Origin of the sequence: Pseudomonas ekonensis, from assembly GCF_019145435.1 — a bacterium.
In the GTDB taxonomy this organism is placed as follows: Bacteria; Pseudomonadota; Gammaproteobacteria; order Pseudomonadales; family Pseudomonadaceae; genus Aquipseudomonas; species Aquipseudomonas ekonensis.
Window position 1 is genome coordinate 1 of record NZ_JAHSTS010000002.1, and the last position, 55088, is coordinate 55088.

Sequence of the window (55088 nt, forward strand, 5' to 3'; positions counted from 1 at the left end):
CATCCGTCACTGATCCACCGCCATCGCGGGCAAGCCCGCTCCCACAGGGGGACGGGTGTGCACAGGGTCAGCGGTCGTCCTCGTGGATCGACGACGGATGGCGGCAGAGCCCGTCGATCTCGATGTCCATGTACGGAAACAGCGGCAGGCGCATCAGGGTGTCGTGCAGCGTCTCGACGCTGGGCACGTCGAACACGCTGTAGTTGGCGTAGTGCCCGGCGATGCGCCACAGGTGCCGCCACAGGCCTTCGTGCTGGAGGCGCCGGGCAAGTTCCTTCTCGTCGGCCTTGAGCCGCGCGGCAAGGGCCGGATCCATGTCGGCGGGCAGCTTCACAGTCATCTTTACGTGGAACAGCATGGTGCTCTCTCCTTCGGTTCAGGCACGGCGGAACCGCGCCAGGCGCGCTTCGTCCAGCGTCAGGCCCAGGCCCGGCGTGCGGGGAATGTGCAGGTGGAAATCGCGGTACTGCGGCGCTTCGGTGACGATGTCTTCGGTCAGCAGCAGCGGGCCGAACAGCTCGGTGCCCCAGGTCAGCTGCCGCAGGGTGAGGAACGCGTGGGCCGAAGCCAGGGTGCCCACCGAGCCTTCGAGCATGGTGCCGCCGTACAGGGCGATGCCGCAGGCCTCGGCGATCTGCGCGGTGCGCAACACCGCGCGGGGGCCGCCGTTCTTGGCGATTTTCAGGGCGAACACGCTGGCCGCGCCGTCCGCCGCGAGGCTGAAGGCGTCCTCGACGCTTTCGATGGATTCGTCGGCCATGACCGGCGCCGGGCTGCGCTGGTTGAGGCGCACCTGGCCTGCGCGGTTGACCCGCGAGATCGGCTGCTCGATCAGGTCGATGCCGTTGTCGCCGAGCACCCGGCAGCCACGGATCGCCTGGGACTCGTCCCAGTACTGGTTGACATCGACCCGCACGCTGGCGCGGTCGCCCAGGGCCCGTTTGATCGCCAGCGCATGGGCCAGGTCCTGCTCCAGCGGGTTGGCGCCGATCTTCAGCTTGAAGATACGGTGCCGGCGCGCTTCCAGCATCTGCTCGGCCTCGGCGATGTCCCGGGCGGTGTCGCCGCTGGCCAGTGTCCAGGCCACTTCCAGGCTGTCGCGCACCCGGCCGCCGAGCAGTTCGCTGACCGGCAGGCCGAGGCGCTTGCCCTGGGCGTCGAGCAAGGCACTTTCGATGCCGGACTTGGCGAAGGTGTTGCCCTTGGCGATCTTGTCCAGGGTCTGCATGGCGGCGTTGATGTTGCAGGCGTCCAGGCCGGCCAGGGCCGGCGCCAGGTGCGCGTCGATGTTGGCCTTGATGCTTTCCGGGCTCTCGTTGCCGTAGGCCAGGCCGCCGATGGTGGTGGCCTCGCCGATGCCTTCGATACCGTCGCTGCAACGCAGGCGCAGGATCACCAGGGTCTGGTTCTGCATCGTGTGCATCGCCAGTTTGTGCGGGCGAATGGTCGGCAGGTCGACGATCACCGCCGCCAGGCTTTCGATCAGGATTGGGTTCATTTCAATGTCCGTTTCAACGTGTTCAACCGAGGTCGCCGCCACCGACCGGCAGGGTCACGCCGGTGATGTAGGAGGCCTCGTCGGAGGCGAGGAACAGGATCGCGCCGACCTGTTCGTCGAGGGTGCCGTAGCGTTTCATCAGGCTGCTGTCGAGGGTCTGCGCGACGATCTCCTGATACCAGGCCTGCTCCTGCGCCGACTGCTGCGCGGCGTTGCGCGGGATGCGCCGCGGCGGCGCTTCGGTGCCGCCGGGTGCGGTGGCGTTGACGCGGATGCCGCGCTCGGCGTTCTCGAACGCCAGGCACGCGGTCAGCGCATTGATGCCGCCCTTGGCCGCGCCGTAGGGCACGCGGTTCACGCTGCGGGTGGCGATCGACGACACGTTGACGATGGCGCCCCGCCCCTGCTTGAGCATCTGGGGCAACGCCGCGTGGCAGCACCACAGGGTCGGGAACAGCGAGCGGCGCACTTCGGCTTCGATCTGCGCGGTTTCGTAGTGTTCGAACGGCTTGGCCCAGATCGTGCCGCCGACGTTGTTGACCAGGATGTCGAGACGCCCGAAGGCATCGATGGCGGCGTCCGTCGCCCGGGCGCAATCGGCGTACTGCTCAAGGTCGGCGGTCAATGTCAGGACGTGTTCGCCCTGCAGTTCATGAACCAGCGTCGAACGGTCGACGGCCACTACCCGGGCGCCCTCCTCCAGCAAGCGTTCGCACACCCGGCGACCGATGCCTTGCGCGGCGCCGGTGACCAGCGCGACCTTGTCAGCGAATCTGTTGTTCATGGTGTTCTCCAGCATCAGGCTCAGGTTCGGCGCAAGGCTCAGGCCGCCGCGGCGGCGAACTTCTCGTAGTAGAAATTGGCCGGGGTGACGCCCTGCTCGCGGATGTGTTGGCTGACCGCCTCGACCATCGGCGGCGGGCCGCACAGGTACACGTCGACGTCGCCGTCGTTGAGGTGGCGCGGCTCGATGTGCTGGGTGACGTAGCCCTTGAGCGGATGCCGGCTCTCGGGGCTGGCCACGCAGGCGCCGTAGCTGAAGCCGGGAATGCGTGCGGCGAAGGCGTCGAGGCGGTCGAGCTCGACCAGGTCGAAGTCATGGGTGACGCCGTAGATCAGGTGCACCGGGTAGGCGCTGCCCTCCTCGGCGATCCGCTCCAGCATCGCGGTGAACGGCGCCAGCCCCGTACCGCCGGCCAACAGCAGCAGCGGCCGCTTGATCTCGCGCAGGTAGAAACTGCCCAGCGGACCTGCCAGGGTCATGCTGTCGCCGGCCTTGGCCAGGCCGGTGAGGAAGCGGCTCATCAGGCCGCCGGGCACGTTGCGGATCAGGAAGCTGACTTCGCCGTCCTTGGGCAACGAGCTGAAGGAATAGGCCCGGCTCTGGTCGCTGCCCGGCACTTGCAGGTTGACGTACTGGCCCGGCAGGAACGCCAGCCGGCTGAGGGACTCGCCCTTGACCGACAGGGCGATGGTGCTCTCGGAGAGCTGGCGCACGTCGCTGATCGTGGCCTGGAAACTGGCCTGCCCGGTCTTGCAGACCTGGGAGCCGGCCGGCACCCGCACCACGCAGTCGCTCTCGGCGCGCATCTGGCAGGTGAGCACATAGCCCCGGGCGAGTTCGTCCTCGCTCAAGGCGTCCTCGATGAAGTTGTCGCCCAGGGCGTAACGCCCGGATTCGGCGAAGCACTTGCAGGTGCCGCAGGCGCCGTCGCGGCAGTCCAGCGGGATGTTGATGCCTTGGCGGTACGCCGCGTCGGCGACGGTTTCCTGGCCGTCGGCCTCGATGAAGCGGGTGACCCCGTCCTCGAAATTCAATGCGATGCGAAAACCCATGTTGCACCTCGCTCACGGCGCCGGGCCGGCCAACGGCCAAGGCCCGCGCCGTCTCGGTCAGATGTGGTAAATGTCGATGACCTGACGGACGTAATCGTTTTTCAGCACCACCTTCTTGGCCTTGATCAGCGGCTGTTCGCCGCGCAGGTCGAGGGTGTAGAAGCTGGTGCCGAAATAGCTGTCGGTGACCTGGTAGCGGAAGCTCAGCGTGTGCCAGTTGAAGCGCACCTGGCATTGGCCTTCGCCCTGCCCGACGATCTCGATGTTGCTCAGGTTGTGCGAGGTGCGGGTGTCGGGAACGGTGGCGCTGGAGCGCTCGGTCTTGATCCGGAACACCCGGTCTTCGAGGCCGCCGCGGTTGCCGTACCAGATCAGCGAGATCTCGCTCTGCGGGTCTTCGGTGAGCGTGTCGCTGTCGTCCCAGGCCGGCATCCAGAAGCTGGCGTCGGCGGCATAGAGCTCCAGCCAACGGTCCCACTGGGCGTCGTCCAGATAACGGGCCTCGCGGTAGAGGAAATCGCGCACGGTGTCGTAGAGGCTGTTCATGGCACGGCCTCCACGGGGATCAGCTGCGGTTCGGCGGACACGGCCTTGAGCATCGTTTCCTGCCAGTACTTGTGCTGCAGCACGAACAGGCCTTCGTCCTCGGTGCGCACCCCGGACAGCAGCGGCTTGAGGCCGATCTCTTCGGCGGCGGCATCGGCGCCCTCCACCCAATGGGCCGCCCCGCGGGACATGTCGTTCCAGCCGCGTCCGGCGCCGTAGCCGGTCTGGCAGGAGCGGAACTCTTCCAGGTCGTCCGGCGTGGCCATGCCGCTGACGTTGAAGAAGTCTTCGTACTGGCGGATGCGTTTGGCCCGGGCCTCGGCGCTCTCGCCTTTGGGGGCAATGCAGTAGATGGTGATCTCGGTCTTGTCCACGGCGATCGGTCGGGCGATGCGGATCTGCGAACTGAACTGATCCATCAGGTACACGTTGGGGTACAGGCACAGGTTGCGCGAGTTCTCGATCATCCAGTCGGCGCGGGCCTGGCCGAAATCCCGGGCCAGCTCGTCGCGGCGCTCGTAGGCGGGACGGTCCTCAGGGTTGGCCCAGCGGGTCCAGAGCAGCAGGTGGCCGTGGTCGAAGGAGTAGAAGCCGCCGCCCTTCTTCGCCCAGCTGCCGGCGCTCATGGTCTTGATCTCTTCACCGGCCTCGCGTTGCTGGCGCTGGTTCTGGGTGGCGGCGTAGTTCCAGTGCACGGAGCTGACGTGGTAGCCGTCGGCGCCGTTTTCGGCGGTGAGTTTCCAGTTGCCTTCGTAGATGTAGGAACTGGAACCGCGCAGCACTTCCAGGCCTTCGGGGGATTGGTCGACGATCATGTCGATGATCCGCGCCGACTCGCCCAGGTGCTCGGCAAGGGGCTTCACGTCGGGGTTGAGGCTGCCGAACAGGAAGCCGCGGTAGGACTCGAAGCGCGCTACGCGGGTCAAGTCGTGGGAGCCTTCGCAGTTGAAGCCTTCGGGGTAGCCCGCCTCGGCGGGATCCTTGACCTTGAGCAGCTTGCCGCTGTTGTTGAACGTCCAGCCGTGGAACGGGCAGGTGTAGCTGGAACGGTTGCCGGACTTGTGCCGGCAGAGCATGGCGCCGCGGTGGCTGCAGGCATTGAGGAAAGCGTTGAGCACGCCGTCCTTGTTGCGCGCGATGAAGACCGGCTGGCGGCCCATGGTGAGGGTCAGGTAATCGTTGTTGCGCGGGATCTGGCTTTCGTGGGCCAGGTAGATCCAGTTGCCTTCGAAGATGTGCGCCATTTCCAGCTCGAACAGCCGCGGATCGGTGAACATCTCCCGCTTGCAGCGGTAGGCACCCTGCTCCTTGTCTTCTTCGAGCAAGGCAGTGAGGTAGTCGATTCCCAGGGACATGGCCAGGGCCTCCATTGTTATTGTTCAGGTCAGGTTAGGGAGGCGACGGCGGGCGCAATAGCCGATTCCTGCACATCGCTATCCGTTTTGCGCAGGACGGCGCGGCAGGTGTTTCAGGGGGGCGGGGAATCAGTGGCGGCGCTTGAAGGTGTGGGACGGCAGTTCGCCGAACTGCTGGCGGTAGCTGTCGGAGAAGCGGCCCAGGTGCAGGAAGCCGTAGTCCAGCGCCAGTTCGGTGAGGTTGCGCACCGGGCAGCTCGGGTCGGTGAGGCAGGCGTGGATGCGCGCCAGCTTGCGCTGGCGGATGTGCTGCATCGGCGTGACGCCCAGTTGGCGCTCGAACAGCGCGTACAGAGAACGCGGGCTCATGCGCGCCTGCGCGGCCAGGCTTTCGGCGCTCAGGTCCTGCTTGAGGTTGCGCTCGATGAACGCCAGGATCCGCTCCAGGCTGGCCGACGGCGCGTTCAAGGGTTCGCGGCTGACATTGGTGTCGAGCAGCGACAGCAACTTGCTGCCGATGATCTGCACATAGTGCTCCTGCACCCGCAGCAACGGATCGCTGGCTTCGGCTTCCTGGCAGATCATGCCGAGCAACGACGTGAAGCCTTCCAGGTCGTCGAGCCGGTAGTGGTTGCGCCGGAAGCGGATGCCGTCGGACGGGCGCAGCCACCGCTGCTCGTCGCACACCGACTCCAGCACGCTGACCGGCACCTTGAGGATGAACTTCTCGCAGTCGTCGGAGTACGTGAGGTCGACCGGATCGTCCGGGTTGATCAGCAGCAGTTCGCCCGGCACCAGATGCTGTTCGCGCTTGTGCCCGCGCCACAGGCAGTTGCCCTGCAGCAGCACTTGCAGGTGATAGACCGTTTCCAGCGCCAGGGAGGTGACCCGCACGCTGCCGCCGTAGCTGATGCGGCACAGGTCCAGCTCGGCGAACTTGCGGTGGTTGAGGCTGGCCTGGGGATGGGCGGTCTTGGCCAGTCCGATGAGATGCTGACCGACGTGCCGGTTGACGTAATCGGACACGGCATACGGGTCAGCGTGGTGAAACACGCTGCTGCGCTCGCTCAGCAGGCGGCTGTCCATGGAGGGCACTCGTTCTTGTCAGGTTTTCACGGATGCCGTCCACAGTACGCCGGCGTGGCGGCAGCGACAATCGGCGGCCCGTCGAACGGTCGATCACCGAACGCTTTCGGTGTTCCGGGCCGTGGCGGGCGGGCGGTTGCATCAGCAATTTATGCTCAGATCCCAGCTTAATAATATTTTACCGATGGCCACCCCGACCCTAGTCTGATCCCAAGCACAGAGAGCAGGCCGCACGCCGCCTGAATCCAATTGCCTCGTGAAAAGGGATGAGAGATGACCACTGAAACAATAAAAACAGACACGCTTGTCGTCGGTGCCGGTCAAGCGGGTGTGGCCATGAGCGAACACCTGGGCAAGCTCGGCGTCCCGCACCTGGTGCTGGAGCGCAGCCGCATCGCCGAACGCTGGCGCACCGGCCGCTGGGACTCGCTGGTGGCCAACGGCCCGGCCTGGCACGACCGTTTTCCGGGGATGGAATTCGACGATGTCGATCCTGACGGTTTCGCCCACAAGGACCGCGTGGCCGATTACTTCGAGGCCTATGCGAAAAAATTCAACGCGCCGATCCGCACCGGCGTCGAGGTCAAGCGCGTGGTGCGCAATGTCGGGCGGCCGGGCTTCACCGTCGAGACCTCCGAGGGCGTGATCGAGGCGGCCCGCGTGGTGGCCGCCACCGGCCCGTTCCAGCGCCCGGTGATCCCGCCGATCGCCCCGCAGGACGCACGCCTGCTGCAGATCCACTCGGCCGACTACCGCAACCCGCAGCAACTGCCGGACGGCGCGGTGCTGGTGGTCGGCGCAGGTTCCTCCGGCGTGCAGATCGCCGATGAGCTGCAGCGTTCGGGCAGGCAAGTGTTCCTGTCGGTCGGCGCCCATGACCGCCCGCCCCGCGCCTACCGCAACCGTGATTTCTGCTGGTGGCTGGGCGTGCTCGGCGAGTGGGACCAGGCCGCCATGAAACCGGGCCGCGAGCACGTGACCATCGCCGTGAGCGGCGCCCACGGCGGACGCACCATCGACTTCCGGGGCCTGGCCCACCGTGGCATGACCCTGGTGGGCGTGACCGAATCGTTCAAGGACGGCGTGGTGACGTTCAGGCAAGACCTGGCGGACAACCTCAAGCGCGGCGACGAGAACTACCTGGCGCTGCTCGACGCCGCCGACGCCTACATCGAACGCAACGGCCTGGATCTGCCGCCGGAGCCCGAGGCCCGGGAATCCTATCCGGATCCCGAGTGCGTGAAGCAACCGCTGGCGGATCTGGACCTGGCTGCCGCCGGCGTCACCTCGATCATCTGGGCCACCGGGTTCGCCGTGGACTATTCGTGGCTGAAGGTCGCCGCGTTCGACGACCAGGGCAAGCCGCAGCACCAGCGCGGGGTGTCCAGCGAACCGGGCGTGTACTTCCTCGGCCTGCCGTGGCAGTCCCGCCGTGGCTCCTCGTTCATCTGGGGCGTGTGGCACGACGCCAAGCACGTGGCCGACCACATCGCCACCCAGCGCAAGTACCTGGCCTACCGCGACGCCGACCAGCGCGCGGCAGCCCCCCGCAAGAACACCGACACCGTCGACGCTTGACCTTCCCTTCGCGTCCCGGCGCCCGTCGCGCCGGGCACCTTTTCGTCAGGAGTTTCACATGGCCCAGCCCACCCACACCCGCATCCGCATGTTCAACACCAAGGACACCTACCCCAACCAGACCCTGGACAACGACCTGTGCCAGGCCGTGCGCGCCGGCAACACCGTGTACGTGCGCGGCCAGGTCGGCACCGACTTCGACGGCAACCTGATCGGCCTCGGCGACCCCCGCGCCCAGGCCGAGCAAGCCATGCGCAACGTCAAGCAACTGCTGGAAGAGGCCGGCAGCGACCTGAGCCACATCGTCAAGACCACCACCTACCTGATCGACCCGCGCTACCGCGAGCCGGTGTACCAGGAGGTCGGCAAGTGGCTCAAGGGCGTGTTCCCGATCTCCACCGGGCTGGTGGTCTCGGCGTTGGGGCAGCCGCAGTGGCTGATGGAGATCGATGTGGTGGCGGTGATCCCCGAGTAACGCAGCAAACCGCCACGCTTGCCCGCCCGCCGCTGAACCCTGCGGGAGCGGGCTTGCCTGCCCCCCGCTCTCAAGTCGAACAGGAGTTAGAGACATGACATTTTCCATCGCCGCCCGCTGCCCGGAGACCGGCCAGTTCGGCATCGCCATCAGCTCGTCGAGCATCGCCGTCGGCGCCCGCTGCCCCTGGCTGCTGCCGGGCGTGGGCGCGGTATCGACCCAGAACATCACCCTGCCGTCCCTGGGCCCTGAAGTCCTCGCGCTGATGGAACAGGGGCTGGCCCCGGACGCCGCGCTGGACAAGGCGCTGACCCGCAACGGCTACAGCCAGTACCGCCAGATCACCGCGATCAACCACCTCGGCCAGACCGCGCACTTCAGCGGCGGGCAAACCCTGGGCACGCACAACGCCGTGGCGGGCGAGCAATGCGTGGCCGCCGGCAACATGCTCGCCGGCCCTTCGGTGATCGAGGCCATGGTGCGGGCGTTCGAGGACGGCGAAGGCCAGTTGGCCGACCGCCTGATCGGCGCGTTGCAGGCCGGCCAGGCCTTGGGCGGCGAAGCGGGCCCGGTGCATTCGGCGGCGGTCGTGGTGGTCGGCGAACTGACCTGGCCCATCGTCAACCTGCGGGTGGACTGGGCCGACGAAGACCCCATCGGCCAATTGCAGGCCCTGTGGGAAGGCTATCGCCCGCAGTTGCAGGACTACATCGACCGCGCCCTGGATCCTGCGAAGGCGCCGGGCTACGGCGTGGCCGGAGACGACCGATGAGCGCCAGCGCCGAACTGCTGGCGACGCTGGTGGGGTTCGACACCACCAGCCGCGAATCCAACCTGCAACTGATCGGTTTCGTGCGCGACTACCTGGCGCGTTTCGACGTGCCTTGCGAGCTGGTCTACAACGACGAGCGCAGCAAGGCCAACCTGTTCGCCACGGTCGGGCCCTCCGACCGGCCCGGCATCGTGCTGTCGGGGCACACCGACGTGGTGCCCGCCGACGGCCAGCCCTGGACGGTGCCGCCGTTCGAGCTGACCCGGCGCGACGGCAAGCTCTACGGCCGCGGCACCGCCGACATGAAGGGCTACATCGCCTGCGTGCTGGCGCTGGTGCCGGCGCTGGTGGAGGCGCCGCTGAGCAAACCGGTGCACATCGCCCTGTCCTACGACGAAGAGGTCGGCTGCCTCGGCGTGCGTTCGCTGCTCAAGGTGCTGGAGCGACGCCCGGTCAAACCGCTGCTGTGCATCATCGGCGAACCCACCGGACTCAAACCGGTGCTCGGCCACAAGGGCAAGCTGGCGATGCGCTGCGATGTCCACGGCCACGCCTGCCATTCGGCCTATGCGCCGCAGGGGGTGAACGCCATCGAGTGCGCGGCCGAGCTGATCGGCGAACTGGGGCGCATCGGCCAGGGGCTCAAGGCGCCTGAGCATCACGACCGGCGTTTCGACCCGCCCTTCTCAACGGTGCAGGCCGGAGTGATCAGCGGCGGCAAGGCATTGAACATCGTCCCCGCCGACTGCCGTTTCGATTTCGAGGTCCGCGCCCTGCCCTCGCAGGATCCGGGCGAGGTCGCCGAACGACTCAAGGCCTACGCCGAACAACAGATGCTGCCGCGCATGCGGGCGGTCAGCGCGCAGAGCGATATCCGTTTCAGCGAGCTGTCGGCCTATCCGGGCCTGGCCACCGACGCCAAGAGCCAGGCCGCGCAACTGATCGCCGCGTTCTGCGGCCGCGAGGATTTCGGCACGGTGGCATTCGGCACCGAGGGCGGCCTGTTCGACGCAGTCGGGATCCCGACCGTGGTGTGCGGCCCCGGCAGCATGGATCAGGGGCACAAGCCGGACGAGTTCGTCAGCCTCGCGCAGCTCGACGCCTGTGACGCGATGCTGCAACGGATGCTGGCCTCCCTGCGCGGCTGAACCGCGTGACGGACAAGCGACAGCCGCCCCCGCCCGGGGCCGGCTGCGTTGTCGTTTGCGTGCCTGAAAGCCCCGTCCCAGAGCCTTTGAAACCGATCCGCGGGGCCAGTTTTTTTAAGGTCTGAAGCAACAAATCTACTAATTTATCTCCCCCGCGCCATTGCACATGATCGACCCGACAAGAAATGCGCCGGCCGCGCCGGCGCTCACCGAAGTACGTCCACGTACTCGTCCTTGCCTTGGAGTTCGTCATGGCCACCTCAGCAACAAACGCCGCACCGCTCATTGAAAAGCACACCATCGGCTACGTGCCGCCGCAGGACCGCCACGGAAAGGTGCGCGACCTGTTCACCCTCTGGTTCGGCGGCAACATCGCGCCGCTGCCCATCGTCACCGGCGCCCTCGGCGTGCAGCTGTTCCACTTGAACCTGGTGTGGGGCATCGTCGCCATCCTGGTCGGCCACCTGGTGGGCGGCGTGCTGATGGCGCTGCACTCGGCCCAGGGCCCGCAGATGGGCATCCCGCAGATGATCCAGAGCCGCGCCCAGTTCGGCTCCCTCGGCGCCTTGCTGGTGGTGGTGATCGCCGGGGTGATGTACATCGGCTTCTTCGCCTCCAACATCGTCCTGGCCGGCAAGTCCCTGCACGGCGTGGCCGACAGCGTGCCGGTGCCGGTCGGCATCGTGATCGGCGCCCTCGGCTCGGGCGTCATCGGCATCATCGGCTACCGCTTCATCCACGTGCTCAACCGCATCGGCACCTGGGTGCTGGGGATCGGCATCATGGTCGGCTTCGGCTACATCCTGACCCACATCCAGACCGACGATTTCCTCACCCGCGGCGGCTTCAACCTGTCCGGTTGGCTGGCCACGGTGTCGCTGGCGGCGCTGTGGCAGATCGCATTCGCGCCCTATGTGTCGGACTACTCGCGCTACCTGCCGGCCGACGTGCCGGTGGCCGCCACGTTCTGGACCACCTACCTGGGGTCGGCGCTGGGCTCCAGCCTGTCGTTCGTGTTCGGCGCCGTCGCGGTGCTGGCGACCCCGGCCGGCATGGACACCATGGACGCGGTGAAACTCGCCACCGGCGCCATCGGCCCGCTGATGCTGGTGCTGTTCCTGCTCAGCGTGATCAGCCACAACGCGCTCAACCTGTACGGCGCGGTGCTGTCGATCATCACCCTGGTGCAGACCTTCGCCTGGCGCTGGATCCCCACCGCCCGCAGCCGCGCGGTGATCTCGGTCATCGTCCTGTCGGCCTGCTGCTTCACCGCCGTCGGCGCCTCGGCGCACTTCATCGGCCATTTCGTCGACATGGTGCTGGTGCTGCTGGTGGTGCTGGTGCCGTGGACGGCGATCAACCTGATCGACTTCTACGCCATCCACAAAGGCCAGTACGACATCGGCTCGATCTTCCGGGTCGACGGCGGCCGCTACGGCCGCTACAACCCGCAAGCGCTGCTGGCCTACGCCATCGGCATCGCGGTGCAGATCCCGTTCATGAACACGCCGCTGTACGTGGGCCCGGTGTCGGTGCACATCGACGGCGCGGACCTGTCCTGGCTGGTGGGGCTGCTGGTGACGTCGCCGCTGTACTTCTGGCTGGCGACACGGGACAGCGCCTACCGCCGGCGGCTGTCGGAGGCGACGCTGGCGGGCGGTCTCTAATCCCAGGCCATGAAAAAGCCCGGTCCGACGCTGCATCGGACCGGGCTTGGGTGCGTCCGGTCAGGCCGGAACGCCGAGGATGATGTGGGACGCCTTGATCACCGCCGTGGCGCTGACGCCCGCCGCCAGTCCCAGTTCGTTGACGGCGTCGCGGGTGACGATGGAATAGACTTTCGATCCGCCGGAGAGCTCGATCACCACTTCGGCGTTGACCGCGCCGTCGGTCACGCTCAGCACCTTGCCCTGCAGGCAGTTGCGGGCCGACAGGCGGATGCCTTCGGCGTCGGTCATCAGCATCACCCAGGGCGCCTTGACCAGCGCCACCGCTTGCTTGCCGACCGCGATGCCCAGGGACTTGATGCTTTCCAGAGTGACCACGGCGACCAGTTGTTCACCACCGGCCAGGGTCAGGACGACCTCGGCGTTGACCGCGCCTTCCTTGACCAGCGTGACCTGGCCCTTGAACACGTTGCGAGCACTGACTTTCATGACGGGCATCCTTTTTCTTGACTTATAGGTTAGGAAACGGAGCGCATAGTCAAAGCTATCGCTGTATAAAAACAACTACAGCGCCGAGCTTGACTGCGCCTGCAACAGAACCCTGAAGGGCGCCGTAGGAAAACAATAGCCCGGTTTGCGCAGTCGATTGATCGCCTGCGCGAGGATCAGATCAGCAGATCTTCATAAAAAGCACCGTAAGGCAGTTCGGGGTGGGCGATCTGGATCTCCAGGATCCACACGCCGGGGCTTGGCGCGCCCTCGAAATGGCCCAGGTCGCCGCCCCGATGGATCGCGTGGGGAAAATCGCTGACCCGATGCCCCTTGATGTCCAGGTTCAGCGTCCAGCCCATGGCCTGCGCCTGATCGGTGGCGTACCGGTACAGCTCAGTGCCTGCGACGCCTTCGCGCCAGTAAGCCTCGACCCGGTCGAACAGTGTCTTGGCGGCCGCCGCGCAAGCGATCATCTGCGGATCGGCGCCGGTGGTGAACGTCGCCCCGGCATCGCCTTCGTGGCCCTGCCAGACCACGCCCATGTCGATGAAGAAGATGTCGTTCTCGCCCAGCACCGGGTCGCCGTCGGAGCGCTGCTTGAAGGTCTTGAGGGTGTTGGCGCCGAAGCGGATCAGCAGCGGGTGCCAGATCCGTTCCATGCCCAACTCGGCAAGTATCTGTTTGCCCAACGCCTGGGCCTCGGATTCGAGCATGCCGGGCCGGATGACCTCGGCGATCCGCTCCACCGCTTGCCAGGTCAGGCGTTGCGCCTGCCCCATCGACGCCAGCGCAAACCGCTCGCCGACCGCTTCTTTGCCGCTCAAGGTTGTGTTCATCGCTCATTCCTTTTGCCAGAACGCGCATCGATTGCGCTATATACATTTGTATATTGCGATACTAACCGAGCAATGACACAAAGTGTCAATCACTCTGTGCCCGCACCACCCCGCGCGCCTCCAGCAGCCTCACAAAACTGCTCAGGCTGCGCGATACGGTGCCGCGCCGCCACACCAGCCAGGTGGTCAGGTAGCGAAAGTCCGCCGCCAGCGGCCACACGCTCACGGTGGCGCAGCCGGGCATGCTCTGCAGCATGCTGCGCGGCATCAGGGCCAGGCCGGCGCCGGCGCTGACGCAGGCGAGCATGCCGTGGTAGGACTCCATCTCGAAGATCTTGCCGGGCACCGCAGCGTCGGTGCTGAACCACTTTTCGAAGTGATGGCGGTAGGAGCAGTTGGCGCGGAAAGCGTAGATGCTCTCGCCGTTGACGTCCGCCGCCCGCCCGATCGGCCCATGGTGCAGCGGTGCGATCACCACCATTTCCTCCTCGAACGCCGGGATCCCCTCCAGGGCCGGGTGCAGCACCGGGCCGTCGACGAACGCCGCCGCCAACCGGCCGGACAGCACGCCATCGATCATCGTCCCGGACGGCCCGGTGGACAGGTCCAGATCGACCTTGGCGTATTGCTGGTTATAGGCCGCCAGCAACTCGGGAATGCGCACCGCCGCCGTGCTTTCCAGCGAACCCAGCGGGAACGCGCCCTGGGGCTCCTCCCCCGCCACGGTGGCCCGGGCCTCCTGCACCAGGTCGAGGATGCGCCGCGCGTATTCCAGAAAACTCCAGCCGGCCGGTGACAGGCGCAGACGGCTTTTCTCGCGGATGAACAGTTCGACGCCCAGGTCCTGCTCAAGCTGCTTGATCCGGGTCGTCAGGTTCGACGGCACCCGATGGATCTGCGCCGCCGCAGCGCTGATGCTGCCGTGCTCGGCCACGGCCTTGAAGATTTCCAGCTGCACCAGATCCATGATCATTCTCCAATCGTGAAAGAAACGCTCTTTATTATTCAGTTTCCAGAAAACGAATGCCACCCTACTCTTGGGCCCATCCACTGACCTCGCAGGACGATGCCATGAGCCCGATTTCCAGCCTGACCCACGCCATTTCCGTCAACCCCGCCACGGGCGAGCAGATCGGCCATTACGCGTTCGAATCCGATGCCGCCCTTGACGCCGCCCTGACCCGCGCCGCCTTCGGCTTCGGCAAGTGGAAGCGCAAACCGCTGCAGGACCGCTCCCGTGCCCTGACCGCCCTGGCCGGTGCCCTGCGCGACAACGCCGAAGCCATGGCCACCCTGATCACCCAGGAAATGGGCAAGCCGATCGCCCAGGCCCGCGGCGAAATCGAGAAATGCGCCAGGCTCTGCGAGTGGTACGCCGAACACGGCCCGGCGATGCTCGACGCCGAACCGACCCTGGTCGAAGGCGGCAAGGCGCGCATCGAATACCGTCCGCTGGGCCCGATCCTGGCGGTGATGCCGTGGAACTTCCCGATCTGGCAAGTGCTGCGCGGCGCGGTACCGGCGCTGATCGCCGGCAACACCTACGTGCTCAAACATGCGCCGAACGTGATGGGCAGCGCCTACCTGCTGCGTGATGCGTTCACCCGCGCCGGTTTCGCCGACGGTGTGTTCGAAGTCATCAACGTCACCCCAGAAGGCGTCTCCAAAGCCATCGCCGACCCGCGCATCGCCGCCGTCACCCTCACCGGCAGCGTGCGCGCCGGCATGGCCATCGGTGCGCAGGCCGGTGCCGCGCTGAAGAAATGCGTGCTGGAACTGGGCGGTTCCGACCCGTTCATCGTGCTCAACGACGCCGACCTGGACGAAGCCGTGCAAGCCGCCGTGATCGGCCGCTACCAGAACTCCGGGCAAGTGTGCGCCGCCGCCAAGCGCCTGATCGTCGAAGAAGGCGTGGTCGAGGAATTCACCCGCCGGTTCGTCGAAGCCACCCGCCGACTGGTGATGGGCGATCCGCTGGCGGCCGAGACCTACATCGGCCCGATGGCCCGCTTCGACCTGCGTGACGAACTCGATGGGCAAGTGCGCGCCACCCTCGAGGAAGGCGCCACCCTGCTGCTGGGCGGCGGCAAGGCCCAGGGGCCGGGCAACTACTACGAGCCGACCGTGCTGGCCAACGTCACCGACCGCATGACTTCGTTCAAGCAGGAACTGTTCGGCCCGGTGGCGTCGATCATCACCGCCCGCGACTGCGCCCACGCCGTGGCCCTGGCCAACGACAGCGAGTTCGGCCTGACCGCGACGATCTACACCGCCAACGTCCCGCTGGCCCAGCAACTGACCAGTGAGCTGGAAACCGGCGGCGTGTTCATCAACGGCTACTCCGCCAGCGACCCCCGGGTGACCTTCGGCGGCGTGAAGAAGAGCGGCTTCGGCCGTGAACTGTCGCACTTCGGCGTGCGCGAGTTCTGCAATGCGCAGACCGTGTGGCTGGACCGCCGCTGATCCTGCCCAAAACTGTGGCGAGGGAGCTTGCTCCCGCTGGGTCGCGAAGCGGCCCCGCTTTTGTCAGCGGGACGGCTGCGCAGTCCGGCGGGAGCAAGCTCCCTCGCCACAAGGTCATTGCCGAGTCGGCATTTCCTCAGTCAGCCTTGAAGTCGGTGGACAGCGCCAGCGCCTGCCACTCGGCCAGTTCCTGCGCCACCAGGCGGTTCTTCGCTTCGATCCGCGCCACCGTGTCGCTGCCCAGCGCCAGCCGCTGCGGCGGGTTCGGGGCATCGGCCAGCGCCAGCATCGCTTCGGCGAACTTCACCGGATCCCCCGGCTGCGCATGGTTGGCGGCTTCGGCGAAGGTGCGCATCTTGCCCACGGTGTCGTCGTAGTCCGGCAGCACCAGTGCGGTCTTGATCAACGATTGCTCGTCCAGGAAATCGGTGCGGAAGAAGCCCGGTTCGACCACCGTCGCATGGATGCCCAACGGCGCCAGTTCCTGATGCAGCGCTTCGCTGATGCCCTCTACCGCGAACTTGGTGGAGCCGTACACGCCCCAGCCCATGTAAGCCTGGTAGCCACCGATGGACGAAATGTTGATCACCCGCCCGCTGCGCCGGGCACGCATGTGCGGCAGCACCGCGCGGGTCACGTTGAGCAGGCCGAACACGTTGGTGGCGAACAGCCGCTCGGTTTCGCTGGCGCTGGTTTCTTCCACTGCCCCCAGCACGCCGAAACCGGCATTGTTGATCAGCACGTCGATGCGGCCGAAACGTTTGATGCCTTGCGCCACCGCTTGATGGGCTTCGTCCTCGCGGGTGACGTCCAGCCGCACGGCCAGCAGGTTCGGGTGCTCGCCGAGGCGGTCGGTGATGTCTTGCGGTTTGCGGGCGGTGGCGATCACCGCGTCGCCGGCACGCAGGGCGTGTTCCGCGATCAGGGAACCAAAACCACGGGAAGCGCCAGTAATGAGCCAGGTACGCATATCAACTCCTCCTGTCAGCGGCCTTGGCGAAAGTGCCGGGCCTTCTCGATGAGTTGAGCGAACTGTAAGGCCGTGCTACTGATGTGATAATCCCAGCAAATTCGCATGGCTTTGTGAAAGGCACTCACAAATGAAACAACCGTCCACCACTGACCTGTCGATGTTCCTGTGCATCGCCCGGCACCTGAATTTCAGCCGCGCAGCGGTCGAGCTGGGGCTGACCCCTTCGGCCCTGAGCCATGCGCTGCGCACCCTGGAGAGCCGCCTGGGCGTGCGCCTGTTCAACCGCACCACCCGCAGCGTGGCCCTGACCGAGGCCGGCGAACGCCTGCAGGCGCGGCTGCAGCCGGCGTTCCGCGACATCGACGATGCGCTGGAGGACCTCAACCGGTTCCGCGACAAACCCTCCGGCACCTTGCGCATCAGCGCCGGGCGCCAGGCCTGTGAGTTGGTGCTGCTGCCCATCGTCAGCGATTTCCTGCAGGCCTATCCGGACATTCGCGTGGAAGTCATCGACAGCGACGCCCTGCTGGACATCGTCGCGGGGGGCTTCGATGCCGGTGTGCGCTTCGGCAACCGACTGGAGGCGGACATGGTCTCAGTGCCCATCGGCCCGTCCCTGCGCTCGGTGGTGGTCGGGTCGCCGGCGTTTTTCGAGCGGCACGCCATGCCGCGCAAGCCTGGGGATCTGCACGGGTTGCCGTGCATCCGTCACCGCTTCCCCAGCGGCACGCTGTACCGCTGGGAGTTCGAGCGCGGCGGCATCGCCCAGGAAATCGAGGTCAACGGCCCGCTGACCCTGGGCGATGTGAGCCTGATGGTGGGCCCGGCGCTGCAAGGCGCGGGGCTGGCCTACGTGTTCGAAGGCATGGTCAGCGGGCACCTGGCTGCCGGGCGGCTGGTGCAGGCGCTCGGCGACTGGTGCCCGCACTACCCCGGCCTGCACCTGTACTACCCGAGCCGACGCCATGTGCCGGCGCCGCTGCGGGCCTTCATCGACTTTGCCCGCACGGGCAAGGCCGGCTGAGGTCGCTACAGGTACTTCAGCCAGGCGATGTCCTTGCGCCGGGCCTTCAGCAACGAAAACCGGCGCACCGCCGGGAACAGCGCCACCGCCAGCGCAACCGCCGTCAGCCATACCGCCGCCACGGACGAAAAGCCGAAATGGCTGCCCTGGTTGAGCCCGAACAGCGCCACCCCGATCAGGTAGAGCAATTTCAGCGCATACAGGTGCAGCAGGTAGAAAAACATCGGCGCCGAACCGAACACCGTCAGCCAGCGGATCCAGCGCCGCTCCCCGGCGCGTTCGAAGCCGCGCAACAGCAACAGGCCGACGCCCATGGTCAGCGCGATGAACAGCAGCGACGGCGGGTATTTGGTGATGTTGAAAAAGCTCATCAGGGTTTGCGCAGCGCTGTCGCCGAACGCCCACGGCTTCTCGCCATAGCCGTTGAGCAGGCGCAGCCCGGCGAACCCCAGCAACCCCGCGGTACCAGCCAGCAGCAGGCAGGACTTGCGCACGGCCGCATCGGCGTCACGGGCGAACCAGGGCCCCAAGGCGTAACCCAGGCCGATCACGCCGATCCACGGCAACAGCGGATAGGACGTGCGCAGGCGCAGGCTTTCGCTGACTTCGATCCAGCCTCGGTCATGCAGGATCGCCCAAGGCACGTGCAGTGCCGATTCCTTGGCGAAGTGCACGCCATCCAGCAGGTTGTGCCCGGCGATGAGCACCAGGCTCAGGGCCAGCAACAGCCAACGGGGCAGCCAGACCAGCAGCGACAGCGCGATCATGCTCAGGCCGATGGCCCAGATCACTTGCAGGTAGATCACGCTCGGCGGCAGCTGGAAGGTCCAGGCGAAGTTGACCAGGGTGAACTCGAGCACCACCAGAAACAGCCCGCGCTTGAACAGAAAGGCGCTGACCGCCGCTTTGCCCGCGTGTTTCTCGCCGAACAGCCAGGCCGACAGCCCGGTCAGCAGCACGAACACCGGCGCGCACAAGTGCGCCAGGGTACGGCTGAAGAACAGGTCGGGCTCCGTGACGGCGATGTCCATCGGATCGCTGACCTGACGGTGCAGCAAAAAGGTTTCACGCACGTGATCCAGCAACATGAACAGGATGACCAGGCCCCTGAGCGCGTCGATCGACAGCAGGCGGCCGGTCACCGGCGGGAGGGTTTGGGAAGCGGTAAAGGTCATGGCGGTATCGCAATCGAAAGAGAATCCGACCGGGGCCGACAGCGGAGGGCCCCGAATTTGCGTTACTTTATAACACTAATGTGTCGATGAACGGCCAGCCGCCCTCAAACGGTGCGCAGACGCTCCAGCAGCACTTGCAACGGATGGCGCAGCGCCCGCTCCGACTGGCGCTTGGCCTGGCTGCGGCACGAATAGCCGGTGGCCAGCGCCTCGCCCCGCTCCGCCGGCGCTTCGACCTGCCGCGCCCAGGACTGTTCGTAGATCACCGCCGAGGTTGCGCGGTTGCGCGCCTCATGGCCGTAGGTGCCGGACATCCCGCAGCAGCCGGTCGCCTGGGTCGCGAGCTTGAGGCCGACACGTTCGAACACCTGCTCCCACTGCCGGGTCGCCGCCGCAGCGTTGGTCTTCTCAGTGCAGTGCGCCAACAGGCGGAAGCCGTCCACCGCCGGCAAACCGCTGCGCTCGGGCATCGCCTTGAGCAGCCACTCCTGCACCAGCGCCACTTCCGGGCAGCGCTCCATCCCCGGCACCTTGAGGTACTCCTGGCGATAGACCAGGGTCATGGCCGGATCCAGTCCCACCAACTGCACGCCGAGATCGGCCAACCCGCGCAACTGCCCGGCGTTGCGCAACGCCGCACGGTTGAACGCCGACAGGAAGCCCTGCACATGCAGCGGCTTGCCGTTGGCGCTGAACGGCGCCAGGTAAACCTGATAGCCCAGGCGCGAGATCAGCTCGACCAGGTCCGCCAGCAGCGGCGCCTCGAAGTAACGGGTGAACGCATCCTGCACCAGCACCACGCTGCGTTCGCGCTGCGCCTGGGTCAGCGCCGACAGCACCGGCACCGTGGCCGGCTGCACGTGCCAACGACGCATCGCCCCATGGAAGTCGAAACGGCTGAGCAGCGGCACATCGACCATGCCGCCGAGGCGCTCCAGCATCCGCCGGCTGAACGCCGACCCCATCACACCGTTGTAGATCAGCGGCACCCGCGCCAGGAACGGCATGCTGTACTCCAGCGAGGCGATCAGGTAATCGCGCAGCGGCCGCAGGTAGCGGGTGTGGTATAGCTCCAGGAAACGCGAACGGAAGTCCGGCACGTTGATCTTCACCGGGCACTGCCCCGCGCAGGACTTGCACGCCAGGCAACCGGCCATGGCGTCGTACACCTCATGGGAGAAGTCCGCGCCCTCGCTGCGGCCGTTGCGCCAGCGCTGCAACAGGTTGGCGAAAAACGGCGGCCGGCGCGTGCCTTCAGCCAGCACATCGACCCCGGCCGCGCCTTGCAGGCGCAGCCATTCGCGGATCAGCGACGCCCGGCCCTTGGGCGATTGCGCACGCTGGCGGGTGGCCTTCCACGACGGGCACATGGCGTCGTCCGGATCGAAGTTGTAGCAGGCGCCGTTGCCGTTGCAGTGCATCGCCGCGCCGTAGTCCTGCCAGACCTTTTCGTCGATCTGCCGGTCCAGCTCGCCGCGCAGGGTCACTTCGTCGATCTTCAGCAAGGCGGCGCCGGGGATATCCGGGGTGGCGATCTTGCCGGGGTTGAACTGGTTGAACGGGTCGAACGCCGCCTTCAGCGCTTGCAGCGCCGGGTACAGGTCGCCGAAGAACGCCGGCGCGTATTCCGAACGCAGGCCCTTGCCGTGCTCGCCCCACAGCAGGCCGCCGTAGCGTTGGGTCAGCGCGGCCACGCCGTCGGACACCGGGCGCACCAGCGCCGCCTGCTGCGGATCCTTCATGTCGAGGATCGGCCGCACGTGCAGCACGCCGGCATCGACGTGGCCGAACATGCCGTATTGCAAATGGTGGCTGTCGAGCAGGTCGCGCAGTTCGGCGATGTACTCGGCCAGGTGCTGCGGCGGCACGGCGGTGTCCTCGACGAACGGCTGCGGCCGTGCCTCGCCGGCAACGTTGCCGAGCAGGCCCACCGCCCGCTTGCGCATGCCGTAGACCTTGTTCACCGCCGCCTGGCCCACCGCGAGCGTGTGGCCCAGGCGCTGCACCGTGGCGTCGCTGCCCAGGTGCCCGAGGAAGGCCTCGACCCGGCGTTGCAGGTCGTCCGGGTCATCGCCGCAGAACTCCACCAGGTTGATGCCCCGGGTCGGCTGGTCGGCGCTTTCCGGAAAGTATTCGGCGACGCCGTGCCAGACGATGTCCTGCATCGCCAGCATCAGCACTTTGGAGTCCACGGTCTCGATCGACAGCGGCTTGAGCGCCATCAGCGCCCGGGCATCGCGCAGGGCCTCCATGAAGCCGGCGTAGCGGATGTTCACCAGCATCGTGTGCTTGGGGATCGGCAGCACGTTGAGCTTGGCTTCCACCACGAACCCCAGCGAGCCCTCGGCGCCGCACAGCACGCTGTTGAGGTTGAAGCGCCCGTCGGCCTCGCGCAGGTGCGCCAGGTCGTAGCCGGTCAGGCAACGGTTCAGGTCGGGGAAGCGTTCGCGGATCAGCTCGCTCTGTTCGTCGATGATCTGCCGCGCGCAACGGTAGACCTCGCCGACGCGATCCTGGCGGGCGCACTGCTCGGCCAACTGCGGCTCTGCCAACGGATGCCCGTGCAGGCGCTCGCCGCCGCGCAGCACCATGTGCAGTTCCAGCACGTGGTCGCGGGTCTTGCCGTAGGTGCAGCTGCCCTGACCGCTGGCGTCGGTGTTGATCATCCCGCCGACGGTGGCGCGGTTGGAGGTGGACAGTTCCGGGGCGAAAAACAGCCCGGAGGCCTTGAGCGCGGCGTTGAGCTGGTCTTTCACCACGCCCGCCTGCACCCGCACCCAGCGCTGCTCCACGTTGATCTCAAGGATGCGGTTCATGTGCCGCGACAGGTCGACGACGAGGCCGTCGGTCAGCGACTGGCCGTTGGTGCCGGTGCCGCCGCCCCGTGGCGTCACCACCACCTGGCGATGGGCAGGTTCGGCGATCAACCGCGCCAGCAGCGCCACATCATCGGCATCCCGAGGGAACACCGCCGCCTGCGGCAAGCGCTGGTAGATCGAGTTGTCGGTGGCCAGCACCACGCGGCTGGCGTAGTCGGCGCTGATTTCGCCCTTGAAGCCCTGATCCTTCAGGGCCTGAAGGAATCGTTGGTAATCGGCGTTCAAGGCGGCGACAGGCGACAGCTGGGCAATCATGGGTCGGGGCATCTCGGTCAGAAAAGGCGTTGTGGCGGTAAACACTTGTAGGCAACGAATGATTGCGTCAGGCTCCGCCATCTCATGGCGCCCATGTTCATTGCAGAGGCGGTCTGCGACAAACGTAAATTCGACCCGACTTTAATGACCAAAACGAATGAATCCGCGAACCCTCACCCCCTCGATGTCGTTGCTGCTGGCCTTTGAGGCCGCCGCCCGCCACGAAAGCTACACCCGCGCCGCCCATGAGCTGTCGCTGACCCAGAGCGCGGTCAGCCGTCAGGTGCAGATCCTGGAAAAGATGCTCGGCATGCGCCTGTTCACCCGCGAAGGCCGGCGGGTGATCCTCACCGACGTCGGGCGCATGTACCAGCGCGAGCTGGCCGAAGCCCTCGGCCAGATCCGCAGCGCCACCTTGCAGGCCATGGCGTTCGGCTCCGGCATCCACAGCCTGCGGCTGGCGACGCTGCCGACCTTCGGCTCGAAATGGCTGCTGCCGCGCCTGAAGGACTTCTACACCGCCCACCCCGGCATGACCGTGCACCTGCATTCGCGCATCGAAGCCATCGACTTCGACACCAGCGAGATCGACGCGGCGATCTGCGTCGGCGGCGGCGACTGGCCGGGCCTGACGGCCCATCGCCTGCACACCGAAGAACTGGTGGCCATCGCCAGTGCGCAACTGACCGAAACCGAACGCCAGGCCGCCGAGCGGCAGATCGCCGACCAACTGCTGCTCAATGTCAGCAGCAACGCCCAGGCCTGGGCCGAATGGTTCAGCCATCACGCGCTGCCCCACCGCCGCATGCGCATCGGCCCGAGCTTCGAGATGACCTCGCACCTGATCCAAGCCGTGCGCGCCAACATCGGCGTCGGCCTGGTGCCCAGGATCCTGGTGGAGGACGAACTGCAGAACGGCGAGCTGCTGCAACTGGGCGAACCGATCACCAGCCGCCGCAGCTACTACCTGGTGTACCCGGCGCGCAACGAATCGCTGCCGTCGCTGAAGGCGTTCCGGGACTGGCTGGTGCAGACGCTCTGAAGCGGGAAACGCTTTCGCGGCCAAGCGTCCTCAGAACCTTGGCTTGACCGCTTTCCAGTCCGGCTTGTACCGCTGCATTTGCCGCACATCGTCACGCTGGCGGATCCCGCAGGTCAGGTATTGGTCATGCAGCTTGCCCAGTTGCGCGTAATCGAGCTCGACGCCCAGCCCCGCCGCACGGGTGATCTTCACGCAGCCCCCGACGATCGGCAGCTTGCCGCCCTTGATCACCTCCTCGTCCGGCGCTTGCCATGGATAGTGGGTGTCGCAGGCGTAATCGAGGTTCGGCACCGATGCGGCCACATGGGCCATGGCCATCAGGCTGATGCCCAAGTGCGAGTTGGAGTGCATCGACACGCCGAGGCCAAAGGTGTCGCACATCTTCGCCAGGGTCTGGGTGTCGCGCAGGCCGCCCCAGTAATGGTGGTCGGCAAGCACGATCTGCACGCTGTTCCGCTCGACGCTGCGGCGGAACTCGTCGAAATCGGTGACCACCATGTTGGTCGCCAGCGGCAGGCCGGTGCGTTTGTGCAGCTCGGCCATGCCGTCGAGGCCCGGGGTCGGATCCTCGTAGTACTGCAGATCGTCGCCGAGCAGCTCGGCCATGCGGATGGACGTTTCCAGCGACCAGTTGCCGTTGGGGTCGATGCGCAGCGGCAGGCCGGGAAACGCTCTCTTCAGCGCCTTGATGCACGCCACTTCGTGCTCCGGCGGCAAGGTGCCGGCCTTGAGCTTGATGCTCTTGAAGCCGTAGGCCTCGATCATCCGCGCTGCCTGGGCGACGATCTGCTGTTCGCTCAGCGCCTCGCCCCAGTCGTCCGGCTTGTAGGGCGAGTCCACGTGCTGCGCGTACTTGAAGAACAGGTAGGCGCTGAACGGCACCTCATCGCGCAACGCACCGCCCAACAGATCCACCAACGGCACGTTCAGGTAGCGCGCCTGCAAGTCGAGAAACGCCACTTCGAACGCCGAGTAGGCGTTACTCACCGCTTTGCTGGCGTGGGAGCCGGGGGCCAGTTCGGCGCCGGCCACGCTGGCGGGTTTGTTCGCGGCGACGGTGGCCTGCACGATACGGCGCAACTGATTGAGGTTGAACGGGTCGAGGCCGATCAACTGCGCCTGCAACTGCTGCTGGATCGCCAGCGCCGGGGCGTCGCCGTAGCTTTCGCCCAGGCCGATGTAGCCGTTGTCGCTCTCGATCTCGATGATCGAACGCAGCGCGAAGGGTTCGTGGATGCCGCTGGCGTTGAGCAGCGGCGGATCGCGGAAGGCAATCGGGGTGACGGTCACGCGGGTGATTTTCAAGGGAACGCTCCTGCTGGATCGGATTCAGTGGCTGGCAGCCGTTTTCGTCGCCGTCGCGACGGCGGTGTCACGGCCAGGCTTTGCCGGGGTTTGGCCCTTGGCGCCGGGTGCCATGCGGGCGAAGAAGATCACCACCGCCGCCACCAGCGAAGTGGCGGCCAGGCCGTACAGGCCGCCCTCGATGGAGCCGGTGGTCTGCTCAAGAAAACCGAAGGCGGTCGGCGCAACGAAACCGCCCAGGTTGCCGATGGAGTTGATCAGCGCGATCACCGCCGCCGCGATGCGCGCATCCAGATAACTCTGCGGAATCGGCCAGAACAGCGCCGACGCAGCCTTGAAACCGATGGCGGCAAAACAGATGGCGACGAAGGCGAACACCGGTCCGCCGGTGGTGGAAACGAACATGCCGACCGCCGCGATCACCAGGGTCAACGCCACCCAGGCCTGCTGGAATTTCCATTTGCCGGCCAGCGCGGCAAAGCCGTACATCGCCGCGATGGAGATGATCCACGGGATCGAATTGAGCAGGCCGACCTGGAAGTCGCCCAGGTTGCCCATCTTCTTGATCATGCTCGGCAGCCAGAAGGTCGCGCCGTAGATGGTCAGGGCGATGGAGAAATAGATGAAGCAGAACAGCGCGATCTGCCGGTCCGCCAACAGCTTGAACACCGATGGTTTCACCGTTTGGGCCGTTTCCCGGGCCCGCTGCTCGTCGGCGATCGCCGCCACCAGCGCTTCGCGCTCTTCTTCGCTCAGCCACCGGGCCTGGCGCGGGTGCGATTGCAGCCAGAACCAGACGAACCCGCAGAGCACCACCGACGCGGCCCCTTCGATGAGGAACATCCACTGCCAGCCGTGCAGGCCCATTGCGCTGATGTGCAGCAGCGCCCCGGACACCGGCCCGGAAATCACCGACGCAATCGCCGAGCCGCTGAGGAACACCGCCATGGTCTTGCCTCGCTCGGACGCCGGCAGCCACTGGGTGAAGTAGTAGATGATCCCCGGAAAAAAACCGGCCTCGGCGGCGCCGAGGATGAAGCGCAGCACGTAGAAACTGATCTCGCCCTGCACGAACGCCATGGCCATGGCGGCGGCGCCCCAGGTGAACATGATCCGCGTCAGCCAGGCGCGGGCGCCGTAGCGCTGCAGGAGCATGTTGGACGGCACTTCGAACAGGGCGTAGCCGATGAAGAACAGCCCGGCGCCCAGCCCATAGGCGGCCGCGCCGATGCCCAGGTCGGTTTCCAGGTGGCTGCGCACGAAGCCGATGTTGACCCGGTCGATGTAGTTGACGATGAACATCACCACGAACAGCGGCAGCACATGGCGCTTGACCTTGGCGGCGGCCCGGGCGAGGACAGTGATGTCCGGCGGACTCTGGAGGGTATTCAAGGGGCGACTCCCGATCATTGTTTTTTTAGGGAAGCTTGAGGCACAGGCCGATCATGGACGCCGGTATTGATCCCGTCTAATCTAACTTGGCACTTGATTGATACCCGGATTGGATCAATGTTCGAACTGACCCAGCTGCGCTGCTTCACCACCGTCGCCACCGAACTGAATTTCCGCCGCGCCGCCGAACGGCTGAACATGACCCAGCCGCCGCTGAGCCGGCAGATCCAGCTGCTGGAGCATCACCTGGGCGTCGAACTGTTCACCCGCAACACCCGCAGCGTGGCGCTCACCGCCGCCGGCCGGGCGTTCTTCATCGAAGCGCAGAACCTGCTGGAGCGCGCCCAGCAGGCGGCCGTCACCGCCCGACGCTTCGCCGAGGGCGACATCGGTTCGGTCAACATCAGCTTCGTCGGCAGCGCCGTGTATGAGTTTTTGCCCAAGGTCATCGCCGAGGCGCGGCTGAACCAGCCCCAGGTGAAAATCGACCTGACGGAAATGAACACCTACCAGCAGCACGAAGCCTTGCGCGCCCGACGCATTGACCTGGGCATCGTCCGCGCACCGCTGCTGGAACCGGGCTACGCCACCGAATGCCTGGTGCGCGAACCGTTCGTGCTGGCCGTGCCGAACGGCCATCGCCTGGCGGAGGCGGCTGAGGTGTCAGTCAGCGACCTCGACGGCCAGCCGTTCCTGATGTATTCCCACGCCGCCTACCCGCCGTTCAACGAACTGCTGACCGGCACCCTGCGCTCGGCCAGGGTCGCTCCGGATTACGTGCAATGGCTGGGGTCTTCGCTGACCATCCTGGCGCTGGTCAACGCCGGCATGGGCCTGGCCCTGGTGCCGCGTTGCGCCACCAGCGTGGTGTTCAGGAATGTGGTGTTCCGCGAGATCGACCTGGGTGACGGGGTGCAGAGCGAGCTGCACCTGATCTGGCGGGAGAACAACGACAACCCGGCGTTTGCGATGCTGCTGGAGGGCATTCGCCGGGCGGTGAAGGAAGGTTGGGGGCTGATCAGCGCTTGAGCGGCGGTGGCGCCTTGGGCCCCTTCACCAGCGGTTTCTCCAGCATCTTTCCGTCCGGCCCGTAGAACAGGCGCACGATATGGGGCGGCATGGGTTGTGGTGCTCTGGCGGTCATGATGAACCCTCTGATTTCGGGTTGAACTCAACCCACTTAACTTTCGCGGAATCTATCAGCAAGAACTCGGCGCCAAAAGGCACCTCAGTGCCATCATCGTTCAGCCAACAGGGTGATTGCATCAGGAACTGCCCGCTGCTCGACTCCGGCGGCCACTCGACGGGCCAGCCTAGGACGCGCCTTTCGTCATGCAGATGCAAGGTGATGAGCCGGTCAAACTGCACGAATGCCCTGAACCATTCACTCGGGTAAGAAGATTGTTTCGTCACGTTTCTGCTGCGCAGCCAGCCGTGCAACCGGTCATTGGTGGTCAGGCAACAGGCGAACAACCCAAGCACCAGCGACACGGCAAACGCCCAGAACGCCTGCGCCCCGCCATCCCATTTTCCTACGGAAAAGCCCCACGCCCCCACCCACCGGCAGACGGCGCCAATGCCCGTCACCATACCGTGAATCACAAACGTGAAGATCAGCGCCTGCACGATCTGCCCGAACGTGTCGGGCCGCCTGAACGCCGTGAGGGTGTAGAACACCCAGGTCGAGACGAACCCGGGGATCAGGTACTGCAACAACGGAATCACTTCCTTCACCAGATCATCCATGATCCGCGGCTCCTCAAAACTGAAAACAGACCTCCTTCAATGACGATGCCGGCCCCCAGAGGAGCCGGCATCCGAAGCCTAGCCCAGGCAGCGAAACCGCCCCCCGGCCAAGTGTCACATCTCATTGCGCAGGCGCCATAGCCTTACGCATCCTGCAGGATCAGGTCCGCCCCCTTTTCCGCCACCATCAGCACCGCCGCGTGGGTGTTGCCCGACGTCACGTTGGGGAAGACCGACGCATCGACGATCCGCAGCCCTTGCAGGCCATGCACCTTGAGGCGCTTGTCGACCACCGAGACCTGCTCGTCCGCCCCCATCGCGCAGGAGCCGCACAAGTGGTAGATCGACCCGCAGTTGTCGCGGAAGTACTGCAGCATCTGCTCGTCGCTCTCCACCGCCGGCCCCGGCAGGACCTCATCGACCGTGATGCCCTTGAGCGCAGGCGCGCCCATGATCTTGCGCATCAGGCGGCTGCCCTGGATCACCTCGTCGATGTCCTTCTGCGTGCTCAGGTAGTTCGGGTCGATCAGCGCGGCGTCACGCGGATCTTTCGAGGCGATCTCGATGTGACCGCGGCTGGTGGGCCGGCATGGGTTGAAGCACAGCAGGAAACCTGAATACGGCTCGGGCTTGAGGCTGGCTTTGTTGTTCTTCGGGATCTGGTACGACAGCGGGTTGAAGTACAGTTGCAGGTTCGGATGCGCCTGCCGGGTGTCGCCGCGGAAGAAGCCGCCGGCCTGATTGACGCTCATCGCCAGCGCGCCCTTGCGGGTGAACAAGTACTGGATGCCGAGCTTGAGCTGGCCGAACAGCGAACTGAGTTCATCGTTCAGCGTCGGGATGTTGGCCTTGTAGTAGTAGCTCACGCACAGGTGGTCCTGCAGGTTGCGCCCCACCGCCGGCAGGTGCTTGACCACCGGGATCCGGTGCTTGGCCAGCAAGGTGCGGTCGGCCACACCCGACAATTGCAAGATCTTGGGCGTATCGACGGCGCCGGCGCACAAGATCACTTCCTTGCGTGCGGTGAACGTGCGCGTCACGCCGTGCTGGGTGATGGCGATGCCGGTGGCGCGCTGCGCGCTGTCGTCGAACAGCACGCGGTCGACCAGTGCGTAATGCTCCACGGTCAGGTTCGGCCGGCCCAGGGCCGGGTGCAGGTGCGCGAAGCTGCTGGAGCAGCGCTGGCCGTTGCGCGTGTTGACGTCGTAGATGCCGGCGCCTTCGAACGTCGGCCCGTTGAAGTCGTCGCTGCGCGGATAGCCCAGCTCATCGCAGCCCTTGAGGAACACGTCGCAGATCGGGTGGGTCTGGCCCGCCATCGGAGTGATGCTGATCGGGCCGCTGCCGCCGTGGTACTCGCTATCGCCCAGCGGGTGGTTTTCCAGCTTGCGAAAGTACGGCAGCACATCCTTGAAGCCCCAGCCGTCGTTGCCGTTGGCGGCCCAGTCGTCGAAGTCATGGGCCTGACCGCGCACGTAGATCATCGCGTTGATCGAGCCCGATCCGCCCTGCACCTTGCCGCGCGGGGCGTAGATCTCACGGTTGCCGAGCTGTTTCTGCGGCTGGCTGTAGTACATCCAGTTGAACGTCGGGTTGTAATACATTTTGGCGAAGCCGACCGGGATCTTGAACCACGGCGAGCTGTCCTTGCCGCCCGCCTCCAGCAGCAGCACCGAGTGTTCGCCCGAGGCCGAGAGCCGGTTGGCCAGCACGCAGCCGGCGGCGCCTGCGCCAGCGATGATGTAGTCGTATGTCATGCACGGTTACCGCGTTCAGTCGTTGTAAAAAAATCTGCAGTCTCCCCTGCAGGAGCGAGCCTGCTCGCGATCGGGGGGCTGACAGCGTGCAGAGCCGGTGTCTGATACTCCGCTGTCGCGAGCAGGCTCGCTCCTACAGGGACATTCATCAGCCCTTGGCCGGCGAGGTGTCTTTCACGTCGGCCGGGGTCGGGGCCATCTGCAGGTGCAGGCGCTCTCCGGTGTAAGGCGAATGCTTACGCACCACGTCCATGTCCAGCTCCACCCCCAGGCCCGGCTCGGTGGACGGAATGATGTAGCCGTCCTCCCACTGCAACGGTTTCTTCAGGACTTCGGCATGGAAGCCGCCCCAGGTCTCGATGCTTTCCTGGATCAGGAAGTTCGGCGTGCACGTCGCCAACTGGAAACTCGCCGCCGCGCCGATCGGGCCGTTGTACAGGTGCGGCGCGATCTGCGCGTAATGCGCTTCGGCCATGCTGGCGATCTTCTTGCCTTCGAGCAGGCCGCCGCAGCGCCCCACGTTCATCTGCAGGATCGATGCGCCGCCGGCCTGCAGCAGCTTGAAGAACTCGTACTTGGTGGTCAGGCGCTCGCCGGTGGCGATCGGGATGCTGGTCTTGGCCGCGACCTGCGCCATGGCCTCTTCCTGGCCCGGCGGCACCGGCTCCTCGAACCACAGCGGGTCGTACTTCTCCAGGCGCTTGGCCAGGCGGATCGCCGAAGACGGCACCATTTGCCCGTGGGTGCCGAACAGCAGGTCGCACTGGTTGCCCACCGCCTCGCGGATCTTGCGGCAGAAGGTTTCGCAGCGCTCCAGCACCTCCAGCGAGATCTGGTGCCCGGAGTACGCGGTGTACGGGCCGGCCGGGTCGAACTTCACGGCGGTGAAACCCTTCTGCATGTTCTGCACCGCGCATTCGGCGGCCAGGTCCGGGTCGTCGTAGTCGTATTCGCCGCGGCTGTCGAGCGGGTACAGGTAGGTGTAGGAACGCAGACGCTCATGCACCTTGCCGCCGAGCAGTTCGTAGACCGGCTTGTTCGCGGCCTTGCCGACGATGTCCCAGCAGGCCATTTCCAGGCCGCTGACCACGCCCATCATGGTCAGGTCGGGCCGCTGGGTGAAACCGCTCGAATAGGCCTGGCGGAAGAAACGTTCGATGTGGTGCGGATCCTGGTCGAGCAGGTAGCGCTCGAACACGTCCTCGATGATCGGCAGCATGGCCTTGGGGCCGAAGGTGGCGGCGTAGATCTCGCCGACGCCTTCGATGCCGCACGCGGTCCTGAGCTTGACGAACAGCCAGTACATGCCGCCGATGTGCGGTGGCGGTACGGCGACGATGTGGGTTTCAAGGGCGACGATTTTCATCTCAGGCACCTGCCTTGTTCGAGGATTTGCGATTGATCCGGGCCCGCAGGGCCAGCGCGGCGCAGGTGCCGATCAGGCCGACGCCGGCGATGTAGCCGAAGTAGAGCTTGTAGCCGAGCGCACCCGGATACTGTTCGGTGAGGTAGCCGTTGATCAGCGGAATGAAGGCGTCGGGCATGTAGCCCACCACCGAGACGATGCCGATGGCCAGGCCGGTGATGCGCAGCGGGATGTCGCAGTTGTCGAGGATCGCCCAGTACAGGCCGCGGATCGCGTAGGTCATCAGGCCGATGAAGATCACCGTGCCGATCAGCAGGCCCATGCTGTTGAGCGCCGGGAACACGATCAGTCCCACCATCGCCAGCGAGGCCAGCAGCAATGCCACGGTCAGCACCGACACGTTGGAGAACTTGTCGCCCAGCCAGCCGCCGCCGATGCCGCCCACCGGGCGCATCCACAGCTTGATGGTGGTGATGGTGCCAGCCATCACGGCGGTCATGCCGCCCCCTTGCAGGTAGTCCGAGAAACTGTAGGTGGCCCAGAAGATGTGGTAGCCGCAGAACACGATGGCGGTGACCAGCCACAGCTCGGGAATTTTCACCAGCGTGGCCAGGTCGGCCAGCAGGTTGAACTTGCCCTTCTCCACCGCCGGCGTGTCCTCCATCGACTTCGGATCCTTGATCAGCACCAGCACGCAGCCGATGGCGATGCAGGTGAAGGCATAGAGGTAGACCACATGGTGGAAGCCTTCGGCGGTGGATTCGCCGCGGGTTTCGGTGGCGTAGGCGAACAGGCCCAGGGCAACCGTCGCCAACAGCGCCTCGACCAGCCCGCGGCCGCCGTCGAGGATGCCGAAGAAGCGGCCCTGCTCGGAGTGGTGGGCGATCATCTTGACCCGCTTGAGCACCGAGGCCCAGAAGGTCAGGCCGGTGGTCAGGCCCCAGCAGCCGAAGATGATCATCAGGCCGGTCATCGATGGCGCCGTGGAGTACCACAGCCCCAGCGCGCCGGTCGCGACCAGCGAAAAGAAGATCAGGAAGCGCGGTGCGATGCGGTCGGCCAGCCAACCGCTGGGCAGGTAGCTGAGCAGGAAAATCGTGCCGAGCATCGAGTACAGGTAACCCAGTTCGCTGTGGCTGATCTGGAACACCTCGAGCATGGTGGTCTGGTAGACCTGGCGCAGGTACAGGATCGGATAGATCGCGCCGGCGGCCAGCACCAGCAGCATCAGTTGGACATAGCGACTTCCCTTGTCGCTGCGGCTTTGCGAAGCCGTAGTGGAGCCCTGGACAGCAGCGGAGGATGCAGGCTTGGACATGGATGAGACCTCGGGCGACCCGGTGTCCGGGCGCCCCTGATAATTGTTTTTATTGTTGAGGGGCAGCTTCAAGCGGCAAGCGACAAGCGTGCTTGCAGCTCCCAACTTGCAGCTTGCCGCTTACCGCTTACCGCTTATCGCTTACCGCTTACCGCTTACCGCTTGCAGCTTGCAGCTTGCAGCTACCGCCTAGTACTTCATGACCACCAGGCGGGTCTGGGTGAATTCGAGCATCCCGTGCTTGCCGTCGTCGCCGCCCAGGCCCGAGCGTTTCCAGCCGGCGTGGTAGCCCTGGTACGGGTCGGCCGGGGTGCGGTTGACGTACAGCTCGCCGGCCTCGATGGCGTTGGCGACTTTCTGCGCGGTGCGGTAGCTCTCGGTGTAGAGCACCGACGACAGGCCGAACTGATGGTCGTTGGCCATGGCCAGGGCGTCGTCGATGTCGCGGTACTTGAGCACCGGCAGCACCGGACCGAAGATTTCTTCCTGGACGATTTCCATGTCCTGGCGGCAGCCGCTGAGCAGGGTCGGCGGGTAGAAATGCCCAGGCCCCTCAGGCAGCACGCCGCCGCTTTCGAGCACGGCGCCGTCGGCGACGGCGCGCTCGACCATGGCATGGATGTTCTTCTGCGAACCGGCGTTGGCCAGCGGCCCCATCAGGCTGGCGTCGGTGGCGCGGTCGCCGAATTTCACCGCGGCGATGTTCGCCTTGAGCAGCGCCAGGAAGCGGTCGTGGACGCTTTCCTGCACGTAGACCCGCTCCACCGCCGTGCACAGCTGGCCGCAGTGGGTGGTCTTGGAGCCGATAATCGCGGCGGCGGCGGCCTCAAGGTCGGCGTCGGCCTCGATGATCGCCGGGGTCTTGCCGCCCAGCTCCAGCGAAGGTTTGGCGATGTTGGCCTTGCAGTAGTCGAGAACGACCCGCCCGGCGTTGACGCTGCCGGTCAGGGTGATCAGGCCCACGGCCTTGTGGGTGCACACCACGGCGGCGGTGGCGTGGTCCATGGTCAGGATGTTGATGACGCCGGCGGGCATGCCCGACTGCTGCACGGCCCGGGCGATCTCGAACGCCGAGGTCGGGGTGTTGTTGCTCGGGCGCACCACCACGGTGTTGCCGGCGATCAGCGCCGGGGCGACCTTGCGCAGCAAGGTGTAGACCGGGTAGTTGAACGGGATCAGGCAGGCGACCACACCGATGGGTTCGCGGTGCAGGAACAGGTTTTCGTCCGGGCTGTCGCTGGGGATGATCTCGCCTTCGATGCGCCGCGCCCACTCGGCGTGGTAGCGGGTGATCTGCGCGGCGTAGCGGGCTTCGTTGCTCGCGTCGGCCAGGCTCTTGCCGGACTCGGCGGCCAGGGCGGCGCCGATGGCCTCGGCACGGTCTTCCAGGGCTGCGGCGAAGGCCCGCAGGTGTTCGGCGCGCTCGATGGCGGTGAGCTTGCCCCAGGTTTTCTGCGCGGCGGCGGCAGCCTCCACGGCGGCGGTGGCCTCTTCGGCGGTGGCGGCCGAGACCTGGCCGATCAGCGCTTCGGTGGCCGGATTGTGAACCGCGATCAACGCGGCGCTGGCCGGCTCGGGGAAGTGGCCGTTGAGAAAATTTCGCTCGACTCGCATGTGCATCGCCCATCGTTTGTTTTTATCGATGGCGCCAGTCTTGCCCCGTTGCCGGCGGTGGACAAACGACTTATCGGGCGGACAAACATGCGAAAAACGAACGTTACCCGGTCTGGAGCGCACCGGGCACTTTGGGCTGCGACCGGCAGGGTTGCCCGGCGGTTTCCGGGCTGGCGCCTACAGGTGCTTTATGGAAGCCAGGTTGTTCAGGTGGCTGCGGTGGAAGGCTCCAGCTGCCGCTGCGCCAGCCAGATCTCCTCTTGCAGCCATTGGCTGAACATCTGCAGTTGCGGCGTGTGCGTCTGCTCCGGGCGGGTCACCAGCCAATAGGACTGATGCCCCTCCACGTGCACGTTGAGCACCTGGGTCAACTGCCCGCTGGCCAGTTCCGCCGCGACCATGTGCCAGTCGGCGATGGTGATGCCCAGGCCGTCGGTCGCCGCGCGGATCGCCAGGTCCAGCAGGTCGAATTCATAACCGCCCTGGGTATCGACGCCGCTGATGCGCGCCGCATCGAGCCAGTGCTTCCAGGTCAGGTAGCGCTGGTCCTCTTTGGCCAGCACGTGCAGCAGGGTCAGGCGATTGAGGTCGATGCCCTGCTCCCCGCCCTCGCGGGCATACAGCGAGGGCGCGCACACGGCGATGTGCCGCTCCTGGATCAGCAACGAGCTGTCGAGCCCGTCCCACTCGCCGTTGCCGAAACGGATCGCGCAATCCAGCGTATTGGTTTGCGCCAGGCTGTCCTGCAGACGGGTGGTGATGCTCAGTTCCAGCTCCGGGTGCCGCTCGCGCAGGCGCCCCAGGCGCGGCATCAGCCAGCGGCGGGTGAAGGTCGGCGGCGCGTTGATGTGCAAGCGGTTGGAATGGGTCTTCTGCTGGATGCTGCGCACCGTCAGTTCGATCTTGTCGAACGACTGGTGCAGCGCCCGCAGCAGGATCCGACCGGCCCCGGTCAGCTCCAGGTGATGGTGGCGGCGCTCCAGCAGGCTTTCGCCGAGCTGTTCCTCAAGCTGCCGCACCTGGCGGCTGACGGCGCTCTGGGTGACGTTGAGCAGCTCGGCGGCACGGGTGAAGCTGCCGGTGCTGCCGGCCACCTCGAACGCCTTGAGCGCGTTCAGGCCGGGCATTTTGCGTTTCATGGAAGGCACTCGAAACCACGGACAAGGCACAAAGCTTCCCACGGTTTTGAGGAATTGTCCTACATGACTTTCCGACTAACATGCGTTCGGCGAAGGTTTCCCCACCGTTTTTATCGTTTGTTCAACCCCTGACGGATCGCAAGACTGCCCGGCACTCCAATAAAAACAATCGAGAGCCGTTCTATGCCCCTCCCTGCTTCCTCGCGCCTGAACACCACGTCCCTCCTGCTGCTCTGCTGCGTCGCCGCCCCGGCGATGGCGGTGCAGGTCACCGACAACCTCGACCTGGGCGGCGCCGTCCGCGCCCGCTGGGACGTGGATCCGGACCGCGACATCCAGACCTTCGGCCTGGACACGGTGTTCCTCAGCGCCAAGTACAACTCCGACACCTGGATCGGCGAGGCCCAGTACCGTTTCTACGGCCGCTCCTACCCCTACCGCTACACCAAGGACTACGGCGACATCCGGTTCGCCAAGTTCGCCTGGGCCGGCTACAAGTTCAATCCCGACCAGCAGGTGCAGGTGGGCCTGAACACCGTGCCGTTCGGCCTGCAACCGTACTTCGGCAGCACCTTCTACGAGACCCTGGGCAACGTCATCGGCCTGGAGGACGTGCAGCAGGTCGGCGCCAAGTACATCCAGCAATCCGGCGACTGGAACGTCCAGGCCGGCTACTACCTGCGCCCGGCTTGGCAAGGCAAAGGCACCAGCAAGGGCGTCACCTATTCCAGCGTGGTCTCCGGCGCCGACAGCTACGTGGCCGACGGCAGCGACAACCAGGAACGCAACACCGTGGTGCTGCGCGTGGCCCGGACGTTCGAGCTGGGCCCATGGAAATCCGAAGCCGGCCTCTCCGGCCTGACCTCGACCCTGGAGAACAAGGACACCGACCACGATGGCCGGCGCAACGCCGTGGCCGTGCACTACCTGGGCAAGAACGGCCCGTGGGGCGTGCAGTTGCAGGCGGCGCGCCAGCAGATGTCGCCGCGCAACGCCGGCACCGACGAACTGGTGACCCTGGGCGGCTACGACGGCACCTACAACGTCGCCAGCCGCGGCAACCTGTACGTCGCCGACCTGAGCTACGACGTGGCCGGCAAGTACCTGTTCGACCAGGTCAGCGGCGTCAAGCTCTACGCCAACTACAGCGCCTTCGACAAATCCGCCGACGACTTCAAGACCTCCCAGCGGGTGATCCTCGGCAGCTCGTTCTCGGTGAGCAAACTGTGGGTGGCGGCGGAATGGCTGATCGGCAAGAACGACCCGTACATCGGCGGCAGCAGCTACACCCAGAGTCTCGGGGCGGGCGGGTCGGACCAGTGGGAGAACCAGCTGTACGTGAACGTCGGCTACTACTTCTGACCGAGGATCTGCGGCACCTTCAAACACGCCATCGCGGGCCGGCTCCGGGCGGCGATGGCGTACGCCCAAACAACGCTTGCCTGCGCCAGGCATCGATAGTCAGATAGGCCCCACCTCAAAACAAAAACCAACCGCCCGGTCCGGAGTTCCGCCTCCATGCGCCAACTGCCCTCCCTCAATACCTTGCGCGTGTTCGAAGAAGTCGCCCGCCACCGCAGCTTCAGCCAGGCCGCACAGGGGCTGAACGTCACCCAGGGCGCGGTCAGCCGCCAGATCAAACAGCTGGAAGACTACCTGGGCGTCGCCCTGTTCGTGCGCACCCCGCAAGGGCTGACGCTGACCGAAGCCGGCAGCAACCTGTCCCCGCACCTGGCCGAAGCCTTCGATCACATCGAACGCGCCCTGCAAGCCGTGCGCGTGCCCAACCTGCGCCAGCGCCTGCGGGTGCTCGCACCGCCGACCTGGGCCACCCGCTGGCTGTCGCCGCACCTGCGTGCGTTCTGCCAGCGCTACCCGGACATCAACCTCAGCGTCACCAACCACGCCAGCCACGAAAGCCTGGCGGAGATCGATTGCCACATCCGTTTCGGGCTCGCGGCGGCCAGCCACTGCGTGAGCCGCTTGCTGGTGATGGAACGGCACATCGCGGTGGCCAGCCCGGAGCTGTTCGACTCAGGCCAAGCGCCGGAACTTCGCAGCGCGCCGCTGCTGCACATCCTGCACGACGGCAAGCGCCTGAAGGTCTGGGAAAACTGGCTGGCGGCCATGGGCCGGGACGACATCGACGCCGGGCAAGGGATCGAGTTCAGCACCCTGGACCAGGTGATCCACACCGCGCTGGCCGGCGGCGGACTGGCGGTGATCGACCGGCAGATGATCGAAAAGGAACTGGCCAACGGCAGTCTGCTGCCCATCACCCCGGTCGAAGTGACCGGCCCTTACGGCTACTGGCTGGACGTGTCGAACGACAAGCAGGGCCTGTCGAAGGTGAAGCTGTTCACCGATTGGCTGGAAAGGGTCAGCAATCCCTGATCGGCGGCTTGCCCACTGCGGCCGGCACTGCCGACATCCCTGCTGCCAGATCCATCGCCAGCAGGCTGGCTCCTACAGGTATTCCGGGTGTTCGCAGTATTCATGCACGCCGCCAAAAAACGGTGGGAGCTGGCTTGCCAGCGATGAGGCCAGCACTGCCGACATCCCTGCTGCCTGACCCACCGCCATCGCCAGCAGGCTGGCTCCTACAAGGGATCTCGGCTGTCCGCAACATCCCTGTGCACCACAAAACCTGTAGGAGCTTGCCTGCAAGCGATGAGGCCAGCACTGCCGACATCCCTGCTGCCTGACCCACCGCCATCGCCAGCAGGCTGGCTCCTACAAGGGATCTCGGCTGTCCGCAACATCCCTGTGCACCACAAAACCTGTAGGAGCTTGCCTGCAAGCGATGAGGCCAGCACTGCCGACATCTCTGTTGCCTGATCCACCGCTATCGCCAGCAGGCTGGCCCCACAGGGGCAAGGAGCCTAGACCGGGGCAACCGCCTTGGCGCCGGCCGGCAGTGTGCCTTCCACCGGGCTCTGGGCCTTGCACGCCTGGCTCAGCGTGAGCGACTTGGTTTCCGGCGCCCAGGCCCAGGACAGCAGCGCACCGATGGCCAGGATCGCCGCCAGGATGCCCATGGTCGGGCTCAGGCCGATGCCCGCCACGCTCACCGGCAGCAGGAAGGTGCTGACGGCCGAGCCGAGCCGGCTGACCGCCGTCGCCAGGCCGATGCCGCTGGCGCGCACCTCCGTCGGGAAGCTCTCGGCCGGGAACACCCCGACCAGGTTGCTCACCGCCGACAGCACCAGCGTGAACAACCCGAACACCAGCACCATCAGCCACGCCGCGCTGCCCGGCAGCACCGCCAGCAGGAACAGCGCCACCGCCAGAATGACGAACGAGTTGATCAGGAACCCGCGCCGGGTGAACTTGATCGTGCACCAGATGCCGATCAGCGCGCCGAGGATCAGCAGCAGGTTGAGCATCAGTTCCGTGCCGAAGCCTTCGGCCAGGCCCATCTTCGCCAGGATCGACGGCAGGAAGGTGTAGATGGCGAAGTACGGCATGACGATGCAGACAAAGAACAGGCAGTTGAACGCCGTACGCTTGCGGTACTCGCGGCTGAACAGCACCGCGTAGCCCGAGCGCTGTTCCGTGGAGCGGGTTTCGTCCAGCTCGACGTTGTCGCCCAGGTAGCGCTTCACGATGGCCCGGGCCTCGGCCACACGGCCCTGGTTGACCAGCCAGCGCGGCGATTCCGGCGTGCCGATCCGCGCGATGAGGATCAACGCCGCCGGGATCGCCGACGAGGCCAGCATCCAACGCCAGGCGTCATCGCCCAGGCTGAGCATGGCGGTGCCGACGAAGGTCGCGGCCACGTAGCCGAACGTCCAGATCACGCTGAACGAGCCGAGCAGCACACCCCGGTGCCGCTTCGGCGCGAACTCGGCGAGCATCGCGTGGCCGACGCTGAAATCGCCGCCCAGGCCGATGCCGATCAGCACCCGGCACAGGAACAGGCCCATGGCGGTCTCGACGTAGAACTGCATCACTGACGCCAGGGTGATCAGCACGAAGCTGACCAGGAAGATCTTCTGCCGGCCGACCTTGTCCGAGATCCAGCCGAAGAACAGGCTGCCGAGAAACAGCCCGATCAGCGCCGAGGAGCCGATCAGCCCCTGCCAGAACGCATCCAGGTGCATCTGCGGGCTGAGCAAGGTGAAGGCGATGCCGATCAGGCCCAGGATGTAGCCGTCGGTGAAGTGCGCGCCGAAGGTCAGGCCGGCGATCTTGAGGTGAAAGCGCCCGATGGGCAGGTCATCGATCTTTACGGGTTGAGCGGACATGTTCGTCTCCAATTGTTGTTATTGACGGAGAAACCGATTGCGCTTGCTTCATGAATCGCTGTGGCGGCGGTGTGTCAGTGAACGGAGCGTTGCCCGACACACGGCCTTCGCGGTCAAGCCCGCCCCCACATTGTTTGGCGGCGACCACAACCCCTGCACGCGCCCGCGATCCTGTGGGAGCGGGCTAGAGCCCGCCCATCAGCAGGTACTTGATCTCCAGGTAGTCCTCCAGACCGTACTTCGAACCCTCGCGCCCCAGGCCCGATTCCTTGATGCCGCCGAACGGCGCAACTTCCGTGGAGATGATCCCTTCGTTGATCCCGACCATCCCGGCCTCCAGGCCTTCGGCCATGCGCCAGACCCGGCCGATGTCGCGGCTGTAGAAGTACGCCGACAGGCCGAACGGCGTGTCGTTGGCCGCCGCCAGCACCTGGGCCTCATCCTTGAAGCGGAAGCAGGCGGCCACCGGGCCGAAGGTCTCGTCCTGGGCGATGAGCATGTCGCCCGTGGCGTCGGTGAGGATGGTCGGCTCGTAGAACGTGCCGCCGAGGGCATGCCGGCGGCCACCGCACAACAGCGTGGCGCCCTTGGCCAGCGCATCGCTGACGTGGGTCTCGACCTTGGCCAGGGCGGCAGCGTTGATCAGCGGGCCCTGTTCGGTGTCGCCCTCCAGCGCAGGGCCGACCCGCATGGCGGCGACCGCCTCGGCGAGCTTGCCGGTGAAGGCTTCGAAGACGCCGTCCTGAACGAAGAAGCGGTTCACGCAGACGCAGGTCTGCCCGGTGTTGCGGAACTTGGAGGCCATCGCGCCTTTGACGGCGGCGTCGAGGTCGGCGTCGTCGAACACAATGAACGGTGCGTTGCCGCCCAGCTCCAGCGAGACCTTCTTCAGGGTGTCGGCGGCCTGGCGCATCAGCAGCTTGCCGGTGCGGGTGGAGCCGGTGAACGACAGCTTGCGCACCACGCCGGACGCCTGCAGCGCGCCGCCGATGGCCACCGCATCGCCGGAGACGATGTTGAACACCCCGCCCGGAATTCCGGCCTGCTCGGCCAGCACCGCCAGGGCGAAGGCCGACAGCGGGGTTTCCTCCGACGGTTTGAGAATCATCGTGCAACCGGCCGCCAGCGCCGGACCGACCTTGCGGGTGACCATCGCCAACGGGAAGTTCCATGGGGTGATCGCAGCGACCACGCCGATGGCCTCCTTGGTCACGATGATGCGGGCATCGGCCTTGTGGCTCGGGATCACATCGCCGTAGGCGCGCTTGGCCTCCTCGCCGAACCACTCCAGGAAACTCGCGGCGTAGACCACTTCACCCTTGGCTTCGGCCAACGGCTTGCCCTGCTCGCGGCTGAGCAAAGTGGCCAGTTCCTGCTGGTGGGCGAGCATCAGTTCGCTCCAGCGCTTGAGCCGCTGGCTGCGCTCCTTGGCGGTGAGCTTGCGCCAGGCCGGCAACGCACGGTCGGCGGCTTCGATGGCCAGGCGGGTTTCTTCGGCGCCGGCCTTTTGCACCTCGGCGATCACCTCACCGTTGGCCGGGTTGAGCACCGGGTAGGTCGCCCCGCCCTGCCCCCATTGGCCGTCGATGAAATTGCCGTGACGGATCAGCCCGCTCATGCCACCGCCTCCTGCAAGGTGAAGCGCTCCTGGCCCGGACGCGGCGTACGCAGGATGCGCTTGCCGGCGGTGTAATCGTTGATCACGTCGCACGGGGTGTAGTTGCGCTCCAGCTCATGCCGTTCCTCGGCATCAAGCCGGGTGTCCAGCGCCGCCAGGGCGCTGTCGAACTGTGCGGTGGTGTCGGCGCCGACCAGCATGCAATCCACGCCCGGATGGCTGGCGACCCAGGCCTGGGCGATCTGCGCGTTCGACACGCCGCGGGCGCGGGCCACGCGCTGCACCGAACGGGCGATCTCGAACGAGGCCTCGTCGCTGTACATCTGTTGGGTGAAGAAGTCGGTCTGGTTGCGGGTCGACTGCACGTCGCCGGTCAGCAGGCCCCGGGCCAGCGGGCTGAACACCGACACGCCGATGCCCTGGTCGCGGCAGAACGGGATCATCTCGCGCTCTTCCTCGCGGTAGGCGCAGTTCAGTTGCAGCTGCATGTTGATCGGCTTGACCCAGCCGTTGCGCTCGCAAGCCATGAGGAGCTTGGCCAACTGGCCGGTGAGCATGGTGGACACACCGATGTAGCGCGCCTTGCCCGAACGCACGATGTCGTTCAGCGCGCCCATGGTCTCTTCCACCGGGGTGTTGATGTCGAAGTAATGCAGCATGAACACGTCGACGTAATCCATGTCCAGGCGCTTCAGCGAAGCGTCGATGCTGTCCATGATGTGCTTGCGCGAATGGCCGCTGGCGTTGAGGCCGGTGCGGGTGCCGTAGCCGACCTTGGTGGTGATCACCAGGTCCTCGCGCCGGGCCAGGCGCTTGACGATGCGCCCCACCACTTCCTCGCCGACGCCGGCGGAGTAGAAGTCCGCCAGGTCGATGAAGTTGACGCCGTTGGCCAAGGCGTGGGCCACGATCGGCTCGCTCTGCTTTTCGTTGAAGATCCACGGTTTCCAGTCCGGGGTGCCCATGTTCATGGTGCCCAGGCACAGGCGGGAGACTTGCAGGCCGGAGTTGCCCAAACGGATGTATTGCATGGCGCGGACCTCAGGCTTTGGGGGTGTAGAAAGGGTTGCCGATGTGGTTGACCACATCCTTGAGCTGCGCGGTTTCCGGCTTGCCGGTCAGGGCGGCGCGGATCGCGGTGCGGCAGGCGTTGTAGTTGTTCAGGTACACCGCATCGAGGTCGTCGCAGGCCGGGTTGACCCAGTTGGCGGTGACGATCGCCCACTCGTCCTCGGCCTCCGGCGGCAGCGTGCCGTCGAGCAGCGCTTCGAGCACGGCCTTGGCGATCCCGGCCTGGGACGCGCCCCAGGTGGCGTTGCCGTGCAGGTCGCCGACGATGGCGGCTTTGTTCACGTAGAGGGTCATCGGTTTGACCGGGATGTTCGGCTGGGCGATCACCATGAACGGGCAATGGCCCTGGCTCGGCGACGCCAGGCTGTTGGCGAACGCCTGCCCGGCGGGGCCGTTGCGCGGGCCGATCAGGATATTGATGTGCGCGGCGTTCACGCCCGGGCCTTCGAAACCTTCACCGATGTACAGGTCGAGTTCTTTCATCTGTCATTACTCTGGGTGGCGCGGAGGGATCAATAACGGACGCGGGGAGACGTGGCGGGGCAATGGGGACATGGCTGCAAACGCTCTCTGGTTGTTATTGATGAGCTGTGTTTGCGATTTTTTAGCATCGGGGTCCGGGCAGGCCGTAACCATTAAAAATCATGGGGCAATGACTTTTGGTCATAGCCTGCGCGCGGGCAAAAAAAATCCCGCCCTCGAACTCAGTCGAGGGCGGGATCCTGTGGCTTTACGCAGTGATCAGGCGACCACGGGGATCATCGGATCCGCCGCCGCCAGCGCCACGGCGCGGTCGGCCGCCGGCGGGTAAATCCACTGGGTGTTGATCTGGGTCTTGAGCGACTTGCCCTCTTGCTTCTCCAGCTTCACCTGGCGGTCCCAGCCTTCGGTGTACACCGCGCCCCACGCGCCCAGGTCCAGGCAGGTGACGTATTTGGGCTGGCTGTACGGCGTCGGCTCGACCCCGAGGATCTGCGCGGCCACGTTGTTGCCCGCATGCCGGCCCAGCGAGATGGCGTGCTGGCAGGTCATCAGGGCGAAGTTGCCGATGTCGTCGGTGGCGGCGTAGGCCACATCGCCGGTGGCGAAGATGTCGTCCTGGCCGATCACTTTCAGGTGCGCATCGACGTGCAGGCGCCCCTGACGGTCGCGCTCGGCGGGAATCTGCCCGGTCAGGGAACTGGCGCGCACGCCGGTGGTCCAGACCACGGTGTTCGCCTCGATGCGCTGGCCGTCGGACAGGGTCACACCGTTCTCATCAACCGACAGCACCGACACACCCAGTCGCCATTCGACGCCCAGTTCTTCACTGGCCTCGGCGATCTTCACGCTGATGGCCTCGCCCATGGACACGCCGATCTTCTGCCCGCGGTCCACGACGATCACCCGGATGTCCGCCTGGTCGCCGAGCACTTCGCGAAGGCGCGCCGGCATTTCGGTCGCCGTCTCGATCCCGGTGAAGCCGCCGCCGGCCACCACCACGGTGTTGCGCGCCGGGCTTTGGGGGCGCTCGGCCAGGGCCTTGAGGTGGTTCTCCAGGCGGATCGCCGACTCGATCTGGTCGACATCGAACGCATGCTGCGCCACGCCCGGGGTGTCCGGCAGGGCCAGGCCGCTGCCCGAGGCCAGCACCAGCTTGTCGTAATGGAAGACCTGCCCGGCGCCGGCAGCGTCGGTGTAGCCCACGGTCCTGGCCTGCACGTCGATGGTGTGCGCCGCGCCCTTGATGAAGTGAACGCCGACCGCTTCGAACAGTTCGCCGAGCGGCGCGGCCAGTTGGTGGGCGTTCGGTTCGTAGAAGCGCGGGCGCACGCGCAGCTCGGCCTGCGGCGCCAGGACGGTCACGTCGATGTTGTCCCGGTTGTGGATGTCCACCAGGCGGGTGGCGCTCAATGCGCTCCACATGCCACCGAAACCTGCGCCGATCACCAGAATGTGCTGTTTCATCGTTGTCTCCCGGCACGTGGCCAAGTCATGGAAATAGGTTGGGCGAGTCATGCCCGCCGGGTGCCGACCTGCGCTTCGAGGATTCAGGCGCAGTCGGCATCCCTTTCGACAACGGCGACTCTATTGGTCGCCTTTAGAATCGACAAGTCAGATTTTGCGATCATTGAAATCGAAAACTTCGATAGTTATTCGCACAAATCAGCCTGGCTACGACGCTTCATTTCTCGGGAATAAGCCGAAAAGCCCTACTCGCCAGACAGAAATCCCCTGCGCCTCCGCATTTGCTGCCCCCTCCAAGGCCTGTTAACATCGGCGACAACTGAAGTCGGAGATAGCTATGTCGCTTTACAGTGCGGGGGTCGAATACGGCATCCACTGCCTGATCTTTCTGGTGGGCAACGGCGGCGACAGCCGCGAGGCGAGCGTGCGCGACTTGGCGGACCTGCAAGGCGTGCCGTTGGACTACCTGGCCAAGATCTTCACCAAACTGGCCAAGGGCAAACTGGTGACCGCCACCGGCGGCGTGCGCGGCGGCTTCACCCTGGCGCGGCCGGCGGACGAGATCACCCTGCTCGACATCGTCAACGCCATCGACGGGCCCAAGAACATTTTCGAATGCCGCGACATCCGCGGCCGCTGCGCCTTGTTCGAGGGGTCGCCGCCGGACTGGGCGGTGGAAGGCACCTGCTCGATCCACGCAGCGATGATGACTGCGCAAAAGCGCATGGAAGAAGCGCTCGCCCAGCAGACCATCCTCGACATCGCCAGAAGGGTGGGCCGCAAGGCACCGCCGCAGTTCGGCAGCCAGGTGGAAGACTGGATGCAGGAGCGGCGCGACAGAAAGGCCGGCGGCGCCTCGATCCCCCTCGTCGACCTTTCCGACTGATCCTCGGCGCACAGGCAAAAAAAAGCGGAAACCGTCACCCGGTTTCCGCTTTTTTCACGCAGGCCCGACCGCCCTCAGAGGCAATCGCGCACGGCCTTGCGCAACGACCCGGACTTGGCCCAAGGCGGCCCCTGGTACAGCGACACCCGGCTGCCGTCCTTGTACTTGACGATGTCCAGGATCTCGTCCGCCGTGACGATGCTCGGCGCGGTGATGCGGTAGCCGTTGGAGATGGCGGTCTGGCTGGTCTTGGGGATGTCCTGCTGCCACAGCGGCAGCACGCAGGCGGCGTAATCCTTGGGTGCCTTCGCGCTGGTCTTGCTGACATTCGGTTCGCCCGGCACCAACGAGGCCGGCAACGAACAACCGGCCAACGCCGCCAACAGCATGCCCCCGATCAACATCCGCATGGTGAGTCCTTCATCGTCAAAAAACGCGAATGTACCCTGTAACTGTGCGGACATCCATCGTGGCGCACTGCCTTCAGCCCCGCCGCCACGGCCCCGAAGCCTGATCGGCATCCGTTCAGCCCGCCGACAGGCGACCCTTGCCCCGCACCCCGAAAATGCGGCTACTCTTCTGTACCGAGAATGTTCCGGAGGTGATCATGCGGCTCAACGAATACGAACACGAACTACAGCGCGACCTGCAGAGCGTCGCGTCGGACCTCAGGTGGTCGGCGGTCGACCTCAAGCGCATCGCCGAGCAATTGCGCAAGTCCGGCAACGAAGCGGACGCCCAGGCGGTGCTCAGGTCCTGCGAAGTGCTGCAAAGCGACGAGGAACGCCTGCAACTCTACGCCAGGGAAGTGAAAGCCCGGGCCATCAGCCGGATCAAGGTGCACTGAGCCCCGCCATCTGACCAGACACCCAACAAAAAGCCCCGGACATCCGGGGCTTTTGCGTCATGGCCTTGAGAGCCTCGGCCCCTCAGCCCGACCGGCGGGCACGGGTGCGGCTCTTGTAGCCCGGCAGCGCGGCGGCATACGCCAGCGCCTCTTCCCGGCTGGCGAACGACGCCAGCCGGTCGCCCTCGGTGCAGACCCGCCAAGGGCCGTTGTTGACGCTGAGCACGTCGTAACCGTTCATGTGCATCTTGTTCAACATCGCAATGCTCATAGGCACCTCCTGTCCGCTCGCGATGAAACAGTTTCACGCCTGCACCTTACACCCGCACCGCAGCACTGTGCCGACCGGACGTCGCACCGGCCCACGTCAAGTCTGCGGCACTTTTGTGACCTGTCGCCCCTCAGAACCTCTAAGCCCTTGCGCGGCGCGGATATTGCAGATGCGTGACAGATTTATGACAAACGGCAATCGGGTAACAAATGAAAGTACGTGCAACCGTGATCTGCGAACAGGAGCGGCACATTCTCCTGGTGCGCAAGGCCCATTGCCGCTGGACGCTGCCCGGCGGCAAGGTCGAGCCCGGCGAGACGCGGACGCAGGCCGCTGCGCGGGAACTGTTGGAGGAAACCGGCCTGGACGCCGAGCAAATGCTGTACCTGATGGCGCTGCAGACCGGCAGCACCCGCCACCACGTCTATGAGGCGTGTGTGCCGGATCCGGGCCTGGCCCGGCCAGAGAACGAGATCGTCGATTGCCTGTGGCAGCCGCTGGACACGGTGCACACCCTGAACGTGAGCGAGGCGACCTTGCGCATTGTCCGCGCCTTCCGGCGTCGGCTCTGAGCGTTCAGCCGGCGAACGCCCGGCGCCCGGCGCTCATTTCGGTGCGCAGTTCACCGATGAAGTTGGAAATGTCACGAATGGTGACCAGATGCTCCGGCGAAACACCGTTGAGCAGCAGGTCGACACGCCCGCTTTCAGGCTCGTACACCTTGATCTGCAATAGACCCTGGGCATTTTCGGTGCAGTCGCAATACAAGGGCCGGAACCCGGACTCCACGATGCGGCAAATATCGGCGATGGCAAGCATGGGCGCACGCCTCACAGGCGTCTGATCAGTCGACCCGTTGAGCATAGATGAGCCTGCCGCCCTTTGCCGCGTCAGCAAATGCCAACCGTTTCACATCTCTGGCACACCGCCCGTCAGTGGGCGTTGCGGTCCCAGATCCAGTTCCAGATCCCCGGCAGGCGCACCGGATCCGAACTCTGACGCACGGTGCGGGCCAGCGCCGCTTTCTCCAGCGCCGCATGGTCGTCATAGAACGGCTTGTCCGCCAGCCGCACGCCGGTGGCGGCGGCGCTGTCGAGCAGGATCTGCAAGTACTCGCGGGCATGGCGCGCGGTGTAGCGGTTCAGGTCATGGAACGTCACCACCACCGGAATCACCCCGTCAACCGTCGGCAACTCGCCGAGGGCGATGCGCTCGCGGACTTCCGACAACTGGCGCAGCATGTTCGCCCGGCGCCTGGGGCTGGCGTTGAAGCCCCAGATCTTGCCGTCGTTGGCGCTAAGGTCCGTCAGCAGCACGCTCAGGCCGTGGCGCTGATAGGCGGCGAACGTGCGCTTGTCGTAGTTCCAGAACGGCGGACGCAGCAGCACCGGCGGCGCGCCGGTGATGGCGGCGATGTCCGCCGTGCCGTTGGTCAGCGCCTCTTCGAGCTCCGCCGGCTCCAGCGAACGGTGGTTGGTGTGCCACGGCGTCGCCGTGTGGAAGCCCAGCACATGCCCTTCGGCGTGCTCCCGGCGCATGAGGCTGCGGCCGATGTCGCTGTTGCCGGCCCGCGGGGCGCGGGTCTGGACGAAGAACACCGCCTTCAGATCCGGCTGCACCGGGTTGGTCTTGAGGCTGTCGAGCACGGTGGCGGTCGGGTTCCAGAAACTGGAGGCGCTGGGGCCGTCATCGAAGGTCAGCAGAAAACGCACCGGCGCCTGGGCCTTGAGCCGGGTCTCGGTCTGCGGGGTCATCTCGATGGGCGCGGCGATGCACCCGGCCAGCCCGAGGGCGACGGCCACTACGCTGAACAGCCTGAACCAACGTTTCATGTCTTGCCTTGCGCCCGACCGTGACGGTCATGTTGTCGATTGGCAAAACTCCCTCGCCGCCGTCGCCTCCCTGCGCCCCGCCGAAACGGACCGGGGTTGGATCAGGCTACCCGGGGTTTGGTTCCGGCGCCCGCTCAGTTCCCCAGCGCCTGTTCGAACGATGTGTCGATGATGCCCGCCGTGGCCAGCGGCGCCGGCAGTGCCTTGACCTTGAACAGGAAGTCCGCCGTGCCTTGCAGGTCGCTGGCCGCCTGCCCGTCCACCGGGCCGACCGTCATGTGCGCCTGGCGCAGCCAGTGCCGCGACACCGCCTGATCCAGGTTGGCCTTCTTCGCCCACAGATCCGCGTACTCGTCAGTATGGCTGTCGACCCAGGCCCGCGCCTTCTTCAAGCGGGCAAGAAAGTCGCCGATCGCCTCACGCTTGGCGTCGATGGACGGCGCGGACGCGGCGATGGCGCTCAGGCCCGACATCAGGTTCTTCGCCGTAAGGATCGGCCGGGCTCCGGAGAACACGATCTGCTGCGAAATGTACGGTTCCCACACCGGAAACGCATCGATGCCGCCCTGAGGCAGCGCGGCGGCGGCATCCACCGGCATGAGCTTGACGAAGTCGACGTAATCCTCCGGCAGGCCGCCCTGCTCCAGCGCCCGCAAGGTCAGTTGCTGGCTCCAGGCGCCGGGCCAGTAGGCGACTTTCTTGCCTTTGAGGTCGGCGACGGTCTTGACCGGCGAATCCTTGGGCACCAACAAGGCGATGGTGTCCGGGTTCTGCCGCGAAACGCCGATCAGCTTCACCGGCGCCTGCTTGGCCGCCAGGAACAAAAAGCCCGAGTCGCCGAGAAAGCCCAGGTCCAGCGACCCGGCCTGCAAGGCCTCGGCCAACGGCGCGGCGGCCTGGAAGTGTTTCCAGTCCACGGTGTACGGCGCGTCCTTGAGCACGCCGGATGCCTCCACCGATGCGCGGATGTTGTAGTAGTTCTGGTCACCGACATGCAGGACCAAGGGTTCGGCAGCGTAGGAAAGCGGCGAGGCAAACAAAGCACCAGTCAGTGTGGCGCGCAGGAAACGGGAGAACGTCATGGCAAAGACCTGTGGGCGGGTTTTCCATAGACCATAACGCTCTTATAAATGAATTTTGAAATTCGATTTATACATAAGCTCAGCACGGCCATCACGCACTGTCCGCCCCACAACAGCACCTTGGCGAAGTGTCTTCCCGGCAACACTTCATGAACCCGAAAATGACACAAACCCCAATGAATACGGGGCCAAACGGTTATGGCACAGAGCCTGCAACCTTCCATTCATGCAGGAAGCATTCGATCAATACATCCATTTGGACATAAGACCCGTAGCCTTGCCGGAGCGCCTCCGATGACATCCTTCCAATCGTTCTCCCGCGCCAAAACCCTGCTCGCGGCCTGCGCAATAGCCCTGAGCCTGCAACCGGCGGCCCACGCCGCCGAAGCCCCACCGGCGGAGGTGCACCTGGACTATGCCTATTACTCGCCGGTCAGCCTCGCCCTCAAGCACCTGGGCTACCTGGAAAGGGCCCTGCCCCAGAGCAAGGTCGGCTGGGTGCTGAGCCAGGGCAGCAACCGTTCGCTGGAGTACCTCAACAGCGGCGGCGTCGATTTCGCCTCCTCCGCCAGCCTCGCCGCCGTGCTCAGCCGGGCCAACGGCAGCCCGATCAAGTCGGTGTACGTCTACAGCCGCGCCGAATGGACTGCGCTGGTGGTGCGCAAGGACTCGCCGATCCAGACCGTCGCCGACCTCAAGGGCAAGAAGGTCGCCGCCACCAAAGGCACCGACCCGTACCTGTTCACCCTGCGCAGCCTGCAACAGGCCGGGCTGAAGAAGGACGATGTCGAACTGGTGCACCTGCAGCACCCGGACGGCCGCACGGCGCTGGAGAAAGGCGATGTCGACGCTTGGGCCGGGCTCGATCCGCACATGGCCGCCAGCCAGATCCAGGCCGGTTCACGCTTGCTGTACCGCAATCGGGACTTCAACAGCTACGGGGTCGTGAGCGTCACCGAGCGCTTCGCCAAGGAGCACCCGCACACCCTCGACACCGTGATCAAAGCCTACGAACAGGCCCGCGAGTGGTCGGTGAAGCACCCGGACGAACTGGCCAAACTGCTCGCCGACGAATCCGGCCTGCCGCTGGACGTGGCCAGGCTGCAACTGTCGCGCACCGATCTCGGCCGTCCGCAGCTCACTGCCGGCGATGTGCTGGCGTCGAAGGCCGCCGCGCCGATCCTGGTGTCGGAGGAGCTGGTGCGCCGCGGGGTGAATGTCGATCAGGTCATCGACCAGTTGATCGACACCGGCTTCCAGCCCACCGTCGCCGCCCAGTGACCGCTCCGGCGCACAGGAACAACCGCCCATGAGCCACGACTTGCCCGCCCGCCTCGCGCTGACGTCGCCGCGCCGCCCGCCCGCAAAGCTGAACCCGCAGTGGCGACGGCGCCTCAAAGGCCTGGCCGTGCCGCTGCTGATCGTCATCGCCCTGGAGATCATCGTGCGCGGCGGCTGGCTGCCGGCCTATCAGATGCCGGCGCCGAGCGAGATCGCCCTGACCCTGACCGAGCTGTCCGAAGGCGCACTGTGGAAACACATCGGCGCCAGCCTGATCCGCGTGCTGGCGGGCTTCGCCATCGGCGCGGGCCTGGCGCTGGCGTTCGCCTCCTGGGTGGGCCTGAGCCGGGAGGCCGAGGCGTACCTGGAGCCGACCTTCGCCGCGCTGCGCTCGATCCCGAGCCTGGCCTGGGTGCCGCTGTTGCTGCTGTGGCTGGGCATCGACGAGACGTCGAAGATCGTGCTGATCGCCATCGGCGCGTTCTTTCCGGTGTACGTCAATGTCGTCGCGGCGATCCGCAACATCGACCGCCGGCTGGTGGAGGTCGGGCACATCTACGGATTCGGCCGCCTGCAACTGGTGCGCCGGATCCTCTTGCCCGCCGCCCTGCCCGGCCTGTTCACGGGGCTGCGCAGCGGCCTGAGCCTGGCCTGGATGTTTCTGGTGGCCGCCGAACTGATCGCCGCCACCAAAGGGCTCGGTTACCTGTTGAGCGATGGGCGCGAAACCTCGCGGCCGGACATCGTACTGGCGGCGATCATCGTTCTGGCGCTGCTGGGCAAACTCAGCGACGGCCTGCTCGCCGCACTGGAACGCCGCTGCCTGGCCTGGCGCGACACGTTCAAGGGCCAGGGCGACACGGCGTGAACCGGACAACTAAGCTCAAGGTTAGAGTGGCCGGTTGCCGGAGGTTCGGCGAATGTGCGGACGACTGTCGCAGTACCGGGGCATCCACGACTTCGTGGCGGTCCTGAGCATTCCCGATGCGCTGATCAATCACGTCGGCGACGCGCCGTTGGCCCGCTACAACGCCGCCCCCACCACGTCGCTGGCCATCCTCCATCAGCACGAACGGCACCTGTACGCCGACAGCCTGCGCTGGGGCTGGCGCCCACACTGGGCCAAGGATCGCACGGCGCCGATCAACGCGCGGGTGGAGAAAGTCGCCCACGGCCCGTTCTTCCGGGCGATCTGGCGACACCGGCTGATCGTACCCGTGGACAACTGGTTCGAATGGGTAGAGGGGCCCGACAAAAGCCGACAGCCCTGGCTGATCCGTCGCGCCGACCATGGCGCGATTTTCTGCGCCGCCATCGGCCAGTTTCCGATACCCGGCACGCCGTCAAAGGAAGACGACGGTTTTGTCATCATCACCGCCGACAGCGAAGGCGGCCTGCTCGATATCCATGACCGGCGCCCCTTGGTGCTGCCCGCCGAGCGGGTGAACGAATGGCTGGATCCTGCCACGCCCGCCGAACGGGCGGAGCAGATGCTGCTGTTCGACACCGAACCGGCCGGCGTTTTCCAGTGGCACAAGGTCGGCAAGGCCGTCGGCAACGCCCGCAACCAGGGCGCACAGTTGATCGAACCGACAGATTAAATAAACCCCGGGGCGACACGTCATTTAGAGGAGAGATCCGCGTGCTGTCCCCCTGCGTTACAGGGGGTGTATCAACCGCGAGACAACGCCGTGAAACAATCGTTCGAGCGAACTAACCGCCTGTCTGACATTTCAATCGTCATACATACATTTAGATGCACTACGGATAGCATGCGCGCCGCATTTCCAATTGGCACTTTAGTTGACCGAAGAGTCAACAGACCAGGAATCCCCTACAAACTCAACATCCTTGCAGAGAACCAAGTTGCGCGACGATTTTGCAATCAAACAGGCCCGCGGCCTGGAGTGTATTCACCTGTCCATGACAGAGCGCTTTCAACTCGACTGTTTTATCGGCCACTACATAAAGACCCGAAACCTGCGTGACGTACCCGATATCGACCGCATCCTGCGCACCACGCTCGAAAGCTATCCCTGCCATCCGCCGGTGATGGTCAACGAGCTCAACGCCTGGATCGACAAGACCTTGGGCTATCGGGCTTCCCACCCCGATCTCACACAGCTGGACGATCTCTGAGTCAACGGAAAAGCCCCGCGCATGCGGGGCTTTTCCGTTTCAGCCGTTCAGGGTTTCAAAGGACGTTCCTGATCGCGGTCGGACAACTCACGGCTGTCGTCATGTTTCCAGGTCTGTTCTTTGTGCTTTTCCCGCTCGATCTCCTCTTCGCTCGGTTCATCGTCTTCGAGGGGTGCCGGAGGTCTTTGCTCGTTCGCCATGTTCGCCTCGCTGTCGCCAATCATCCTTAAAGCGTAGAACACTTTTCGACGAGCAACTTACAGCCACCAGCGCAACAAAAAGAAGAACGCCATGCTCAACAGCATGCTCAGCAACGTATTGCGCGTGTAGATCACCAGCCCCACCGCCACCAGCGAACTGAGCAGGTAGGGGTTGTCCCAGTGCAGGTTCAGTTGCTTGTCCGGCATGAACACGATCGGGCCGCAGATGGCGGTCAGCATGCCCGGCACGGCAAACCCGAGAAACTGCCGCGCGTTGCTGCTCAGGCGCACCGGCAAGCGCGGCTCGAGGAACACGTAGCGGTTGAGGAACACCAAAAGGCCCATGCCGAAGATCACTGCCCAGACCATCATGTGCGCTCCCGATACAGTTTATTGCAGACAAACCCCGCCGCCATCCCGGCCAGCCCCGAGAGCACCAGCGCCGAACCCCACTGCCAGTAGCTGAACAGCACCGAGCAGAACAGCGACACCGCCACGCAGACCACCGTCGGCACATCGCGCACCACCGGGGTGATCAGCGCGATGAAGGTCGCGGCGATGGAGAAGTCCAGGCCCAGGTGCTCCAGCCCCGGAATGCTGCTGCCCAGCACGATCCCGGCGAGGGTGAAGAGGTTCCAGGCGATGTAGAACGTCAGGCCCACGCCCAGGGCGTACCAACGGTTGAACTGCTGGCGGTCGTGCTGGCTGGTGAGGGCGAACAGTTCGTCGGTGAGCAGAAAGCCCAGGCCCAGGCGCCAGCGCCCGGGCAACGGCGAAATCACCGAACGCATGCTCATGCCGTACAGCAAGTGCTGAGAGGTCAGCAGCGCCGTGGTCAGCAGAATGGAAAACAGCCCGGCACCGCCCTTGAGCATGCCGATGGCCACCAACTGGGCGGCGCCGGCGAACACGATGGTCGACAGCCCCTGCCCTTGCAGCGGGGTGAGGTTGGCCTCGATCGCCATGGAGCCGGCCAACAGGCCCCACGGCGCGGTCGCCAGGGATAACGGCATGATCGCCGCCGCACCGCGAAGGAACGCACTGCGCGGCATGAGTGAGTCAGACATAACGCTCTTCAACCGGGTAACAGGGCCGCCGACTCTGCCATTGAACGCCCGTTCATGGCTTGAACGATCTTGCGCACTTGGGGCCGCCATCGCGGGCAAGCCCGCTCCCACAGGTCATGCGCAGGATGCAGCACTTGCAAACGACAAAAAACTTTGTAGGACCAACTGTCATGATCCGGCCCAGCGGTGCTCTCACTGACGCTATCGCCAGCAGGCTGGCTCCTACCGGGATCTTCAGCGGATGAAGGTTTTCGGATCACAGCAATACCTGTGGGAGGATGCGGCACTTGCAAACGACAAAGAACTTTGCGGAACCAACTGTCATGATCCGGCCCTGCGGCGTACTCACTGACGCTATCGCCAGCAGGCTGGCTCCTACCGGGATCTTCAGCGGATGAAGGTTTTCGGATCACAGCAATACCTGTGGGAGCGGGCTTGCCCGCGATGACGTCGGCACAGTCCCCACCGACTGGCGTACCATGAGCCCCATTCACCACCGCGTCAGGGAGACGACATGCTGTACCGAATCGCCGCCGACGGCCTCGTGCTGTTCCATCTGCTGTTCATACTGTTCGTGCTGTTCGGCGGCCTGCTGGCGCTCAGATGGCGGCGCTTGATCTGGCTGCACCTGCCGGCGGCCACCTGGGGCGTGCTGGTCGAGGTGCTGCACCTGACCTGCCCGCTGACCCACTGGGAAAACCTGATGCGCCACGCCGCCGGCCAGACCGAATACGCCGGCGGCTTCATCGAGCACTACATCTGGCCGATCATCTATCCGGCGGGCCTGACCCCGCAGATCCAGCTGGCGCTGGGCAGCGTGGTGCTGGCGGTCAACCTGCTGGTGTACGGGCGCCTGATCCGCCGGTGGCAGCGGCGGCGCGCCGCGCGCATTCCGTTCTAGCGGGCGGCGGGCTTCAACGCTTGCAGCCAGGCCGGGTCGAGGCGCGTCTGCGCGGGGTCGATCCCCAGCGCCTCCATCCGCGCCAGGTGCTGCTCGACTTCACGCCGCAACTGCCCATGATCGCTGGAATTGCCGTCCAGTTCATGCATCTGGCCCAAACCCAGGTGATAGAAGCGCAGCACCTTCATCGCCGTCGGGTCACCCGACGCCACCGCCGCCGTCACCTGATGCATGACATTGGTGACGCTCATCAGGCTGCGCTTGAGCCGCCAGCCGTACACCGCCGGCGCCATCCAGGCCTGATGCCAGAAACGTCCGCGCAGCAGCGCCGCGGTCAGCAGAAAACCGGCCACCACCCCGCCGATGTTGAACCGCAGGTTGTCGCCGCCCGGCTCGCCGAACAGCGCGACCGCCGCCGTGGACAACGACATCGCCAGCACCAGGAACAGCGCCGCGATGGCCAGCGTGCTGCGCCGGGTCTGCCGGCGGTAGGTGACAGGATCGATCGGCTGGATTTCGAACATCGCGACAGGCTTCCGGGTCTTGGGTTAAAAAGAGGCTGACGCATTATCGCCAACGGGGCGGATTTAGCTATGCTGGAGCGCCCTTTCATCTTTTCACCGTCCGACGGGGACATGGCGACACCACGCAATCCGTGCCAAATTCATTCATGGATACACACCATTCGGATGCCGTTGGCCCACTTCACCGCAACGGCATCGTTTTAAGGATCACCGCATGACCCAACGACACGTCATCAATGCCTCGGTCAGCCCCAAAGGCAGCCTGGAAACCCTTTCCCAACGTGAAGTCCAGCAACTGAGCCAAGCCGGATCCGGCAGCACCTACACCCTCTTCCGCCAGTGCGCCCTGGCCATCCTCAACACCGGCGCCCATGTCGACAACGCCAAGACCATCCTGGAGGCCTACAAGGACTTCGAGATCCGCATTCACCAGCAAGA

Annotated in this window: 55 protein-coding genes (1 of these 55 running past the window's edge); 20 read left to right on the forward strand and 35 right to left on the reverse strand. The window is 65.5% G+C overall.

What is annotated here, in order from left to right:
• Positions 1–67: 67 nt before the first annotated feature.
• The 7 genes from catC to KVG96_RS12885 form a co-directional block, all read right to left on the reverse strand.
• Positions 68–358 carry a muconolactone Delta-isomerase gene (catC, locus tag KVG96_RS12855; protein WP_217892483.1) on the reverse strand — a complete coding sequence of 97 codons (291 nt, stop codon included), beginning with the start codon at positions 356–358 and terminating at the stop codon, positions 68–70.
• Between the two features lie 18 nt (positions 359–376).
• Complete coding sequence (locus tag KVG96_RS12860) at positions 377–1498, reverse strand: muconate cycloisomerase family protein (protein ID WP_217892484.1); 1122 nt, start codon at positions 1496–1498, stop codon at positions 377–379.
• A gap of 22 nt (positions 1499–1520) precedes the next feature.
• The gene (locus KVG96_RS12865) at positions 1521–2282 is read right to left on the reverse strand and encodes a 1,6-dihydroxycyclohexa-2,4-diene-1-carboxylate dehydrogenase (RefSeq protein WP_217892485.1); all 762 of its coding nucleotides are present in this window, start codon (positions 2280–2282) and stop codon (positions 1521–1523) included.
• A gap of 38 nt (positions 2283–2320) precedes the next feature.
• Positions 2321–3334, reverse strand: coding sequence for a benzoate 1,2-dioxygenase electron transfer component BenC (gene benC, locus KVG96_RS12870; protein WP_217892486.1), 1014 nt, complete (start codon positions 3332–3334; stop codon positions 2321–2323).
• A gap of 57 nt (positions 3335–3391) precedes the next feature.
• Complete coding sequence (gene benB, locus KVG96_RS12875) at positions 3392–3880, reverse strand: benzoate 1,2-dioxygenase small subunit (protein ID WP_217892487.1); 489 nt, start codon at positions 3878–3880, stop codon at positions 3392–3394.
• Positions 3877–5235 (reverse strand): benzoate 1,2-dioxygenase large subunit, encoded by a 1359-nt coding sequence (gene benA / locus KVG96_RS12880; RefSeq protein ID WP_217892488.1) that lies wholly within the window; start codon positions 5233–5235, stop codon positions 3877–3879. The genes benB and benA overlap by 4 nt, the downstream gene beginning before the upstream one ends.
• A 129-nt stretch (positions 5236–5364) precedes the next feature.
• Complete coding sequence (locus KVG96_RS12885) at positions 5365–6321, reverse strand: AraC family transcriptional regulator (RefSeq protein ID WP_217892489.1); 957 nt, start codon at positions 6319–6321, stop codon at positions 5365–5367.
• 273 nt (positions 6322–6594) lie between these two features.
• Between KVG96_RS12885 and KVG96_RS12890 the strand changes: the two genes are divergently transcribed.
• The 5 genes from KVG96_RS12890 to KVG96_RS12910 all read left to right on the forward strand — a co-directional run bounded on the left by KVG96_RS12890 (position 6595) and on the right by KVG96_RS12910 (position 11961).
• Positions 6595–7899, forward strand: a complete 1305-nt coding sequence (locus KVG96_RS12890; RefSeq protein WP_217892490.1) for a flavin-containing monooxygenase — start codon at positions 6595–6597, stop codon at positions 7897–7899.
• Between the two features lie 58 nt (positions 7900–7957).
• Positions 7958–8374, forward strand: coding sequence for a RidA family protein (locus KVG96_RS12895; RefSeq protein WP_085586482.1), 417 nt, complete (start codon positions 7958–7960; stop codon positions 8372–8374).
• Positions 8375–8468: 94 nt separating this feature from the next.
• Positions 8469–9146 carry a DUF1028 domain-containing protein gene (locus tag KVG96_RS12900; protein WP_217892491.1) on the forward strand — a complete coding sequence of 226 codons (678 nt, stop codon included), beginning with the start codon at positions 8469–8471 and terminating at the stop codon, positions 9144–9146.
• Positions 9143–10294 carry an acetylornithine deacetylase gene (gene argE, locus KVG96_RS12905; protein ID WP_217892492.1) on the forward strand — a complete coding sequence of 384 codons (1152 nt, stop codon included), beginning with the start codon at positions 9143–9145 and terminating at the stop codon, positions 10292–10294. The genes KVG96_RS12900 and argE overlap by 4 nt, the downstream gene beginning before the upstream one ends.
• A 251-nt stretch (positions 10295–10545) precedes the next feature.
• A complete protein-coding gene (locus KVG96_RS12910) occupies positions 10546–11961 on the forward strand; it encodes a purine-cytosine permease family protein (RefSeq protein ID WP_217892493.1) in 1416 nt (471 codons plus the stop codon).
• 60 nt (positions 11962–12021) lie between these two features.
• Here the strand turns inward: KVG96_RS12910 and KVG96_RS12915 are convergent, their stop codons facing one another.
• The 3 genes from KVG96_RS12915 to ptrR form a co-directional block, all read right to left on the reverse strand.
• On the reverse strand, positions 12022–12450 hold the full coding sequence (locus KVG96_RS12915) for a TOBE domain-containing protein (protein WP_217892494.1): 429 nt from the start codon (positions 12448–12450) through the stop codon (positions 12022–12024).
• A 176-nt stretch (positions 12451–12626) separates the two neighbouring features.
• Positions 12627–13289, reverse strand: coding sequence for a M24 family metallopeptidase (locus KVG96_RS12920; protein ID WP_217892495.1), 663 nt, complete (start codon positions 13287–13289; stop codon positions 12627–12629).
• Positions 13290–13374: 85 nt separating this feature from the next.
• Positions 13375–14256, reverse strand: a complete 882-nt coding sequence (gene ptrR / locus KVG96_RS12925) for a putrescine utilization regulator PtrR (protein WP_217892496.1) — start codon at positions 14254–14256, stop codon at positions 13375–13377.
• A 104-nt stretch (positions 14257–14360) separates the two neighbouring features.
• On the opposite strand from ptrR, the gene KVG96_RS12930 reads away from it, so the two are divergent.
• A complete protein-coding gene (locus KVG96_RS12930; RefSeq protein WP_217892497.1) occupies positions 14361–15752 on the forward strand; it encodes an aldehyde dehydrogenase family protein in 1392 nt (463 codons plus the stop codon).
• A 136-nt stretch (positions 15753–15888) separates the two neighbouring features.
• Here KVG96_RS12930 and KVG96_RS12935 read toward each other — a convergent pair whose 3' ends face one another.
• Complete coding sequence (locus KVG96_RS12935; RefSeq protein ID WP_217892498.1) at positions 15889–16722, reverse strand: oxidoreductase; 834 nt, start codon at positions 16720–16722, stop codon at positions 15889–15891.
• A gap of 130 nt (positions 16723–16852) precedes the next feature.
• Here KVG96_RS12935 and KVG96_RS12940 point away from each other — a divergent pair, with 130 nt between their 5' ends.
• Positions 16853–17749, forward strand: a complete 897-nt coding sequence (locus KVG96_RS12940) for a LysR family transcriptional regulator (protein WP_217892499.1) — start codon at positions 16853–16855, stop codon at positions 17747–17749.
• Between the two features lie 5 nt (positions 17750–17754).
• Here KVG96_RS12940 and KVG96_RS12945 read toward each other — a convergent pair whose 3' ends face one another.
• Complete coding sequence (locus tag KVG96_RS12945) at positions 17755–18924, reverse strand: acetyltransferase domain-containing protein (protein ID WP_217892500.1); 1170 nt, start codon at positions 18922–18924, stop codon at positions 17755–17757.
• A gap of 104 nt (positions 18925–19028) precedes the next feature.
• Positions 19029–22058, reverse strand: a complete 3030-nt coding sequence (ydiJ, locus tag KVG96_RS12950; protein WP_217892501.1) for a D-2-hydroxyglutarate dehydrogenase YdiJ — start codon at positions 22056–22058, stop codon at positions 19029–19031.
• Positions 22059–22215: 157 nt separating this feature from the next.
• On the opposite strand from ydiJ, the gene KVG96_RS12955 reads away from it, so the two are divergent.
• Positions 22216–23100: a LysR substrate-binding domain-containing protein gene (locus KVG96_RS12955; RefSeq protein WP_217892502.1), complete on the forward strand. Its 885-nt coding sequence runs from the start codon at positions 22216–22218 to the stop codon at positions 23098–23100.
• A gap of 30 nt (positions 23101–23130) precedes the next feature.
• On the opposite strand, the gene KVG96_RS12960 is transcribed toward KVG96_RS12955, so the two are convergent.
• A complete protein-coding gene (locus KVG96_RS12960) occupies positions 23131–24405 on the reverse strand; it encodes a glucarate dehydratase family protein (protein WP_217892503.1) in 1275 nt (424 codons plus the stop codon).
• Positions 24406–24429: 24 nt separating this feature from the next.
• Entirely contained in the window at positions 24430–25797 is a 1368-nt protein-coding gene (locus KVG96_RS12965; protein WP_217892504.1) for an MFS transporter, read from the reverse strand.
• A 117-nt stretch (positions 25798–25914) separates the two neighbouring features.
• Between KVG96_RS12965 and KVG96_RS12970 the strand changes: the two genes are divergently transcribed.
• Positions 25915–26826 (forward strand): LysR family transcriptional regulator, encoded by a 912-nt coding sequence (locus KVG96_RS12970; RefSeq protein WP_217892505.1) that lies wholly within the window; start codon positions 25915–25917, stop codon positions 26824–26826.
• Positions 26827–26937: 111 nt separating this feature from the next.
• Here the strand turns inward: KVG96_RS12970 and KVG96_RS12975 are convergent, their stop codons facing one another.
• The 6 genes from KVG96_RS12975 to KVG96_RS13000 form a co-directional block, all read right to left on the reverse strand.
• Positions 26938–27543, reverse strand: coding sequence for a DUF6338 family protein (locus KVG96_RS12975; RefSeq protein WP_217892506.1), 606 nt, complete (start codon positions 27541–27543; stop codon positions 26938–26940).
• 143 nt (positions 27544–27686) lie between these two features.
• Positions 27687–29300, reverse strand: coding sequence for a GMC family oxidoreductase (locus tag KVG96_RS12980; protein ID WP_217892507.1), 1614 nt, complete (start codon positions 29298–29300; stop codon positions 27687–27689).
• Positions 29301–29448: 148 nt separating this feature from the next.
• On the reverse strand, positions 29449–30666 hold the full coding sequence (locus KVG96_RS12985; protein WP_217892508.1) for a mandelate racemase/muconate lactonizing enzyme family protein: 1218 nt from the start codon (positions 30664–30666) through the stop codon (positions 29449–29451).
• Position 30667: 1 nt separating this feature from the next.
• Positions 30668–31984 (reverse strand): MFS transporter, encoded by a 1317-nt coding sequence (locus tag KVG96_RS12990; protein ID WP_217892509.1) that lies wholly within the window; start codon positions 31982–31984, stop codon positions 30668–30670.
• A gap of 189 nt (positions 31985–32173) precedes the next feature.
• Positions 32174–33598 (reverse strand): aldehyde dehydrogenase, encoded by a 1425-nt coding sequence (aldA, locus tag KVG96_RS12995; protein WP_217894222.1) that lies wholly within the window; start codon positions 33596–33598, stop codon positions 32174–32176.
• A gap of 206 nt (positions 33599–33804) precedes the next feature.
• Positions 33805–34737 carry a LysR substrate-binding domain-containing protein gene (locus tag KVG96_RS13000; protein ID WP_217892510.1) on the reverse strand — a complete coding sequence of 311 codons (933 nt, stop codon included), beginning with the start codon at positions 34735–34737 and terminating at the stop codon, positions 33805–33807.
• Positions 34738–34920: 183 nt separating this feature from the next.
• On the opposite strand from KVG96_RS13000, the gene KVG96_RS13005 reads away from it, so the two are divergent.
• Positions 34921–36099: a hypothetical protein gene (locus tag KVG96_RS13005; RefSeq protein WP_217892511.1), complete on the forward strand. Its 1179-nt coding sequence runs from the start codon at positions 34921–34923 to the stop codon at positions 36097–36099.
• Positions 36100–36255: 156 nt separating this feature from the next.
• On the forward strand, positions 36256–37131 hold the full coding sequence (locus KVG96_RS13010) for a LysR substrate-binding domain-containing protein (protein WP_217892512.1): 876 nt from the start codon (positions 36256–36258) through the stop codon (positions 37129–37131).
• A gap of 488 nt (positions 37132–37619) precedes the next feature.
• Here the strand turns inward: KVG96_RS13010 and KVG96_RS13015 are convergent, their stop codons facing one another.
• The 5 genes from KVG96_RS13015 to KVG96_RS13035 all read right to left on the reverse strand — a co-directional run bounded on the left by KVG96_RS13015 (position 37620) and on the right by KVG96_RS13035 (position 43620).
• The gene (locus tag KVG96_RS13015; RefSeq protein WP_217892513.1) at positions 37620–38984 is read right to left on the reverse strand and encodes an MFS transporter; all 1365 of its coding nucleotides are present in this window, start codon (positions 38982–38984) and stop codon (positions 37620–37622) included.
• A 184-nt stretch (positions 38985–39168) separates the two neighbouring features.
• Positions 39169–40602, reverse strand: coding sequence for an NAD-dependent succinate-semialdehyde dehydrogenase (locus KVG96_RS13020; protein WP_217892514.1), 1434 nt, complete (start codon positions 40600–40602; stop codon positions 39169–39171).
• Positions 40599–41633, reverse strand: coding sequence for an aldo/keto reductase (locus tag KVG96_RS13025; RefSeq protein WP_217892515.1), 1035 nt, complete (start codon positions 41631–41633; stop codon positions 40599–40601). The genes KVG96_RS13020 and KVG96_RS13025 overlap by 4 nt, the downstream gene beginning before the upstream one ends.
• A 10-nt stretch (positions 41634–41643) precedes the next feature.
• Positions 41644–42156, reverse strand: coding sequence for a formaldehyde-activating enzyme (gene fae / locus KVG96_RS13030; protein ID WP_085586428.1), 513 nt, complete (start codon positions 42154–42156; stop codon positions 41644–41646).
• Between the two features lie 258 nt (positions 42157–42414).
• Entirely contained in the window at positions 42415–43620 is a 1206-nt protein-coding gene (locus tag KVG96_RS13035; protein ID WP_217892516.1) for an NAD(P)/FAD-dependent oxidoreductase, read from the reverse strand.
• A gap of 337 nt (positions 43621–43957) precedes the next feature.
• On the opposite strand from KVG96_RS13035, the gene KVG96_RS13040 reads away from it, so the two are divergent.
• Positions 43958–44506, forward strand: a complete 549-nt coding sequence (locus KVG96_RS13040) for an RrF2 family transcriptional regulator (RefSeq protein ID WP_217892517.1) — start codon at positions 43958–43960, stop codon at positions 44504–44506.
• A gap of 74 nt (positions 44507–44580) precedes the next feature.
• Here the strand turns inward: KVG96_RS13040 and KVG96_RS13045 are convergent, their stop codons facing one another.
• Positions 44581–44916 carry a hypothetical protein gene (locus KVG96_RS13045; RefSeq protein ID WP_217892518.1) on the reverse strand — a complete coding sequence of 112 codons (336 nt, stop codon included), beginning with the start codon at positions 44914–44916 and terminating at the stop codon, positions 44581–44583.
• 197 nt (positions 44917–45113) lie between these two features.
• On the opposite strand from KVG96_RS13045, the gene KVG96_RS13050 reads away from it, so the two are divergent.
• Positions 45114–45353, forward strand: a complete 240-nt coding sequence (locus KVG96_RS13050) for a hypothetical protein (protein ID WP_217892519.1) — start codon at positions 45114–45116, stop codon at positions 45351–45353.
• An 82-nt stretch (positions 45354–45435) separates the two neighbouring features.
• On the opposite strand, the gene KVG96_RS13055 is transcribed toward KVG96_RS13050, so the two are convergent.
• On the reverse strand, positions 45436–45624 hold the full coding sequence (locus KVG96_RS13055; RefSeq protein ID WP_085633250.1) for a DUF2188 domain-containing protein: 189 nt from the start codon (positions 45622–45624) through the stop codon (positions 45436–45438).
• Positions 45625–45833: 209 nt separating this feature from the next.
• On the opposite strand from KVG96_RS13055, the gene KVG96_RS13060 reads away from it, so the two are divergent.
• A complete protein-coding gene (locus KVG96_RS13060) occupies positions 45834–46196 on the forward strand; it encodes an NUDIX hydrolase (protein WP_217892520.1) in 363 nt (120 codons plus the stop codon).
• 4 nt (positions 46197–46200) lie between these two features.
• Here KVG96_RS13060 and KVG96_RS13065 read toward each other — a convergent pair whose 3' ends face one another.
• From KVG96_RS13065 to KVG96_RS13075, 3 genes are all read right to left on the reverse strand, one after another.
• Complete coding sequence (locus KVG96_RS13065) at positions 46201–46443, reverse strand: DUF1652 domain-containing protein (protein WP_085586414.1); 243 nt, start codon at positions 46441–46443, stop codon at positions 46201–46203.
• A 113-nt stretch (positions 46444–46556) separates the two neighbouring features.
• A complete protein-coding gene (locus KVG96_RS13070; protein ID WP_217892521.1) occupies positions 46557–47456 on the reverse strand; it encodes a polysaccharide deacetylase family protein in 900 nt (299 codons plus the stop codon).
• 134 nt (positions 47457–47590) lie between these two features.
• On the reverse strand, positions 47591–48538 hold the full coding sequence (locus tag KVG96_RS13075) for an ABC transporter substrate-binding protein (RefSeq protein ID WP_217892522.1): 948 nt from the start codon (positions 48536–48538) through the stop codon (positions 47591–47593).
• A gap of 294 nt (positions 48539–48832) precedes the next feature.
• Between KVG96_RS13075 and KVG96_RS13080 the strand changes: the two genes are divergently transcribed.
• The 4 genes from KVG96_RS13080 to KVG96_RS13095 all read left to right on the forward strand — a co-directional run bounded on the left by KVG96_RS13080 (position 48833) and on the right by KVG96_RS13095 (position 51958).
• Positions 48833–49819, forward strand: coding sequence for an aliphatic sulfonate ABC transporter substrate-binding protein (locus tag KVG96_RS13080; protein WP_217892523.1), 987 nt, complete (start codon positions 48833–48835; stop codon positions 49817–49819).
• A gap of 28 nt (positions 49820–49847) precedes the next feature.
• Positions 49848–50687 carry an ABC transporter permease gene (locus tag KVG96_RS13085; protein ID WP_217892524.1) on the forward strand — a complete coding sequence of 280 codons (840 nt, stop codon included), beginning with the start codon at positions 49848–49850 and terminating at the stop codon, positions 50685–50687.
• Between the two features lie 52 nt (positions 50688–50739).
• On the forward strand, positions 50740–51420 hold the full coding sequence (locus KVG96_RS13090) for an SOS response-associated peptidase (RefSeq protein ID WP_217892525.1): 681 nt from the start codon (positions 50740–50742) through the stop codon (positions 51418–51420).
• A gap of 265 nt (positions 51421–51685) precedes the next feature.
• The gene (locus KVG96_RS13095) at positions 51686–51958 is read left to right on the forward strand and encodes a hypothetical protein (protein WP_217892526.1); all 273 of its coding nucleotides are present in this window, start codon (positions 51686–51688) and stop codon (positions 51956–51958) included.
• Between the two features lie 47 nt (positions 51959–52005).
• Here KVG96_RS13095 and KVG96_RS13100 read toward each other — a convergent pair whose 3' ends face one another.
• The 3 genes from KVG96_RS13100 to KVG96_RS13110 are packed head-to-tail and all read right to left on the reverse strand — an operon-like array spanning position 52006 to position 53225.
• Positions 52006–52158 (reverse strand): hypothetical protein, encoded by a 153-nt coding sequence (locus tag KVG96_RS13100; RefSeq protein ID WP_217892527.1) that lies wholly within the window; start codon positions 52156–52158, stop codon positions 52006–52008.
• Positions 52159–52215: 57 nt separating this feature from the next.
• Positions 52216–52527 carry an AzlD domain-containing protein gene (locus KVG96_RS13105; RefSeq protein ID WP_170930293.1) on the reverse strand — a complete coding sequence of 104 codons (312 nt, stop codon included), beginning with the start codon at positions 52525–52527 and terminating at the stop codon, positions 52216–52218.
• Positions 52527–53225 carry an AzlC family ABC transporter permease gene (locus KVG96_RS13110; RefSeq protein WP_217892528.1) on the reverse strand — a complete coding sequence of 233 codons (699 nt, stop codon included), beginning with the start codon at positions 53223–53225 and terminating at the stop codon, positions 52527–52529. The genes KVG96_RS13105 and KVG96_RS13110 overlap by 1 nt, the downstream gene beginning before the upstream one ends.
• Positions 53226–53739: 514 nt before the next feature.
• On the opposite strand from KVG96_RS13110, the gene KVG96_RS13115 reads away from it, so the two are divergent.
• Positions 53740–54126: a DUF2784 domain-containing protein gene (locus KVG96_RS13115; protein WP_217892529.1), complete on the forward strand. Its 387-nt coding sequence runs from the start codon at positions 53740–53742 to the stop codon at positions 54124–54126.
• Here the strand turns inward: KVG96_RS13115 and KVG96_RS13120 are convergent.
• Positions 54123–54650: a DUF3087 domain-containing protein gene (locus KVG96_RS13120; protein ID WP_217892530.1), complete on the reverse strand. Its 528-nt coding sequence runs from the start codon at positions 54648–54650 to the stop codon at positions 54123–54125. The genes KVG96_RS13115 and KVG96_RS13120 overlap by 4 nt on opposite strands.
• A 214-nt stretch (positions 54651–54864) precedes the next feature.
• Here KVG96_RS13120 and ppnN point away from each other — a divergent pair, with 214 nt between their 5' ends.
• Positions 54865–55088, forward strand: the beginning of a protein-coding gene (gene ppnN / locus KVG96_RS13125) for a nucleotide 5'-monophosphate nucleosidase PpnN (RefSeq protein ID WP_217892531.1). The gene runs 1150 nt beyond the window's last position; only the first 224 of its 1374 coding nucleotides appear in the window; its start codon is at positions 54865–54867; its stop codon lies off the right edge, out of view.

What these genes read in the sequence shown, in the direction of transcription:
- catC (WP_217892483.1), bottom strand. Translation starts at nt 358, where the DNA reads ATGCTGTTCCACGTAAAGATGACTGTGAAGCTGCCCGCCGACATGGAT.
- KVG96_RS12860 (WP_217892484.1), bottom strand. Translation starts at nt 1,498, where the DNA reads ATGAACCCAATCCTGATCGAAAGCCTGGCGGCGGTGATCGTCGACCTG.
- KVG96_RS12865 (WP_217892485.1), bottom strand. Translation starts at nt 2,282, where the DNA reads ATGAACAACAGATTCGCTGACAAGGTCGCGCTGGTCACCGGCGCCGCG.
- benC (WP_217892486.1), bottom strand. Translation starts at nt 3,334, where the DNA reads ATGGGTTTTCGCATCGCATTGAATTTCGAGGACGGGGTCACCCGCTTC.
- benB (WP_217892487.1), bottom strand. Translation starts at nt 3,880, where the DNA reads ATGAACAGCCTCTACGACACCGTGCGCGATTTCCTCTACCGCGAGGCC.
- benA (WP_217892488.1), bottom strand. Translation starts at nt 5,235, where the DNA reads ATGTCCCTGGGAATCGACTACCTCACTGCCTTGCTCGAAGAAGACAAG.
- KVG96_RS12885 (WP_217892489.1), bottom strand. Translation starts at nt 6,321, where the DNA reads ATGGACAGCCGCCTGCTGAGCGAGCGCAGCAGCGTGTTTCACCACGCT.
- KVG96_RS12890 (WP_217892490.1), top strand. Translation starts at nt 6,595, where the DNA reads ATGACCACTGAAACAATAAAAACAGACACGCTTGTCGTCGGTGCCGGT.
- KVG96_RS12895 (WP_085586482.1), top strand. Translation starts at nt 7,958, where the DNA reads ATGGCCCAGCCCACCCACACCCGCATCCGCATGTTCAACACCAAGGAC.
- KVG96_RS12900 (WP_217892491.1), top strand. Translation starts at nt 8,469, where the DNA reads ATGACATTTTCCATCGCCGCCCGCTGCCCGGAGACCGGCCAGTTCGGC.
- argE (WP_217892492.1), top strand. Translation starts at nt 9,143, where the DNA reads ATGAGCGCCAGCGCCGAACTGCTGGCGACGCTGGTGGGGTTCGACACC.
- KVG96_RS12910 (WP_217892493.1), top strand. Translation starts at nt 10,546, where the DNA reads ATGGCCACCTCAGCAACAAACGCCGCACCGCTCATTGAAAAGCACACC.
- KVG96_RS12915 (WP_217892494.1), bottom strand. Translation starts at nt 12,450, where the DNA reads ATGAAAGTCAGTGCTCGCAACGTGTTCAAGGGCCAGGTCACGCTGGTC.
- KVG96_RS12920 (WP_217892495.1), bottom strand. Translation starts at nt 13,289, where the DNA reads ATGAACACAACCTTGAGCGGCAAAGAAGCGGTCGGCGAGCGGTTTGCG.
- ptrR (WP_217892496.1), bottom strand. Translation starts at nt 14,256, where the DNA reads ATGGATCTGGTGCAGCTGGAAATCTTCAAGGCCGTGGCCGAGCACGGC.
- KVG96_RS12930 (WP_217892497.1), top strand. Translation starts at nt 14,361, where the DNA reads ATGAGCCCGATTTCCAGCCTGACCCACGCCATTTCCGTCAACCCCGCC.
- KVG96_RS12935 (WP_217892498.1), bottom strand. Translation starts at nt 16,722, where the DNA reads ATGCGTACCTGGCTCATTACTGGCGCTTCCCGTGGTTTTGGTTCCCTG.
- KVG96_RS12940 (WP_217892499.1), top strand. Translation starts at nt 16,853, where the DNA reads ATGAAACAACCGTCCACCACTGACCTGTCGATGTTCCTGTGCATCGCC.
- KVG96_RS12945 (WP_217892500.1), bottom strand. Translation starts at nt 18,924, where the DNA reads ATGACCTTTACCGCTTCCCAAACCCTCCCGCCGGTGACCGGCCGCCTG.
- ydiJ (WP_217892501.1), bottom strand. Translation starts at nt 22,058, where the DNA reads ATGATTGCCCAGCTGTCGCCTGTCGCCGCCTTGAACGCCGATTACCAA.
- KVG96_RS12955 (WP_217892502.1), top strand. Translation starts at nt 22,216, where the DNA reads ATGAATCCGCGAACCCTCACCCCCTCGATGTCGTTGCTGCTGGCCTTT.
- KVG96_RS12970 (WP_217892505.1), top strand. Translation starts at nt 25,915, where the DNA reads ATGTTCGAACTGACCCAGCTGCGCTGCTTCACCACCGTCGCCACCGAA.
- KVG96_RS12975 (WP_217892506.1), bottom strand. Translation starts at nt 27,543, where the DNA reads ATGGATGATCTGGTGAAGGAAGTGATTCCGTTGTTGCAGTACCTGATC.
- KVG96_RS12980 (WP_217892507.1), bottom strand. Translation starts at nt 29,300, where the DNA reads ATGACATACGACTACATCATCGCTGGCGCAGGCGCCGCCGGCTGCGTG.
- KVG96_RS12985 (WP_217892508.1), bottom strand. Translation starts at nt 30,666, where the DNA reads ATGAAAATCGTCGCCCTTGAAACCCACATCGTCGCCGTACCGCCACCG.
- KVG96_RS12990 (WP_217892509.1), bottom strand. Translation starts at nt 31,984, where the DNA reads ATGTCCAAGCCTGCATCCTCCGCTGCTGTCCAGGGCTCCACTACGGCT.
- aldA (WP_217894222.1), bottom strand. Translation starts at nt 33,598, where the DNA reads ATGCGAGTCGAGCGAAATTTTCTCAACGGCCACTTCCCCGAGCCGGCC.
- KVG96_RS13000 (WP_217892510.1), bottom strand. Translation starts at nt 34,737, where the DNA reads ATGAAACGCAAAATGCCCGGCCTGAACGCGCTCAAGGCGTTCGAGGTG.
- KVG96_RS13005 (WP_217892511.1), top strand. Translation starts at nt 34,921, where the DNA reads ATGCCCCTCCCTGCTTCCTCGCGCCTGAACACCACGTCCCTCCTGCTG.
- KVG96_RS13010 (WP_217892512.1), top strand. Translation starts at nt 36,256, where the DNA reads ATGCGCCAACTGCCCTCCCTCAATACCTTGCGCGTGTTCGAAGAAGTC.
- KVG96_RS13015 (WP_217892513.1), bottom strand. Translation starts at nt 38,984, where the DNA reads ATGTCCGCTCAACCCGTAAAGATCGATGACCTGCCCATCGGGCGCTTT.
- KVG96_RS13020 (WP_217892514.1), bottom strand. Translation starts at nt 40,602, where the DNA reads ATGAGCGGGCTGATCCGTCACGGCAATTTCATCGACGGCCAATGGGGG.
- KVG96_RS13025 (WP_217892515.1), bottom strand. Translation starts at nt 41,633, where the DNA reads ATGCAATACATCCGTTTGGGCAACTCCGGCCTGCAAGTCTCCCGCCTG.
- fae (WP_085586428.1), bottom strand. Translation starts at nt 42,156, where the DNA reads ATGAAAGAACTCGACCTGTACATCGGTGAAGGTTTCGAAGGCCCGGGC.
- KVG96_RS13035 (WP_217892516.1), bottom strand. Translation starts at nt 43,620, where the DNA reads ATGAAACAGCACATTCTGGTGATCGGCGCAGGTTTCGGTGGCATGTGG.
- KVG96_RS13040 (WP_217892517.1), top strand. Translation starts at nt 43,958, where the DNA reads ATGTCGCTTTACAGTGCGGGGGTCGAATACGGCATCCACTGCCTGATC.
- KVG96_RS13045 (WP_217892518.1), bottom strand. Translation starts at nt 44,916, where the DNA reads ATGCGGATGTTGATCGGGGGCATGCTGTTGGCGGCGTTGGCCGGTTGT.
- KVG96_RS13050 (WP_217892519.1), top strand. Translation starts at nt 45,114, where the DNA reads ATGCGGCTCAACGAATACGAACACGAACTACAGCGCGACCTGCAGAGC.
- KVG96_RS13055 (WP_085633250.1), bottom strand. Translation starts at nt 45,624, where the DNA reads ATGAGCATTGCGATGTTGAACAAGATGCACATGAACGGTTACGACGTG.
- KVG96_RS13060 (WP_217892520.1), top strand. Translation starts at nt 45,834, where the DNA reads ATGAAAGTACGTGCAACCGTGATCTGCGAACAGGAGCGGCACATTCTC.
- KVG96_RS13065 (WP_085586414.1), bottom strand. Translation starts at nt 46,443, where the DNA reads ATGCTTGCCATCGCCGATATTTGCCGCATCGTGGAGTCCGGGTTCCGG.
- KVG96_RS13070 (WP_217892521.1), bottom strand. Translation starts at nt 47,456, where the DNA reads ATGAAACGTTGGTTCAGGCTGTTCAGCGTAGTGGCCGTCGCCCTCGGG.
- KVG96_RS13075 (WP_217892522.1), bottom strand. Translation starts at nt 48,538, where the DNA reads ATGACGTTCTCCCGTTTCCTGCGCGCCACACTGACTGGTGCTTTGTTT.
- KVG96_RS13080 (WP_217892523.1), top strand. Translation starts at nt 48,833, where the DNA reads ATGACATCCTTCCAATCGTTCTCCCGCGCCAAAACCCTGCTCGCGGCC.
- KVG96_RS13085 (WP_217892524.1), top strand. Translation starts at nt 49,848, where the DNA reads ATGAGCCACGACTTGCCCGCCCGCCTCGCGCTGACGTCGCCGCGCCGC.
- KVG96_RS13090 (WP_217892525.1), top strand. Translation starts at nt 50,740, where the DNA reads ATGTGCGGACGACTGTCGCAGTACCGGGGCATCCACGACTTCGTGGCG.
- KVG96_RS13100 (WP_217892527.1), bottom strand. Translation starts at nt 52,158, where the DNA reads ATGGCGAACGAGCAAAGACCTCCGGCACCCCTCGAAGACGATGAACCG.
- KVG96_RS13105 (WP_170930293.1), bottom strand. Translation starts at nt 52,527, where the DNA reads ATGGTCTGGGCAGTGATCTTCGGCATGGGCCTTTTGGTGTTCCTCAAC.
- KVG96_RS13110 (WP_217892528.1), bottom strand. Translation starts at nt 53,225, where the DNA reads ATGTCTGACTCACTCATGCCGCGCAGTGCGTTCCTTCGCGGTGCGGCG.
- KVG96_RS13115 (WP_217892529.1), top strand. Translation starts at nt 53,740, where the DNA reads ATGCTGTACCGAATCGCCGCCGACGGCCTCGTGCTGTTCCATCTGCTG.
- KVG96_RS13120 (WP_217892530.1), bottom strand. Translation starts at nt 54,650, where the DNA reads ATGTTCGAAATCCAGCCGATCGATCCTGTCACCTACCGCCGGCAGACC.